Source organism: Halostagnicola sp. A-GB9-2, assembly GCF_030068615.1.
In the GTDB taxonomy this organism is placed as follows: domain Archaea; phylum Halobacteriota; class Halobacteria; order Halobacteriales; family Natrialbaceae; genus Halostagnicola.
This window is the reverse complement of sequence record NZ_JASJOC010000018.1, coordinates 1-54,357: the sequence shown is the minus strand read 5'-3', so window position 1 is coordinate 54,357 and position 54,357 is coordinate 1. Positions and strand designations below refer to the sequence as shown.

At 59.0% G+C, this 54,357-nt stretch carries 49 protein-coding genes and 2 pseudogenes; 17 read left to right on the top strand and 34 right to left on the bottom strand.

Annotated elements, in window-relative coordinates:
• Positions 1–124: pseudogene (locus QNM96_RS23005) on the bottom strand (sugar phosphate isomerase/epimerase); the annotation flags it as partial.
• 3 nt (positions 125–127) lie between these two features.
• Positions 128–907, bottom strand: coding sequence for a TatD family hydrolase (locus QNM96_RS21875; RefSeq protein WP_345782564.1), 780 nt, complete (start codon positions 905–907; stop codon positions 128–130).
• Positions 908–1,688: 781 nt separating this feature from the next.
• On the opposite strand from QNM96_RS21875, the gene QNM96_RS21870 reads away from it, so the two are divergent.
• A complete protein-coding gene (locus tag QNM96_RS21870; RefSeq protein ID WP_283838929.1) occupies positions 1,689–2,681 on the top strand; it encodes a sugar phosphate isomerase/epimerase in 993 nt (330 codons plus the stop codon).
• Between the two features lie 199 nt (positions 2,682–2,880).
• Here QNM96_RS21870 and QNM96_RS21865 read toward each other — a convergent pair whose 3' ends face one another.
• A complete protein-coding gene (locus QNM96_RS21865) occupies positions 2,881–3,357 on the bottom strand; it encodes a universal stress protein (protein ID WP_283838928.1) in 477 nt (158 codons plus the stop codon).
• Positions 3,358–4,525: 1,168 nt separating this feature from the next.
• Positions 4,526–5,329, bottom strand: a complete 804-nt coding sequence (locus QNM96_RS21860; protein WP_283838927.1) for a ZIP family metal transporter — start codon at positions 5,327–5,329, stop codon at positions 4,526–4,528.
• Positions 5,330–5,474: 145 nt separating this feature from the next.
• On the opposite strand from QNM96_RS21860, the gene QNM96_RS21855 reads away from it, so the two are divergent.
• The gene (locus QNM96_RS21855; protein WP_283838926.1) at positions 5,475–5,978 is read left to right on the top strand and encodes a hypothetical protein; all 504 of its coding nucleotides are present in this window, start codon (positions 5,475–5,477) and stop codon (positions 5,976–5,978) included.
• 93 nt (positions 5,979–6,071) lie between these two features.
• Here QNM96_RS21855 and QNM96_RS21850 read toward each other — a convergent pair whose 3' ends face one another.
• Both QNM96_RS21850 and QNM96_RS21845 read right to left on the bottom strand, forming a co-directional pair.
• Complete coding sequence (locus QNM96_RS21850; protein ID WP_283838925.1) at positions 6,072–6,386, bottom strand: chorismate mutase; 315 nt, start codon at positions 6,384–6,386, stop codon at positions 6,072–6,074.
• Entirely contained in the window at positions 6,383–7,255 is an 873-nt protein-coding gene (locus tag QNM96_RS21845; protein WP_283838924.1) for a shikimate kinase, read from the bottom strand. Before QNM96_RS21845 ends, QNM96_RS21850 begins: the two co-directional genes overlap by 4 nt.
• Positions 7,256–7,370: 115 nt before the next feature.
• Here QNM96_RS21845 and QNM96_RS21840 point away from each other — a divergent pair, with 115 nt between their 5' ends.
• Both QNM96_RS21840 and QNM96_RS21835 read left to right on the top strand, forming a co-directional pair.
• Positions 7,371–7,802, top strand: a complete 432-nt coding sequence (locus tag QNM96_RS21840; RefSeq protein ID WP_283838923.1) for a DUF5796 family protein — start codon at positions 7,371–7,373, stop codon at positions 7,800–7,802.
• The gene (locus QNM96_RS21835; protein ID WP_283838922.1) at positions 7,802–8,053 is read left to right on the top strand and encodes a hypothetical protein; all 252 of its coding nucleotides are present in this window, start codon (positions 7,802–7,804) and stop codon (positions 8,051–8,053) included. The genes QNM96_RS21840 and QNM96_RS21835 overlap by 1 nt, the downstream gene beginning before the upstream one ends.
• Positions 8,054–8,071: 18 nt before the next feature.
• Here QNM96_RS21835 and QNM96_RS21830 read toward each other — a convergent pair whose 3' ends face one another.
• Positions 8,072–8,206, bottom strand: a complete 135-nt coding sequence (locus QNM96_RS21830; RefSeq protein ID WP_283838921.1) for a hypothetical protein — start codon at positions 8,204–8,206, stop codon at positions 8,072–8,074.
• A 139-nt stretch (positions 8,207–8,345) separates the two neighbouring features.
• Between QNM96_RS21830 and QNM96_RS21825 the strand changes: the two genes are divergently transcribed.
• Complete coding sequence (locus tag QNM96_RS21825) at positions 8,346–10,523, top strand: CDC48 family AAA ATPase (protein ID WP_283838920.1); 2,178 nt, start codon at positions 8,346–8,348, stop codon at positions 10,521–10,523.
• A 61-nt stretch (positions 10,524–10,584) separates the two neighbouring features.
• Here the strand turns inward: QNM96_RS21825 and QNM96_RS21820 are convergent, their stop codons facing one another.
• Positions 10,585–11,355: a protein sorting system archaetidylserine decarboxylase gene (locus QNM96_RS21820; protein ID WP_283838919.1), complete on the bottom strand. Its 771-nt coding sequence runs from the start codon at positions 11,353–11,355 to the stop codon at positions 10,585–10,587.
• A gap of 255 nt (positions 11,356–11,610) precedes the next feature.
• Between QNM96_RS21820 and QNM96_RS21815 the strand changes: the two genes are divergently transcribed.
• Positions 11,611–12,210, top strand: coding sequence for a metal-dependent hydrolase (locus QNM96_RS21815; protein WP_283838918.1), 600 nt, complete (start codon positions 11,611–11,613; stop codon positions 12,208–12,210).
• A 37-nt stretch (positions 12,211–12,247) separates the two neighbouring features.
• Here the strand turns inward: QNM96_RS21815 and hflX are convergent, their stop codons facing one another.
• Together hflX and QNM96_RS21805 are read right to left on the bottom strand one after the other, a co-directional pair.
• Positions 12,248–13,576 (bottom strand): GTPase HflX, encoded by a 1,329-nt coding sequence (gene hflX, locus QNM96_RS21810; RefSeq protein WP_283838917.1) that lies wholly within the window; start codon positions 13,574–13,576, stop codon positions 12,248–12,250.
• Positions 13,577–14,076: 500 nt separating this feature from the next.
• Positions 14,077–14,223 carry a hypothetical protein gene (locus QNM96_RS21805; RefSeq protein WP_283838916.1) on the bottom strand — a complete coding sequence of 49 codons (147 nt, stop codon included), beginning with the start codon at positions 14,221–14,223 and terminating at the stop codon, positions 14,077–14,079.
• A gap of 383 nt (positions 14,224–14,606) precedes the next feature.
• On the opposite strand from QNM96_RS21805, the gene QNM96_RS21800 reads away from it, so the two are divergent.
• Positions 14,607–14,738, top strand: a complete 132-nt coding sequence (locus tag QNM96_RS21800) for a hypothetical protein (protein ID WP_283838915.1) — start codon at positions 14,607–14,609, stop codon at positions 14,736–14,738.
• Positions 14,739–15,116: 378 nt separating this feature from the next.
• On the opposite strand, the gene QNM96_RS21795 is transcribed toward QNM96_RS21800, so the two are convergent.
• Positions 15,117–16,655 carry a stage II sporulation protein M gene (locus tag QNM96_RS21795; RefSeq protein WP_283838914.1) on the bottom strand — a complete coding sequence of 513 codons (1,539 nt, stop codon included), beginning with the start codon at positions 16,653–16,655 and terminating at the stop codon, positions 15,117–15,119.
• 118 nt (positions 16,656–16,773) lie between these two features.
• Between QNM96_RS21795 and QNM96_RS21790 the strand changes: the two genes are divergently transcribed.
• Entirely contained in the window at positions 16,774–17,025 is a 252-nt protein-coding gene (locus QNM96_RS21790; protein WP_283838913.1) for a hypothetical protein, read from the top strand.
• Between the two features lie 185 nt (positions 17,026–17,210).
• Here QNM96_RS21790 and QNM96_RS21785 read toward each other — a convergent pair whose 3' ends face one another.
• The 3 genes from QNM96_RS21785 to QNM96_RS21775 form a co-directional block, all read right to left on the bottom strand.
• On the bottom strand, positions 17,211–20,039 hold the full coding sequence (locus tag QNM96_RS21785) for a DEAD/DEAH box helicase (RefSeq protein WP_283838912.1): 2,829 nt from the start codon (positions 20,037–20,039) through the stop codon (positions 17,211–17,213).
• A gap of 94 nt (positions 20,040–20,133) precedes the next feature.
• Complete coding sequence (locus QNM96_RS21780) at positions 20,134–20,346, bottom strand: helix-turn-helix transcriptional regulator (protein ID WP_283838911.1); 213 nt, start codon at positions 20,344–20,346, stop codon at positions 20,134–20,136.
• A 6-nt stretch (positions 20,347–20,352) separates the two neighbouring features.
• Positions 20,353–20,784: a DUF2178 domain-containing protein gene (locus QNM96_RS21775; protein ID WP_283838910.1), complete on the bottom strand. Its 432-nt coding sequence runs from the start codon at positions 20,782–20,784 to the stop codon at positions 20,353–20,355.
• Between the two features lie 799 nt (positions 20,785–21,583).
• Between QNM96_RS21775 and QNM96_RS21770 the strand changes: the two genes are divergently transcribed.
• A complete protein-coding gene (locus QNM96_RS21770; protein ID WP_345782563.1) occupies positions 21,584–23,281 on the top strand; it encodes an IucA/IucC family protein in 1,698 nt (565 codons plus the stop codon).
• Between the two features lie 30 nt (positions 23,282–23,311).
• On the opposite strand, the gene QNM96_RS21765 is transcribed toward QNM96_RS21770, so the two are convergent.
• From QNM96_RS21765 to QNM96_RS21750, 4 genes are all read right to left on the bottom strand, one after another.
• Positions 23,312–23,656 (bottom strand): helix-turn-helix domain-containing protein, encoded by a 345-nt coding sequence (locus QNM96_RS21765; protein ID WP_283838908.1) that lies wholly within the window; start codon positions 23,654–23,656, stop codon positions 23,312–23,314.
• A 110-nt stretch (positions 23,657–23,766) separates the two neighbouring features.
• Entirely contained in the window at positions 23,767–24,633 is an 867-nt protein-coding gene (locus tag QNM96_RS21760; RefSeq protein ID WP_283838907.1) for a metallophosphoesterase, read from the bottom strand.
• Between the two features lie 27 nt (positions 24,634–24,660).
• Positions 24,661–26,439, bottom strand: coding sequence for a hypothetical protein (locus QNM96_RS21755; protein ID WP_283838906.1), 1,779 nt, complete (start codon positions 26,437–26,439; stop codon positions 24,661–24,663).
• The gene (locus QNM96_RS21750) at positions 26,436–27,707 is read right to left on the bottom strand and encodes a Single-stranded DNA binding protein (protein WP_283838905.1); all 1,272 of its coding nucleotides are present in this window, start codon (positions 27,705–27,707) and stop codon (positions 26,436–26,438) included. The genes QNM96_RS21755 and QNM96_RS21750 overlap by 4 nt, the downstream gene beginning before the upstream one ends.
• Before the next feature lie 195 nt (positions 27,708–27,902).
• On the opposite strand from QNM96_RS21750, the gene QNM96_RS21745 reads away from it, so the two are divergent.
• The 3 genes from QNM96_RS21745 (at position 27,903) to QNM96_RS21735 (ending at position 29,711) form a co-directional block, all read left to right on the top strand.
• Entirely contained in the window at positions 27,903–28,262 is a 360-nt protein-coding gene (locus QNM96_RS21745; protein ID WP_283838904.1) for a hypothetical protein, read from the top strand.
• A gap of 143 nt (positions 28,263–28,405) precedes the next feature.
• Positions 28,406–28,756, top strand: coding sequence for a hypothetical protein (locus QNM96_RS21740; RefSeq protein ID WP_283838903.1), 351 nt, complete (start codon positions 28,406–28,408; stop codon positions 28,754–28,756).
• Positions 28,757–28,832: 76 nt separating this feature from the next.
• Positions 28,833–29,711, top strand: coding sequence for an SMP-30/gluconolactonase/LRE family protein (locus tag QNM96_RS21735; protein WP_283838902.1), 879 nt, complete (start codon positions 28,833–28,835; stop codon positions 29,709–29,711).
• Positions 29,712–29,787: 76 nt separating this feature from the next.
• Here QNM96_RS21735 and QNM96_RS21730 read toward each other — a convergent pair whose 3' ends face one another.
• From QNM96_RS21730 to QNM96_RS21690, 10 genes are all read right to left on the bottom strand, one after another.
• Positions 29,788–30,852 carry a TrmB family transcriptional regulator gene (locus tag QNM96_RS21730; RefSeq protein ID WP_283838901.1) on the bottom strand — a complete coding sequence of 355 codons (1,065 nt, stop codon included), beginning with the start codon at positions 30,850–30,852 and terminating at the stop codon, positions 29,788–29,790.
• Positions 30,853–31,024: 172 nt separating this feature from the next.
• Positions 31,025–33,226, bottom strand: a complete 2,202-nt coding sequence (locus QNM96_RS21725) for a glycoside hydrolase family 3 N-terminal domain-containing protein (RefSeq protein ID WP_283838900.1) — start codon at positions 33,224–33,226, stop codon at positions 31,025–31,027.
• A gap of 105 nt (positions 33,227–33,331) precedes the next feature.
• Positions 33,332–34,423 (bottom strand): ABC transporter ATP-binding protein, encoded by a 1,092-nt coding sequence (locus QNM96_RS23000; RefSeq protein WP_345782562.1) that lies wholly within the window; start codon positions 34,421–34,423, stop codon positions 33,332–33,334.
• The gene (locus QNM96_RS22995; protein WP_345782561.1) at positions 34,420–35,601 is read right to left on the bottom strand and encodes an ABC transporter ATP-binding protein; all 1,182 of its coding nucleotides are present in this window, start codon (positions 35,599–35,601) and stop codon (positions 34,420–34,422) included. Before QNM96_RS22995 ends, QNM96_RS23000 begins: the two co-directional genes overlap by 4 nt.
• On the bottom strand, positions 35,598–36,662 hold the full coding sequence (locus tag QNM96_RS21715; RefSeq protein ID WP_283838899.1) for an ABC transporter permease: 1,065 nt from the start codon (positions 36,660–36,662) through the stop codon (positions 35,598–35,600). The genes QNM96_RS22995 and QNM96_RS21715 overlap by 4 nt, the downstream gene beginning before the upstream one ends.
• Entirely contained in the window at positions 36,649–37,659 is a 1,011-nt protein-coding gene (locus tag QNM96_RS21710; RefSeq protein WP_283838898.1) for an ABC transporter permease, read from the bottom strand. Before QNM96_RS21710 ends, QNM96_RS21715 begins: the two co-directional genes overlap by 14 nt.
• 28 nt (positions 37,660–37,687) lie before the next feature.
• Positions 37,688–39,412: an ABC transporter substrate-binding protein gene (locus QNM96_RS21705; protein ID WP_283838897.1), complete on the bottom strand. Its 1,725-nt coding sequence runs from the start codon at positions 39,410–39,412 to the stop codon at positions 37,688–37,690.
• 93 nt (positions 39,413–39,505) lie between these two features.
• Positions 39,506–40,429, bottom strand: a complete 924-nt coding sequence (locus QNM96_RS21700; protein WP_283838896.1) for a HEAT repeat domain-containing protein — start codon at positions 40,427–40,429, stop codon at positions 39,506–39,508.
• Between the two features lie 97 nt (positions 40,430–40,526).
• On the bottom strand, positions 40,527–40,766 hold the full coding sequence (locus QNM96_RS21695) for a hypothetical protein (protein ID WP_283838895.1): 240 nt from the start codon (positions 40,764–40,766) through the stop codon (positions 40,527–40,529).
• Between the two features lie 447 nt (positions 40,767–41,213).
• Positions 41,214–42,095, bottom strand: a complete 882-nt coding sequence (locus QNM96_RS21690; protein ID WP_283838894.1) for an NAD(P)-dependent oxidoreductase — start codon at positions 42,093–42,095, stop codon at positions 41,214–41,216.
• 258 nt (positions 42,096–42,353) lie between these two features.
• On the opposite strand from QNM96_RS21690, the gene QNM96_RS21685 reads away from it, so the two are divergent.
• Entirely contained in the window at positions 42,354–43,319 is a 966-nt protein-coding gene (locus tag QNM96_RS21685) for a mannonate dehydratase (protein WP_283838893.1), read from the top strand.
• Positions 43,320–43,818: 499 nt separating this feature from the next.
• Here QNM96_RS21685 and QNM96_RS21680 read toward each other — a convergent pair whose 3' ends face one another.
• From QNM96_RS21680 to allB, 5 genes are all read right to left on the bottom strand, one after another.
• The gene (locus tag QNM96_RS21680; protein ID WP_283838892.1) at positions 43,819–44,610 is read right to left on the bottom strand and encodes an IclR family transcriptional regulator; all 792 of its coding nucleotides are present in this window, start codon (positions 44,608–44,610) and stop codon (positions 43,819–43,821) included.
• Positions 44,611–44,681: 71 nt separating this feature from the next.
• Positions 44,682–45,764: a Gfo/Idh/MocA family oxidoreductase gene (locus QNM96_RS21675; protein ID WP_283838891.1), complete on the bottom strand. Its 1,083-nt coding sequence runs from the start codon at positions 45,762–45,764 to the stop codon at positions 44,682–44,684.
• Positions 45,765–45,853: 89 nt separating this feature from the next.
• The gene (locus tag QNM96_RS21670) at positions 45,854–46,957 is read right to left on the bottom strand and encodes a Gfo/Idh/MocA family oxidoreductase (RefSeq protein ID WP_283838890.1); all 1,104 of its coding nucleotides are present in this window, start codon (positions 46,955–46,957) and stop codon (positions 45,854–45,856) included.
• Between the two features lie 68 nt (positions 46,958–47,025).
• Positions 47,026–47,763 carry a sugar phosphate isomerase/epimerase gene (locus QNM96_RS21665; RefSeq protein ID WP_283838889.1) on the bottom strand — a complete coding sequence of 246 codons (738 nt, stop codon included), beginning with the start codon at positions 47,761–47,763 and terminating at the stop codon, positions 47,026–47,028.
• A 1,018-nt stretch (positions 47,764–48,781) separates the two neighbouring features.
• Positions 48,782–50,152, bottom strand: coding sequence for an allantoinase AllB (gene allB, locus QNM96_RS21660; RefSeq protein WP_283838888.1), 1,371 nt, complete (start codon positions 50,150–50,152; stop codon positions 48,782–48,784).
• Positions 50,153–50,339: 187 nt separating this feature from the next.
• On the opposite strand from allB, the gene QNM96_RS21655 reads away from it, so the two are divergent.
• Complete coding sequence (locus tag QNM96_RS21655) at positions 50,340–51,317, top strand: NAD-dependent epimerase/dehydratase family protein (protein WP_283838887.1); 978 nt, start codon at positions 50,340–50,342, stop codon at positions 51,315–51,317.
• A gap of 48 nt (positions 51,318–51,365) precedes the next feature.
• On the opposite strand, the gene QNM96_RS21650 is transcribed toward QNM96_RS21655, so the two are convergent.
• Entirely contained in the window at positions 51,366–52,160 is a 795-nt protein-coding gene (locus QNM96_RS21650) for an enoyl-CoA hydratase/isomerase family protein (RefSeq protein WP_283838886.1), read from the bottom strand.
• Positions 52,161–52,456: 296 nt separating this feature from the next.
• Here QNM96_RS21650 and QNM96_RS21645 point away from each other — a divergent pair, with 296 nt between their 5' ends.
• From QNM96_RS21645 to QNM96_RS21635, 3 genes and pseudogenes are all read left to right on the top strand, one after another.
• Positions 52,457–52,810 (top strand): hypothetical protein, encoded by a 354-nt coding sequence (locus QNM96_RS21645; RefSeq protein WP_283838885.1) that lies wholly within the window; start codon positions 52,457–52,459, stop codon positions 52,808–52,810.
• A gap of 436 nt (positions 52,811–53,246) precedes the next feature.
• On the top strand, positions 53,247–53,720 hold the full coding sequence (locus QNM96_RS21640) for a membrane-associated protein/domain-like protein (RefSeq protein WP_283838884.1): 474 nt from the start codon (positions 53,247–53,249) through the stop codon (positions 53,718–53,720).
• A 144-nt stretch (positions 53,721–53,864) separates the two neighbouring features.
• Positions 53,865–54,357, top strand: a pseudogene (locus tag QNM96_RS21635) (hypothetical protein); the annotation flags it as partial.

Below are 54,357 nucleotides of genomic sequence, written 5' to 3'. Positions count from 1 at the left end.
GCGGGAACAGGTGCGGTTCGTCGAGCAGGATTTCGATCCCGTCGTAGCCGATATCGGCGAGGATTTCGATCGATTCGTCCAACTCGTACTGCCGGAAGGCGTTTAGTGAGAAGCCAAAGTCCATGGATTAGGCCTCGTAGGTGAAGTTCGGCGACTGGTCGAAAAACTCGTAGGGGTTGTCGAAGACGACCTTCTTGACCGCCTCGCGGTCCCAGCCGCGATCGAGCATTTTGTCTCTGGCTTTGGGCACGGCGAGGGGATCGGACGGATCCCAGTCGGCTGCGCTGTTGAGCAACATCTTGTCGGTGCCGTATTCCTCGAGGATATCGATCGCAGTTTCGTCGGTGATCTTCCCGGGGTAGAGGGTAAAGCCGATCCAACAGTCGGTCTGGGCCGAGATGTCGATGGTGTTTTCGGTGTTGTGATCGAGGATGATCCGGTCCTGCGTGACGCCTTCGTCTCGGATGATCTCGACAAGTCGTTCGGTTCCTTCGGGTTTGTTCGTGTGCGGCGTATGAACGATAACCGGGAGTTCGCGTTCTTCGGCCATCCGGAGTTGCTCTCTGAAGGCGTATTCTTCCTCGTCGGTCCCCTGGTCGAAGCCAATTTCACCCAGGCCGACGACATCCTCGCGCTCGAGGTATTCCGGAAGCTCATCGAGGACTCGCTGGGCCATCTCCGGGTAGTTCGCTTCCTTCGGCTCGAGGCCGATGGTGGCGTAGTGGTCGATACCGGCGGCGCGCTCGGCGCGGTTGGTTTCGAAGCCGATAAGACGTTCAAAATAATCAAAGAACGATTCGGCGTGTTGTTTGTCCGTTCCGCTCCAGAACGCCGGCTCGATACAACACTCGATGCCGGCCAGTCGGGCGCGTTCGTAATCGTTGATCGACCGCGAAACCATATGCATGTGCGGGTCAATTATCGGAATCGACATATCCAACCAGTAGTATTGAACGTACATTAAAGGTGTGTTCTGATCGGGTGGGACACCGACACTTCCCGATCAGTTTCCGAACTCGGCCGGATAGAACGTGGGGTAGAACGACTACGGGAGATAGATATATGCGGGCTCCGCGAGTGTATGGTACTATGCCGGAATACTGTCCGCATTGTCGCGCCCCTGTGGACTCAAGTCGAAAGGAGCCAGAAGAGGGACGCCCCTATGAAGTATGGCGGTGTGAGGATTGTGACGAAGAGTGGCGTCATCCCGAGGAAACGATCCTCGATCGGAATCTCGATTTCAGCAAAGACAAAGAGCAGCTCTCTCGCCGAGAGAGCGATACTGATTTGAACTGGTAACCGTCGAAGGGGGACAGGTCGTTTCTCGGATAGGGTCGTGCGTCGCCTCATTCATAGACACGTTGACCTTGCCTATCCGGTTTGGAGACATCGTCCTTGCGCGTCGGCACGGCATCGATCGCGTCGTTCTCGATTCGAAAAATATCGTTTGCGCACACGGGAAATCCACGTGATCCGATCGTCGTTCCAGCGTTGGTTGACCCGTGATCGATTTGTCACCGCTTTACTACAACCGCCGGCGTCGTGTCGAAAAACCGGTCCTTCTGACACTCCCGATACCAAAATCATTAAGGCGTACTAACTGACACTCACAGACAGGCTACCACAATTTGTACTGTGGTAGGAGATTGCAGACCACAAAACGCAACTGCCTTTCAAACTACATCATTATGAGCGACTCAACACAGACAGACCGGGAGAACGAACGGACATCTACTGAATCAGGTTACAATGCGAACCGCCGACGCGTCCTGCAGGGTATCGGTGCGATCGGTGTCGGCAGCGCTGCCATCGGGACAGCACAGGCAGCTCAGTCGACGCGAGCCCGAACCAGTGCGTATGGATCTACCCCCGCAGCTCAGTCATCGGAAGCAATCGAAACATCGGCTCAATTTTGGTCGTTTACCGAAGCGGACCTTTCGACCGCAGAGCTGATCCGAGAATGCGCTGACGCTGGATACGATGCCGTCGAACCGTTCATGATCGACGATGCGGACGAAATCGCCGATGCGCTCGACGAGACGGACGTCCACATGGGGAGCGCTCACGTCGGCCTCGAGGAACTCGAAGAGGACTTCGACGGGACGATAGAGACCTACTCGCAGTTCGGTAGTCCCGCACTCGTTGAACCGATGGTAGCCGACGGGACATGGAGCGACGAAGACTCCGTTATCGAATTCGCCGAACGATGCAACGAGATGGCAGACCGCGTCGCCGACGAAGGGCTCGAGTTCGGCTATCACAACCACGATCACGAGTTTCAGCAAATCGGAGATACCACCGCGTACGATATTTTCGCCGAGAACATCAATGACAACGTTCACCTCCAGCTCGACGCTGGCTGGGTTCTCGTCGGCGGCGAAGATCCGATCGACTACGTGATCGAGTACAGCGATAACGTTCAGTCGATACACATGAAGAACATGACTGCGAGCGGTGACTTCGTGGAAGTTGACGAGGGCCACGTCAATATGCGAGCCGTTGCGACCGCTGCTCGAAACGCTGCGGATGTCGATTACCTGGTCTACGAGTACGATCAGGCACCCAACCCACTCGAGTCAATCAAAATCGGCGCAGAGTGGATGTCTAAACTGAATCACCCGTACTCGCCCGGTGGGGTTTGCGGTATCGAGGGCGCCGAAGAGCACCCTGCGAAGTTATAGAGACGCCAAGGCGAATACGCCCGTCTTCAGGCGGAAGTGGATGGTAAAAATTCGTTCCACCGATCCATCCACAATGTACTTGCTTTTACCATCGACTACACGGGTAAGTTCACGTATTACACGATTTGCGTCCAATATTCTCGCCAGTCACAAGTCGATGCAGCCGTCCTCCGCGAAATCGAGGTCGTGATTCGGGTCGTTATTCGTCTCGGTCGCGAACGTACGTTACCGGACATGGCGCGTTGAGTAGCAGTCGTTGTGTCGTACTCCCAAACATCGCTTTCCCTGCTGGCGAACGTTTTTGACCACCGATAATTAGGTTATCGACGTTGTTGGCCTCGGCTATTCGACTGAGTTCTTCCGCTTTGTCACCGGCCCCAGCGCGAATCTCGAATTCGACTGCCGTTGCTTCTAACTGATCGATTGCTTTCCTGACTGGATCCGTATCTTTTGCCAGCCGTTCTGGTGTTATATCCTCTTTCCTGACATCCTGGCCAACCTGATCAATCGCCTCGTTGTACTGTTGTCGCTCCTCTTCGAGCGTGTTCTGGGAGAGGACATGTCCCAGAATAACCGTTGCGTCTGCAGGTTGAGCCAAATCAATCGCTTGCGCAGCAAGTTTATCGATTCGATCGCCGTCGTCAGGTCCGATCGCGAGCATGACTGTCTCAATCATTGTACAGTCTTTGAATAGCGATTGTCTTAAATATACTGCGTCCATCGGCTCTTCCGGTACGTTAGGAAAAAATGAATTCACACTCCGACTAACAGTGTTTCCCAAAACGTTGTTCGATGGGAGGTGAACCGACTTCTATCGAACCACGGTTTCGCTGGGGAAGAGGACGTGAGTGAACCGTTCGAATATCGTCAGAATGTGACCGAACGTTTCATAGATCAACATTTTGGTAGTATTTATGACTCATTTGTTATTTAAATAGAAATTAATATTCGGACTAACTGACGCTTACGAGAGCACTCCTCCTGTGTGATACATCAGGATCTCTCTAATCCGAAGGTAACAAAGCTGTTATGTGCCGCCATCGAGATTCGAGAGTGGTTCGAAGAAATCGTGTTCTTATCACAACATATCTCGCCAACGTTGATTCTCGATGACAGAGTCTCCAGCTAACGGGAATCTGACTTCGAACCTGTAAATCCGTTTCTATCGGTAGGGCAGTATGCCGTCTCGTGTTTTTCACCGGAGTGTACGGTATCTATCCGGAGAGTTCGTCAAAATAGAGGGTTTAATAGGACTGTAACGGGCGAAACTGGACACTGTTCGCGCTTCGAAATTCAAGTCGGCCGCTTTCACAATTTGCGATGGACGGTCACCCAGTACCGCTATCTAAATTGCTCAAACCTGTCACTACTACACCACACAACTTTGGAATCCGTCTTCAACCGAACAAGCGGCGGATTGTGTACTAAAATAGAGATGTGCACCATAATAAATTTGCCACGATACGCTGATCAGCACCGAATAGATCCCGTGATCGTCGCCTGCGATGTTACCGACGGGCCAAACCGATGAAGCTGATCTCGGTGCGACCTCCGACGTGATCGATCCGTTTTGTGCCGTCTAGGTGCTCGCCAAGCGTGCGTTAAAGAGGCCACAGTCGCGCTCTATCGATCCCGAGACCGCGAAGCAAACTGCGTCGGTGTACGTCGAATCTCGATATAAACGAACAGTCCGCCGAAACCGGGTCTCGAGACGTGGGGGGACGAACGACCATCGAACCTGACCTAGTATGTGAATCGGTAATGAGTCAGTGCCGGCGGTAGTAGGCACGAACCGTACTTCCTCGCGACCGGGTTGATCTCCGCCGCTGACTTCGAGACTGACGTTATTCGATCATCACGAGGAGAGCGAGCATTGCAACGAGGCCGACGGCGACGCCACAGACGAGTTCGGGCCGACCCTTGCGAGGGAGGTCGGTTCCGTTGGCTATCCCTGCGGGAAGGTACTCCGAGAAGACGAGATACAGCAGTGCTCCGGCCGCAAACCCGAAGCTCATCGGGAGGAGCGCCTCGATACTGGTGGCCAACTGGTACGCGAGTACGGCACCGAGAGGCTGTGGTAGCCCTGAGAACACCGCCCAGCCGACCACCTTCCACCGGTTCATTCCGTAGGCGATAAGCGGAATCGCAATCGCCAGCCCCTCGGGGATGTTGATGATCGAAACCGCGAGGGTCATGTAGACGGCCAGCGTCGACACTGCAACGTCTCCAAGAACGACCTCCGTCTCGTGGCCGATATCGGCGAACGCGACTCCGACGGCGATCCCCTCGGGAATGCTGTGGAGGGTCAGTACGCCGACGGCCAACACGACCATCCGATAATCGGCCGTCGGGTCCTGTTGGGCGGGGACATTCCAGTTGGCAATTATTCGGTCTGCAACGAAGACGAACCCAACCCCCGCAAGACAGCCGACGAGGACGTGACCGAAGCTCCCGTCCGCCACCCCCTCGGCCAGGAGGCCGACCGTCGACGCTGAGAACAAAACGCCGGTTGCAACCCCCCAGAGCACGACCAGCCATCGATCCGTGACCTCGCGGACCAGAAAGAAAGGGAGGGCACCCAGTCCCGTGGCGAGGCCGGTAACGAGCCCCGCAATAAACACGAGGAGCAGTTCGTCCGTGACGGGCATCGATGGCCACTCGTGGCCCCACCGGTATATACCCCGTCACATACGACAAGGAGAATCTCACCTTGACTGGCTTTTTCGAACTCCACTCGAGACGTAGGGACTCGACCGTGAATATAAACTGCCATAGCACACATACACTATCGAGATGACCCAGACCGAACCCCGAACGACGGCAAAGCGGATCGAAACCGTCGTCGTCGATTTCGAGGACATCATCGCAGCGTTCGAGCGAAACGGCCGCGATGAAACCGAACGACGCCGTCACGTCCTCCGCGTTTCCCACCCTTTCGAGGGTGAGAGACGGGCTACGCCGCGTATTTTGGACGAACCTTCCTCCGCCGACTCGGACGATGAGCCGACGCCGATTGATCTTGGCCCCGAAGCCTTCGTCAACGTCCACGGAGACTACGACCCGAAACGAACTCGCATTCCGGCCCCCTCGAGGGAGGAGTCACGATCGATCGCTCGCAACGACCACGATGAGAACGTCGACGAGGAAACTATCGAGGAGTATCACTCGACCGCGGTAGCGGCGTGGAAAGAATGCGTTCGCACGAGCCTTGTCGATGAAGTCCTCCTGCCACCCGACCCGGACCTGGAACCCGAGGAGACTGGGCGGACTCCCGTTCGGTACGAAGGCGACGTTTAAAATCGAAGACGCTACCGACGGTAATTGTCGAATTCGATGATCGGTATCACCGAAGCGAGTTCGAGCGGCCGAACCCCGCGAGGAGTCTGTAATTCACCGATTCTCACGCTGGTGAACCTTGTTCAGTTCGATCAACATTCGGAACGTCGCCTTGACGAGATTCCGGTCGAGATCGAACTGCTCTGCGTTCTCTCCCGCTCGTTCCATGACCTGTTCCTCTTGTTTCTCGTCGGTCGTCGGAAGGTCCCGGTCTTCCTTGACCGCGGCGATGGTGTCCGCGACGTACGTTCGCTGTGCGATCAGTTCGACCAGTTCCTGGTCGATCGTCTGGATCTCTTCGCGAAGTTCTTCGAGGTCCATTTCCTCCGGCTTCCGGTTCTCCCCGTTTGGTGGTGTTTCTCGAGTCATGTGGTTTGTGTACCGTCGTTTCGTGTCCGTAGCAAACGCGTCGATCCGGCTCGATTCTCCCAGCTGTCTCGAACGGCCTCGAGTTGCTCGCGGTCGCCGATCGCGACGAAGCTCGAGCCGGTTCCTGACAGCGAGACGCCTTCGACCGCCGGAAGCACGTCGAGCATTGGGTCGGTGGAAAACCCGAGTGCACCACAGAATGCGAATCCGTTGACGGTCATTGCCTCGCCGTAGCGGCCCTCGTGCGCGAGTTCGGCGACCAGATTCGCCATCGGTGCGACGCGCTCGCAATCCGAAATATCCGCGTCCGCGCTGAACGCCTGTTCGGGCGGCGTGTACACCAGCGCGTGCCAGTCGGCCGCTTCGCGGGACAACACTTCGTCGGTGGCGTTGTCGGTTATCGTCACCCCGCCGAGCATGCTCGCGCTCGCGTCGTCGAACGCGCCCGTTGCGGTGACGCCAGCTTCTCGGGCCGCCTGCACGCCGAGCCGACATGCGTCAACGCGTTCGACGGCGTCTGCGATCTCGAGCGCGTCGAGGGTCGCAAGCACCGTCGCATTGGCCGCCGCACTCGAGCTTTTCAGCCCGGCGGCCATCGGAATCTCGCTCTCGGTGTGAACGCGCGCCCCGACCGCCTCCGGACTGAGCCCCGCGTCCTCGGCGTATCGATTGACGGTCATTTCGACGCAGTGTTCGATGAGCGCCGTATCGGAATCGGGCTGATCGGCGATCGTGGCCTCGATTTCGCCGTCGTTCGTCAGATCGACCGTTGCCGTCGTCTCGAGGTCGATAGCGAAGGCTGAACCGGTTCCGGTTGCGAGCGCGTTCAGCACCGTTCCCGCGGCGGGTGCAACAGCACGGCCGTCCATATCTATCACCATTCAGAGCGACTATTTACGGCTGGCGGTCTACGCCGTTTTGGCCGGAGCGGTCGGTGACGTGGAGAGCGGTTCGTTTTTGCGAGTCCGTCACGTCGGTTCGGGTATGAGCATGCGAAGTAACGTCGCCCCGAGTACGCTCGAGGTCGATCTCGTCGATGGCGGTATCGTCGTCCACTATCTCGACGGCCGCGAAGCGTTCTATCACGGCCCGCCGGAGGCCGTCGAGGGCTCGATCAAAACGCCGCCGGGAAAGGAGGTCCACGTGCTCGTCACCGATCCGGATGGCATCGAGGGCGTGATGACCTACGTCAACGATCGGAACACCCACGATGAAATCCTCGAGACCACGGGCGTCGGCCGCGTGATGCTCGAGGGAGAGGACGACGAGGAACTGTTCCCCGGCGTCCGTGTCTCGACGGAGGCGTACTCGATTCGCGTCGACGCAGAGCCCTCGCTCGTCGACGGGCGCGTGTTCGTCTTCGCCGAAGACGAGATGAGCGAGCACGCCTACGAACTCGTCGAGAGGGCCGAGTGATGCCGCTCCAGAAACAGTGGCACGAGTTGAATCGAAAAACGATCGGGCGCGTTCCGGATCGCCCCGGCGTCTACGAACTCGGTGACGAGGACGGAACGGTGCGGAGTATCGGCTCCGGCATCCTTCGGGACGAACTCAAAACGGCGCTGGCCTACGACGACGGGGACCGCGTTCGGTGGACGGCGACCCAGACCCGCGAGCAGGCGGCGGAACTGGCCACGGAGCATCGCGATCGCCTCGAGTCGAATTAGCGAGCGGCGAGACAGCCGTTACTGGATGTAGGAGGGATCCGTATCGTCGCACTGTTTTTCGTGTTCGGTCGCTTCAGTCTCGTCGTTGAAGAGCAATCCGCAGGTTTCACACTCGTACCACGTCGCGTTGTCGCGCTCTGTCTCGACGACCATAGCCGGTCTAGGGGTACCTGAACTCAAAGGCGTTTCTCCGAAACGATCCGCCGTTCGCTGCCGTTTGTCCTCGCTCTCGTCCATCCCGTCCCAGTTCGATGGGGCAATTCTCAAGACGGTACGGCCGAAACGGTGACCTATGAGTGAGTCGGATTCCGTTCAGGTTTCGCTAACCGTTCGGGCCGCCGAGAAACGCGACGCGGGGCGGGGTGTGGCTCGAATTCCGGAGCTTGCCCGGCGAAAACTCGGCGTGCTGAGCGGAGATACGGTCGTCATCGACGGCGAGGAGACGACGATCGCCAAGATGTGGCCGGCAGATCCGTCGATTCCCGAGTCAGTTATCCAGATTGACGGCGACACCCGAGCCAACGCGGGCGTCCACGTGGGCGACACCGTCGTCGTTCGAACGAAGGACACGTCGGCAATCAGCCAGGCCAAGCGGGTTACGCTCGGGGCCCCGGCGGAGCTCGCCGACGCCGAATCGCGGTTGGCCGAGCGAGTCGCGACGAAGAAACTTCGCAATCGACCGATTCGGGCCGGCGAACAGATCAGAGTCGAGGGCGTCGCGCCCGAACCGTTTACCGTGCTCGATACCGATCCCGACGGCGACGTTCGAATCACGAGTTCGACCTCCATCCAGGTCACCCGGGCGCATCCATCCGCGGACGACGAGTCCGGGACCGTCGCTTCTCCGTCAGAACCCGCCGCCGAACCCGAGCCGGAATCGCCCTCCGGAGTTACCTACGAAGATATCGGCGGTCTCGACGAGGAGCTCGAGTTAGTTCGTGAGATGATCGAACTCCCGCTGTCGGAACCCGATCTCTTCCAGCGATTGGGTGTCGAACCGCCGTCGGGTGTGTTGCTCTACGGCCCGCCCGGAACGGGGAAGACGCTGATCGCCAGAGCCGTTGCGAACGAGGTCAACGCGAACTTCGAGACCGTCTCCGGCCCGGAGATCATGTCGAAGTACAAGGGCGAATCCGAGGAGCAGCTTCGGGAGACGTTCGAGAAAGCTCGGGAAAATTCGCCGACGATCATCTTCTTCGACGAGATCGACTCGATCGCTGGCACTCGAGACGACGACGGGGACGCCGAAAACAGGATCGTCGGGCAACTGCTGACGCTGATGGACGGCCTCGACGCGCGCGGCGAGGTGATCGTCATCGGCGCGACCAACCGCGTCGATTCGATCGACCCCGCGCTCAGGCGGGGCGGTCGGTTCGATCGCGAAATTCAGATCGGCGTTCCCGACGCGGAAGGTCGCAAGGAGATTTTGCAGGTCCACACCCGCGGAATGCCGCTCTCGGACGACGTTCGAATCGACAAGATCGCGAGTCGAACGCACGGCTTCGTGGGTGCCGACCTCGACGCCGTGGCCAGCGAGGCCGCGATGGCCGCCATCCGAAGCAGGCCGACCGACGCCGACGGTCGAACGGCCTGGAATCAGGACCCGAAGGTGACGAAATCGCACTTCGACGCCGCGCTGGCCTCCGTCGAACCCTCCGCGATGCGCGAGTACGTCGCCGAATCGCCGACCACGGACTTCTCGGACGTCGGCGGCCTCGAGGACGCCAAACGAACCCTCCGCGAATCCGTCGAGTGGCCCCTGACCTACGACAGGCTGTTCGAGGAGACGAACACGGAGCCACCCTCCGGCGTCTTGCTCCACGGTCCACCCGGGACGGGAAAAACCCTACTTGCACGGGCGCTCGCCGGCGAAACCGACGTGAACTTCGTTCGAGTCGACGGCCCTGAAATCATCGACCGTTACGTCGGCGAGTCGGAGAAAGCGATTCGCAAGGTGTTCGAGCGCGCTCGACAGGCCGCACCCTCGATCGTCTTCTTCGACGAAATCGACGCCATCGCGGGAACTCGAGGAGAGAGCCACGAAGTCACCGAACGCGTCGTCTCGCAGCTGTTGACGGAACTCGACGGGATGAGCGAGAATCCGAACCTCGTCGTGCTCGCCGCGACCAATCGTCGAGACTTCATCGACCCGGCGCTTCTTCGGCCCGGTCGGCTCGATACACACGTTCTCGTCCCCGAACCCGATACCGAAGCGAGACGGAAGATTCTCGAGGTTCACACCCGCGGCAAGCCCTTTGCAGATGACGTGGATATCGACGCCTTCGCGGACGGACTGGAGGGGTACACTGGCGCAGATCTCGAGGCGCTCGTCCGCGACGCCTCGATGAAGGCCATTCGGGAGATTGCGATGGAGTACGGCCCCGAGGAGGCAAACGAGAGAGCGGGCGATGTGGTTATCGAACAGTCCCACCTCGAGGCGGCTCGAACTGCGGTCGACACCGAGAGCTAAGCGGACGACCGGCGACACGAGCCATAAAAACACAGATTCGGTTCCGACCTCTTCGATTCGTCTAGTCGCTGCCTGTAGGTTCTGCGAAACCGTCATCGACCGTTACGTTCGGCGATTCAAGGACGACGGTTTCGCCCGCCCTCATCGAATCGCCGGGGTCGACTGTGATATCCCCCATTGTGACGCCGGGCGGGAACAGGACGTCGACGCGACTGCCGAAGGCGATGTGGCCGAGTCGCTGGCCCCGCTCGAGCGTCTCTCCCGGTTCAATGTAAGGATGAATTCGTCGGGCGAACGCGCCGGCGACGAAGGTGACAGTGGCTGTCGGTGCTGTGGTTGTCGTTGCTGTCGTATCCGGTGTCGTTTCCGGAGTGTTTTCTCGCACCTCGTCTGGCCCTTCGTTTGGATCTGCTTCCGAAGCTGACTCCCAGCCGGGGACAACGGCGTCGGGATCCTCCAACTCGAGGGTCACGTGAACCCGCTCGTTCCGGTCCGAGTCCTTCGAGAACGCCGGTTTGTTTGCACCGTCGATGTGTTCGACGTCGGTCACCGTGGCGTCGAAAGGAGAGCGAACGACGTGGACGTGCCAGACGTTCATGAACGTCCCTAACCGGGTTCTGTCGCCTTCAGATCGCAGCACGGAGACGTTACCGTCGGCGGGGGCGACCGTCCCCGACACCGGCGCCGCTCTATCCGGATCACGGAAGAACGCGAGCGTTGCGAGTCCGAGGACGAGCGAAATCGCGCTCGCGCCGACGCTGACCAGAAATGCAAACGGCGCGACGATCAGCGGCACGATCGCGTACTTCCAGGCCCCTGGCGCGAACTTCATAGACGATCCGACGAGGTCGAGCCGTTTGGCCGTTTCGGCACGCAATCATTGATTACCTGGTACTATCCGCGGACGTATTCGGGCCAGGAGATCGACAATTTCGTGAGCTACACACAATCTCGCTCTCGGAAATCTTTTAGCCGGTTGGCCCCACGTCTCGAGTAATGGGTCTCTCTTTAGCGTCGGGAATCGTTACGTTGGGACGGAAGCGGTCCGTAACACGTATCCCGGCAACTGTGACGGTGAGAACGTAATATGTGGCCGTGGGAGCACGCGATCATGGGATACGTCGTCTACTCCCTGTTCTGTCACGCCTACTATCGAGCCCCGCCGGGTGGTCTCGAGGCATTCGCCGTCGTCTTCGCGTCGGTGTTACCTGATCTGATCGACAAACCACTCGCCTGGCAGTATGAGATCTTCGAGTCGGGGTACGCGCTGGGCCACTCAATTTTCTTTGCGATCCCGCTCTCTCTCGCCGTGGGACTCCTCGCAAGATCCTACGGCCGGACACACGCCGGAATCGCGTTCGGATTCGGCTACCTCGTGCACCTTCCAGCAGACATCATCGACGGGGTCGTCAGAGACGGCTACCTCGAGTTCGGCATCGTGCTCTGGCCGTTCGGTTCGAGTCGGGGCCACGACCACAGCGTCTCCTTTTCGGAGCATTTCTTCTCGCTCTTGGGAACGTACTATCATGAACTGTTCTCTGGAGATCCGTCGCTGTACATCCTCGCTCAGTTCGGGATGGGGCTGTTCGCCGCGCTGTTGTGGCTCTACGACGGCGCTCCGGTTCTCCGCGAACTCGCACTCGGCGTTCACCGACTTATCGTCGATACCGTCGCTGCGTTCCGGTAACCGGGCAACTGGGAAAATTTGAGACGCGATCTGAGAACTACTGCTCCGAATCCTCGAGCGACGACGCCCGATTTCGTAACTGACGAAGAACGGACGGGCGACCCTGACACTCGAGGAGTAGCTGATCTCCATCGAAGTCGGCGCGCTCTACCGATGTTCGATCGTAGGCGTTCGAGAGGATGGACATCGCCTCATCGCAGTTCGGCATTTCGATGCTCGCCCGTTCCGACGGCAACTGCGCTCGAAGTGCCGTCCGCAACGGTTCAAGGGTTGTTCCGTTACGGATGCTGACCGAAATCGGTCCCGCGACTCCCGCTGGAACGCGCTCTGCAGCGATCGTTTCTCGCCGTGTTTGGGCTTCGCTTGAGAGCAAATCGATCTTGTTCAGGACGAGAATAATGTGATCGCGGTCGACTCCTTGTGCGGCGAGCACCTCGAGGGAAACATCGAGTCGCTCGCGGAACTGGTCCGGTGGATCGCTCGCGTCGACGACGAGTACGACCGCGTCGGCCGCCGTCGCCTCCGACAGTGTCGAACTGAACGATTCGACGAGGTCGTGGGGAAGGTCGTCAACGAATCCGACCGTATCCGTCACGAGAACCGGCCGGTCGGCGATAGTCGCGCGTCTGGTTGTCGTCTCGAGGGTCTTGAAGAGTCTATCCTCGATGGCCGCCGTGGCGTCTTTGTTCGAGTGTGACGCTGACTCATTCGCCTCCGAGTCGGACTGATCGATAGAGAGATCGTCGGCGAGTCGGTGGAGTAGCGTTGATTTCCCGGCGTTCGTATATCCGGCGATCGTCACCAGGTCGAACCCCTCGTCGCGGCGACGTTCGCGAAATTGGTCGGCCGGATCCGGAAGCTCCGCGAGTTTCTGCTCGAGGTGGTCGATACGACCGCGAACGTCGTAGACGGGTGATCCCTTTTCGGTCACCTTGTTTAGCGCGCCCTCGTCCGCGGATTCGATCAACCGCGGTAGATCGTATCGGAGCTGTGCCAGTTCAACCTGTAACTGTGCTCGTCGTGTGCCGGCACCGTTCTCGAATATCTCGAGAACGAGCCGGTATCGGTCGGTCACAGCCGTTTCGTCCGGCAGCATCGACTCGAGGGTGTGGTGTTGACTCGGCGAGAGCTCGCCGTCGACGACTACGCGCTGTGCGCCGTGATCGAGGACTGATTCGGCGAGTTCCTCGACTTTCCCCCGTCCGAAATACGTTCCGGGGTCCGCTGGGCCGACCTGCGTTAGTTCTGCGACGATTTCGTGCCCGGCCCCGGAAACGAGCGCCCGAATTTCGTCGGTTTCGATCGGGCCGGTCGCGGAGCGTTTTGCGATGACTGTGCGTCGACTGTGGCTGGATGTTCGTGACATTTGAATGGTTGTTTCGTGATCGTCTGACTATTGGAATCGATACTGTGCCCTGACTCAACTGGCCCATACCAGCACTAGTTGCCGAAAAACGAGCCGCTTGTGTCCGTCGTACTTGGACTCAATACACAAGGTTGCAAGCGGACTAGGAGAATGCCCTGGGGCTTGCCTCCAAGGCGATTCACCGACGGCATTCGGCTCAGTGGAGAGAAGAGGTTTCCATCGGTCTCTGGCTGATAAATGACACTGATGCACAAATAGCTTGTGGAGAGGCGTTCGGTGGCCGTACGTAGTCCGATGAGCAAGAAAACGGGGCGAACGCTCTACGACGAAGGAACCCGCCTCGAGCGGATCGTCCCTGTTTAGAGTCGGTGAAACCATCTCTGTGCTTCTCGTTGCAATTTCACTTTCGCTCGGTCTCCGACTCGCGCCCGTTCAGCAACTCGCGTACGGTCGTAGTTTGCGTACGGGGTAGTTTCGGATCGGACGGTCGATTTCGTCCGTCAGTGCCCGAGCACTCGGAGGATGATGCCGAGTATGATTCCCGAGATACCAATGAACAGGCCGACGCCGGGGATAACGGGAATCGGGATGAGGCCGATTGCGAGGACGATAGCGAGAATGATAACGACCGTCGACAGTCTGACCATACCGTTCCTATTCGCTTTTTCAGGGTAGCTGTTGGGCTTGCTTGTGCACCTTGTATAAACCATTCTTACTCGGAAAAATTCGGATGGGTGAAGTAATATCGTCCTAAAACCAACTCTGAAGACCAACTACGGCCCGGTACCGTGATCGTACGGCCCTCATCTCTCAACGTCGTTTGAGAACGATAATTACGCGACTACACGAGGGTAGTATAGGTTTACCGCGCTCCTGTAGGGACGATGGTGATCCGGACGATGTGGCACCCTCGGAGTGTTTCGCCGCTTTTTCGTCACTCCTTTTTACGAGACAAAGTATATGTTTACTAGCGATTCAATATTAAATGACCTTTCCAAAAAGTCTATAATATTTTGTTACCATGGTGGTGATGACCGAGACAAAATCGATCCCCAAGTTCGTAACCGATAATCCGTTATTACTAGGCGTATTGTTTACGATCTGTCTCCTCCTCTCCCAGGCTGGCACCGCTGCCGCCGCTAACGGCGGGACCGTCGCCTAAGGGAGATCGCCGGGAGACACGTCAACTGACCACCAAAATTTTCCGTCGACGACCGTTGGAACGCGCTCGAGAGCGAGCAGGTTGATCACTTCGGGCAGTGAGAGCGTCATCTCACGACCTTGTACCTTTTAAACTGGGGGTGACTGTCGTCTTCGAGCCGTTCCTGTTTTCGGCGGTAGCCCAGGGAGCAGTGTGTACAATATACGGACTATATAGACGGTGTACAATGTGTAAACTGTATAAACAGTGTGCAATGTGTGAATCAATTCCGACCGACAGGATCGTGAGTGGTCTGCAGATCTTTTGTGCACTCGAGTGATTGAGCACCCCCGAGGACCCGGCCTCGAACGGCGAGTCGAAAACCGATTGTGAGTACCGCTAGAAGAACGGCCGATAGTAGAACGGGCTGATGAATCCTTCGACGAAGCCGGCGATCGCGAGAAGAACCCCGATACCGATGAGAACCCAGAACGCTCGCTCGAGTTCGTCGGCGAAGGCCTCTCGAGTTATCGAGCCGGTCGACGCTTTCCAGAACACCACACCGAGATGAACGCCCAGCGCTCCGGCGAAGATGATCGCCGGAATCTCGAAGATTCCGTGTGGGATCACGAACGCGAGCAACTCGAGGGGTTCGACCTCGAGGCGGGCCGTTGCGCCGAGGAAGACGCCGTTGAACGCGATTCCGAAGATGGCCGGAATTGCGAACGCGAGCCCGGAGAAGGCGGTCGTCAGCGCGACCATCCAGTTGTTCCCGAAGAACTCGAGGGCCGCCGTTGGCGGCATGATCCCTTCGATTCGTTCGGAGATTGCCGCATCGAGTATTCCTTCGAACGGGGCGGCGGCCATCCAGCCAGCGACGAAGGTTCCGACGCCGAGTATCAGAATAAACGCGTGCGTTCCGGGTGTCGCGCGAACGAACCCACTCAGGCTGGCGAGACCGCGACGAATCCCACCCGTGAACTGCGATCGGAATGACGATTCGATTGGAGCAGGAGATGCGATTTGACCGCGATAACCGCCGTATAGCGCCGTCTTCAATAAGTCGAGTGCCGGAGTGACGAGCAAGAGCGTAACGAGCGTGACGACGCTTCCGGAACCGACGACCGATAGAACCGAAATCACCGAGACGAAGCCGATCGATGCGATGAGTGCGATGATAAAGTAGAAGATCGCCTCGACGGGTGCCGATCGAATGAACCCGGCGGCGTTCGAGAGCGACCCGAAGGCGGTGGTATCGTCGACGACGACGGCGACCGGAGCGAACGTGAACACGGCTCGAATCGCAATAATAGCGCCGAACCACACGAGCGCACCGATGAGCGCGACGGGAATCGCTAGGAGTGCGGAATCCAGAACAACGATCGACATCATCGCAACGAGACCGGCTCCCCCCGCGAGAAAGAGAGTCACCAGTATCCACAGGACGACTTCGAGAACGTACAGTCCCAGCATCGAGAGCCAGAACCGACGAGTGCCCGCGATTCCTGCGACCATGCCCCGTTCCGTACGGAGTCGGGCATAACACGTCGCAAGTTGGCCTGCGGACGCGACTGCGTAGAGACCAATCGAGAACACGATCATGAGAAGAACCGTCACAAGGAGTGTCAAACCCGACACTACTCCGACGAGTGGGGTGAATCCCGACTCGATCGCTATCCACACCTCGTTCATCCACTCCGCGAACGCCTCTGGATTCTGTTCCGGATTCGGTGCGGTTCCCTCGATGTTCTCGATTTCGGTTCGAATAGCCGCGATCGTTCCTGTCGCCCAGAGAAGAATCCAGACAGCCAGGATTCCGAGGAAGGGGAACACGCGAGCGATTGCCGGAATCGCGCCGCCGAGGATGTAAAACGGCAGCAGATCCCCCGGCTTGCGTAGTGATCTGCCGACCGCCGATACTGCTGTTGAAAGTTTCATCGCCGTGACTACAGTGTTGTAAGGACGATCATATATTTTTGTCCATCAACGTGGGGTCGTCCGATTCCGTTGGTGCGACCGGAGTCTAATTATTGTATAACTGACTGTTTAGGAACCGATGTCCGCTGATCGACGATCGTTTTTAGCGGCCGTCGTCGTCGGAAGTGCCGTTCTGGCCGGTTGCTCGAGTATAGTCGGGTGCCCATCGCTCGACGAGTCACCGGAAGCTGGCGTCGACGAGCTTCCGGATCCGAATGGCCACATCTACGGGGCAGGCGGCATCTGGTCGAGCTTCGATTGCAATAGCGCGAACACCCGTGAAGTTAGTGACGGTGGGGCACCCGTTGACGGCGTCTCCGAATGGTGGTGAGTCGATCTCTCGGTTCGTTCGTTCTTCCTCTCGCCCGAATCTGAACTCGAGCCCTGTCTCTCGCACGGTGTTCTATGCCACGAATTGGGCAGATCGCCCTTCCACTCGGTACGTGCTTGCCCTGTACTCGCCCGACGGAAATTACGTTCTCGGATCCGCAATTTCGAGGGAGCTGTGTCCGAGGATCAGTCCCAAAATGCCTGTGTACGAGCATACTGTCGTTCTTTCGAAAGGATGTCCCGATAGAACTCGTCCTCGTTCTCTCGAAGCTTGTTAATGATCTGGGCCGCGTTGTGCGGGCCGACGCCTCGAGCCGCCATTGCGATCACGGCCTGGTTACCGTGACTCTGGACGAGGCTTGCGCTCCGGTAGGCCCGCTCAGTCATCGACTCTTGGTCCTCGTCTTTCTCTTGCGCTCTAACCGCGTCGACGACCTCTTCCGCCCACGGGTTCAGCGCCGCGATGCGAGTCGATCCGCACTCGGGACACTCGGGTTGGTCTCTAACCCGTCCGACCTTGGTTTTGACCTTCCAGTCCGTACAGTGGGTACACAACAGGATGATGCGGTCGTTCTGAATGCGCTCTCGGACCGTCTTGATGACGCTCGCGTCGGCGTTTTCGGGCGCTAGTAGTTCCTTGCCCGACGAGCGACCGCCGAGCCCGATCGGCGTTCGACCGCGAGCCGTCACGACCTCGAGCGATCCCGACTGTATTTCCTCGAGTACCCGGCTCGCCCGATCCACGTCGAGGTCCTCGTGAAACACCTCGCGAATCGCCTCGTCGTACATCGGCGTTTCCTCGAGCGCGGACAGCAGGCGGTCGTTCGACATCCGACCCGATCCCTGCCACCGTTTGAGCGCGCCGAACTTCGCCGAGACCTGCGCGAGTCGGAACGCGAGCGCGTCCGAACGCTTGAGTCCCAACTCGAGTATCGACTCGACGTGGCTCGGATCGGTTTCCTCGAGAACGTCCAGCACGTCGCTCGTCGCCACCGATCCCGGAAGCTCGAGTTCGATCCGATAGGGATCGGTCTCGAGACCCACGCTCGAGCCGCTCTGCTGGCCGAGCAACGATGAAAGCATCCGTCCGAGCGTCTCGTTCGTCGTGTGCCCGAAGGGCGCGTTCAGGACGACCGTTCGACCCTGTCGCTCGAGCAGGATCCGATCCTGCGTCGGCATGGTTGTCCCAGTCTCGATGTGGTCCTCGAGCTGAGAAACCGCCTCCGTGAGCGTATAGTGGTCTGCAGGATACCGACCCTCGAGTTCGCGAGCCACGGCTCCGGCGTCGGCACCGGACTCGAGTTGCGGTGCCGTGACGCCTCGAAGCTCGCCGACCTCCTGTGCAACATCGTAGGGAACGGGGATCTCCTGTCCGATCCAGGACGGTATCTCGCCCGCCGGATCCTCGATGGGACTTACCTTCACTTCGTCTTCGTCGTCGTCGATTTCGGCGATCCGCCACATCTCGCCGCGCTGGACGAAGATCTCTCCCGGCGCGGCGAAGTTAACGACGAACCGCTCGTCGAGCGTCCCGATCTGCTTTCCAGAGGCGATATCGTGGACCTCATACGTTGCCTCGTCGGGGATCATCGAGAGGTTGGCGTAGACGTACTGCCAGGTCCCGCCGGTCGTCTCGACTCGATCCTCGCTCTCGTCGAACCAGACGATTCGATTGCGGTGGAGCTCCGAGAGAACTTCTCGGAACGTCTCCTCAGTGAGATCTCGGAACGGGTACGCCGCGGAGACAGTCGAATACACGTCGTCAACGAACGTCGAGCCGCGGCTCTGGACGAAGCCGGGAATCTGGTTTGCAACGACGTCGAGGCTTCCCTCGTGGATCGCCGCCGGTTCGACCTCGCCGTCTCGAGCACGCCGTGCGATGGCGAGCGCTTCGAACGTATCGTCGGGCCTGGTCGTGACGACGGTTCCGCTCGAGACTTCATCCCGCCGATGGCCCGCCCGTCCCACCCGCTGGAGGAGCCGAGCCACCTGTCGCGGGCTCTGGTATTGGACGACGTGATCGACACGTCCCACGTCGATGCCGAGCTCCATCGAAGAGGTACACAGTAGCGCGTCGAGTTCGCCGCGCTTGAAGCGGTCCTCGACGTCGATTCTGGCCTCCTTGGAAAGCGAGCCGTGGTGGACGCCGATGGGAAGGTCGAGTTCGGTGAATCTCGAGCCGAGCGCTTCGGCCGTCTGGCGGGTATTAACGAAGATGAGCGTGGACTCGTGGGCGTCGACGATGTCTCTCACGAGCCGAACGTGACTCGCCGTCTCGGCGCTGGTCATCAGTTTCCCGGACAGTCGTTCGTCTTCGTCCGTCACCTCGGGTTCTCGGACGGTGACGTCGACGTTGCTCCCGACGTCGATTTCCCGTATCGTACAGGGACGTCCCCCGGTCAGGAACTGGCCGACATCTTCCGGGTCACCGACCGTCGCGGAGAGTCCGATCCGCTGAAATTCGCCCGAAAGATCCCTGAGCCGTTCCATGCCTATCGCGAGCTGTGCACCTCGTTTGGAGGCGGCGAGTTCGTGAACCTCGTCGATCACGACGTGAGAGACGTCCGTAAGCGCATCGCGAAGCCGCTCACCCGTCAGCATCGCCTGAAGGGTCTCGGGAGTCGTCACGAGGATGTCCGGCGGGTCTTCCGCCTGCTTTCCCCGCTGATACTGGGTCGTATCGCCGTGACGAACGTCGACCTCGAGGCCGAGGTACTCGCCCCACCACTCGAGGCGGTCGCGCATATCTCGGTTCAGCGCACGAAGCGGAGTGACGTACAGCGCGCCGAATCCGTCTGGTGGACCGCCCGAAACGAGGTCGTCGAAGACGGGGAGCATCGCAGTCTCGGTCTTGCCACTCCCAGTCGGAGCGATGACGAGCGTATCGTCACCGTCTGAAAGCGGTGGAATCGCGAGTCGCTGCGGTGCCGTCGGCGTCGAAAAACCGCGTTCGGAGAGCGCGTCACGAACCGTCTCGCCGAGATTGGTAAACGCCGCGACGTCCCCGTTGATCATCGAACACAGGTAGGGGAGAACGGCGGATAAGCGCCACGCTTTGGGAACCGACCGCTCCGCTCAGTCGCCAACAGACGGACTCAAAAACAGGTCGTTACGACGGATCGTTGCCGTTTTGACTCGGATCGAATATCGCTTCGATCTCGCAATCGAAGTGCGAAGCGAGTTTGAACGCCAACTCCAACGACGGGTCGTATCGATCGCGTTCGATAGCGTTGATCGTCTGTCGAGTGACGTCTACTGCTTCGGCGAGTTCCCCCTGACTGAGGTTTTGCGCTTTTCGTCGCTCGGGTAGGTCATTATCCATCGGTGATCAAAGGCGACGAGAAACGATCGTGTAACAGGCACCCCAGACCAGGTACATCGCGGAGGCTGCGTAGATCGCTCCCCACATCGTCGACGTGATTGTCAGGTGTCCCGCCGCGCCTAACACGTACACCGCGGGAACGACGCCGAGACCGACGACGAACGCGACGGACATCGCCAGCCCGCTCGCCTGGCGAAAGATCTCCTCGTCGCGTTCGTCATCGAACCGCACATCGCTCCACTTGGGAAGCAGGTAAGCCAGACCCACGCCGAGCCAAACACCGACGAGATAGATCACGGTCCCCGCGTACTCTTGGTTAAACACGAGCCCTGCAAGTAGCCCAATGATCGCTACGGCAAAGATCGCATATACGGTCCGTTCGTACACTTTTCGGGTTCGTTCGGGCGTGCCAACGGTCGGAAGTGTGGTGTCGGACATGCTTTACAGTAAAGCGTACTTTACACCTGTTATTAAATCTATCGTTGGTGATGCCGATCATCGCCCACAGTCACAGAAGCGCCTCTCGAGATGCGCTATTGGTAGTGCGGACAGAGCGTCTCTCAAAACGAACGAAGAATCAAATCAACTGCCGTGCGAACAGCGTTTCGGCCGCGTGCTGATTTGGCCCGAATCGTCGTCGAAATGCATCGCCCGAAAAAGGAGAGGCCACCCGTCAATTCACCCTCCTCGAGATGCCGACCGCCTGTGACCGCGTTCTACTCGAGTCCCCACTCCTCGTCGTTCACTCTCACAGCTGTGAGTTCGTCGCGGTCTGGGGATTTCTGTAGCTGAGTACAGCAACTACGCTTGCGTACAATTTCTTTACCGAGATCGACTTCCCTCTATAAACTGCTTCAGCACCTATGGATATCCAATGTCACACCATAGAAACGCCAGTGCTTGGACACTCCAGACGAATGCTGAACGAGACGTCTTCGGTGCAGCAATCGTGTATCTGAAACAACGGACACCCAATTCACAACCGAAGGAGTTCCTCGATCGACTTCCCGCTGCCCGCCGAAATATTTGCTCTCGGCTCGTACGAGGCCTCCTTCGTGGACAGCCGGATGGGTTACCATCACATACCATTCTCCCGGTCAAACGGGCAGAACTTCCGGATGACGCACATCAAGCATTGCGAAGGATAGGGGCTGACGAACTCTTCCGACAAATCCAACCGCTTCCCAACCGCTGCCAGTCCGTTGCGTTCCTCCCGTTCCCGACTGCTGAAACGATCGTGGCGGCACCGATCGAAGCGATTCACGGCTACGATCGATTTCGACTCGCAGAAGCAGTTACCCTCCTTTCCTCTACAGAAGCAATACAGAACCCACATCCGGTTACTATTATTTCACTACTCGAACAGGAAGGAGTGACGTCGCAAGAGCAAGCCGAACGAATTACCGAGGAGATCGCTGAAAGCACCGCAAATCTCGCGTTCGCTCGCCTCGCAGGTCCCACGAATCCTGGCACCACGTTCGAGGCATCCGTGGATCACTCAACCGTTCTCGACATACTCGAAACGCTTCCTGGTGCCGATCCAGCGAGTGCGCTTGAGCGGCTCGCAACTGAGGGGCATCCGTTCCATCCGAGTGCAAAAATCAGGCGGGGGATGACTCCAGCAGAGTCGCTGCTATACGCCCCTGAGTTCACCGATGAGATCGACGTTCGATTTGTCGCCGTCGATACGGAGCACGCACTCCAGGCTCACACTGGACCGACGCTTACTGAATTACTGTACGACTGCTTCCCCAGACTGGAAGCGGCAGTTGAGCGAGGGGTTCCGACGAACCGATCTAGTGAGGACTACGTGGTAGTCCCAGTCCACCCCTGGCAGTATTATCACGTCATTTCCGATCGGTATGCTGCACAGATTGACGTTGATCGAGTGGTTCCAGTTCCGGAATACACGGTGTCGGCAACGCCATTGCTCAATCTCCGAACCGTGGTTCCGAAGACGGACAACCCACAAACCCACCCACAGCCACACCTCAAACTCGCTGTTGACGTACAGCTGACCAACGTTGTCAGAACGGTGTCGCCACAGGCCGTCTCCAATGGCCCACAGGTAACGGAATTGTTGCACACGATTCTGGAGTGTGACTCGTTCGATCACCTCGGTATCCTTTCTGAGGCTGCGGCAACGTGTTATCACGCACCTGGTGGCCCCCACCCAGACGGCGATGAGTACCATAATGCCCGCAATCTCTCGGGACTCGCTCGCCAGAATCCGTACGCTCATTCACTGGTACCAGAGGAAGGCGTACCGATCGCTGTCGGGAGTTTGCTGACGCCATCTCCCGTCACCAATCACCCGATCGTCTGTGACGTTCTGGATCAGTTTGCGGCCACTCGTAACAAACCGGTCACTACGGCGATCGCGAAGGCGTTTTTCGAAGCCTACGTCGATACGGTCGTTCCTGAACAGCTGCGTCTCCTGAGTAAATACGGTATCGCGCTTGAAACCCATCCACAAAACTCGTACGTGGTCTTCAGTAATGGAGAGCCGGTCGCTACAGTAGTGCGAGATCTCGGAGGCATTCGCGTATTAAACGATCGACTTGCCCGCCACGGTTTCACCTTTGATGCCTATCCTGACTCTGATGTCGATGCCGACGGGGAACGGGATCTCTACAACAAGCTGTACTATGCACTCTTCCAGAATCATTTCACGGAGCTGATCATCTCGCTTGTTGAACACACACCGCTGGACGAAACCGCCTGTTGGGACTCCGTTCGAACGCGGTGTTTAGAGACCTTCGAGATGCTTCGCACAGAATCGAATATTCCCGAAAAGTGGGTCAATCGAGACGAAAATGCGTTATTCGAAGATCCCGCGACACACAAAGCTCTGACTGCAATGCGTCTGCAAGGGAAGCGACACGAGTACGTCACCAGTCACGTCTCGAACCCACTCGTTAATCCAGTGGAATAACAGTGGTAGGCTCTGGTGGGTGTACAATGGTCACTCCTGTGTTTTTGCCCAGTCCAGAAGCGGTTCGAGATGTCGACGGAGTTCGCGGCCATCCTCGGTGAGTTCGTACTCGACCCGAGGAGGTATCTCTTCGTACTGTGTGCGTGTTATGAGGCCTTTGTCTACGAGTTGATCAAGTCGATCGGACAGTGTTTTACTGCTCGCATCCCTCAGGTGTTCTTCGAGTGTTTTGAATCGCATCGGTTCGTGTTTCTCGATGATGCTGATCGTTTCCAGCGCGTATTTCTTGCTCAAGACAGACATCGCATCAGCAAGGGGTTGGTAGTATTCGACCTCGGGTTCCGAATCGCCGCAGCTGCACGATTCTGTTGCCATGTATTCGCTTAGACCGTGAGATGTCTTACTCTTTTGTCCAACAGACAACGGGTATCTGAGCGAGTTCACAATCTACTCAGGCTGGCTGAAAATAGTTACGAACGACCCTATCAGACCTCGCGAAACGGGCCCAGGCGCGTTCCGTCGAGCAGATACGCCTCTCCGTCGGTGATCCCGTCGGGTAAAAACGGTGCGAGAAACGATTGACCGGGGACGTTCACCCACGTCCCGCCGACGAGGTCGTTGAACGCGGGAAGGCCGACCATCCGTGGCGGATTCCCGCCGTTCAGCCACGATAGCCCGTCGTACTCGTCTCGCTCCGCGAACGGCCCCGGGTCGAGTCGTCCGCGGAGCCAGATCGGCTCCACGCGACTTCCGCCGACCTCGTCCTCGAGCCGTATACAGGGGTGTTCGTGGCCGAAACAGACCACGTCGGCCTCGAGCACCTCGGGTGCCGGCCACGTGTGCCCGTGACAGACGCCGAGCGGACCAAGTCGAACCCCGTTGCCCGAGACGATCTCGAGTGCCCGTTCGACCCGCTCGTTCGGGTCGATATCGGTCCCGGTAGATTCGTGCTGATCGTCCCCATCGGGGCCGAGCCACGTTTCGATCGCCCCGTCGTGGTTTCCTTTCACGAGCGTCGTCGAAACGGATTCGGGGAACGACTCCAACAGCACCTCGAGTTCGCCGCGCTCGGCTCCACCGGGATCGCCGATGGCGTGCATCAGATCGCCACAGACCACGAGGCGGTCGACCGCGGTTTGCTCGAGTAACCCGAGCAATCGATCCCGGCGGTCGGATGCCTGACTCGGAACGTCGACACCCCGTTCGTAGCGCAGGCCGGCTTCGTATCCCGCGTGGTAATCAGAGATTACCAGCGCTCGTTCTCCCTCGAGCGTTGCGATCGCCGCGGGGTGGCCTGGGATCGGGTCGAGGACTGCGCCGCTGTCGTCATCGGATCGAGAAGGTGAGGCCATTCGGTCTGTTCGTGTTCTCCGGTGGGCTTAGATCGCCTTCAGCGTCTCGTCGTCGGGTTCGTAACACTGTCCGCCCATCAACGCGTCCTGAATAGCGTCTTCGACCTCGTCGGCGGCCGCACCCGTTTCGTCGGCGACTTCCGAGACGACTGTCGATCGGTCCGCACCGTCGCCGTCGTCGAGTTGATTCATCGTCTTGATAACCTGCGCCTGGACGTCGACATCCTCGTCCGGTTCGTCCTCGGATTCGGAGGCTTGCTCGGTATCCGTCTCCTTAGTGGACGACTGAGCGGCTTCCTCCGCCGCGGATTCTGCAGGCTCTTCTTCGTCGGGAACGTCGATATCCGCCGATCCCGGGTCGTCGACTTCGGCTCCGGTCGAGAACTCCGCACCGTACTCGGCCTCGAGCTCTTCGCGTTCTTCATCGTCCATCTCGTACATCCCGTCGTCGAACCCCTCGCTATCGAAGTTGCCGAGGTCCTCGTCCTCGGAGCCGGTGTCCGACTCGATCGCTTCGGATGTCTCGGTTCCCGAATTGACAGCAGCCGGTTCTTCAGACGCCATTTCGTCATCGTCCTTGAGGTCCGACTCGTCGTCCGATTCGAGAGTTGGTTCATCGTCTGTCTCGAGGGAGGGGTTGTCGCCCGCCTCGAAGCTCGTTTCTGACTGCTCAGTGGCGACGACATCGTCCGGATCGGTGCCGGCGACGGCGGCATCCTGATCTCCGTTTGGCTCGGTCGCAGCCGACCCGGTTGCATCCGAATCCGCCTCTGCGGCCGGTTGTGTATCGGCATCAGTTTCGACGTCGCTATCCGAGTCGTCGTCCGCACGAACCGTATCGGTTTCCTCGACTGATTCGTCGTCAGCGGACGAGGATAGCTCCGCGGACACGTCGGTTTCCTCCGGCTCGGAACCGTCCGCGGACCCCAGTAGTTCGTCGGACCCGACATCGCCGGACGAAGTGGACGCGGCGGTCGACGCTACTGCCGTCTCACCCTCGAGTGGTTCCTCGAGTTCCTCAGTAGCCGTATCCGGTACCGCCGCCTGCATTGCTGAGACATCGAGTTCAACGGCGCAATCGGTCGCGATTTCCTCGAACGACCGGCTTTCCGGGTTCGTCTCGTTCGAACGAACGCCGAACTCCTCGACCGCGTCTCGGTCACCGGCGATGACTTCCACCGTTTCCAGGGCGCGTTCGCGCAAGCTCTCGAGATAGGTCGGCGTCGTTCCGTAGTGGTCTTGTGCGAGCGAGATTCCCTGTGCGAGGGGCTCGTCGACGCCCGCCTCGACGAGGGCATCGCGGAGGGTACTGTCATAGGCATCGACTTCGGCAGCTCTCGCGTACGTGCCGATCCGGTCGATCGTCTGTTCGGCCGCACTGACGACCCAGCGGTCGCGCGTCTCCGCGTCGACGGCCGCGATGCTCTCGGGTCGGATCGAGGTGTAGACCTGATCCGAGTCGTCGGGCTGGAAGGTCCGTGCTTTCCCCGTTATCGCGACGAACTCGGGGGGCTCGAGCTGTTCCAAGGCGGCGAGTTCGTCGGGCTGATACTGGCCGGCGTAGACGACGAACGCACCCGTCGGGTCGACGACGCGGGCTCGGAGCATCTCGTCGTTAACCGACGTGATTTCCGTGAGTGTGCCGACGACGAACAAGCGGTTGAGCCGCGCGCCGGTCGGCGAAATCACGTAGTTCGGGGCGCGCTCCTCGTCGCTCTCGGCGTGTGAAAGCGTCGAGTCGTCGAATTCGGCGGCGAACAGACGGTAGGCGATTTCCCGGTTCGGCGTCGGCGATTCGGCGCTCATGCTCGCACCTCCTCGAGGAAACTACTTGCACGCACCGTCGGATCCGCAGCGCTCTCCTCGAACGTTTCCGCGTCGAGGTTGGCACCGTACTCGTCGACCGAGAGGTGACCCCGAACGGAATACTCACGGCCGACGATTTTCTCGCGTATCGTATCGGCCACGACTTCCTGGTCCATGGCTTCGCGAGCCTGCTCGAGGGCATCCTCGAGATCGCCGCCGTAGACCTGTTCGGTCAGCTCGTCGTCGAGGACGACAGTGACCGTTCCCGTTCCGTCGTCGAGAATCGCCTTCACGCGCAGATCGTCCTCGCCGTCGACGGAGCCGTGCGTTCGACACTGGCCCTTCTGGACGACACGATTGCACTCTGGACAGCGCTGAATCAATCCGGAGCCGTCGCGAACGGCGATAACGTTGCCGACGAGTTCGACGTCGTAGACGCCGCCCGTCGCGACCGCCTCGCCGATTCCCATCGTCGTCGCGTCGCTCCCGACTTCGATTTCCGTCTCGAGACTCGAGACGACCGAAAATTCGGAGACGTTCACCTCCGGAACGCCGCGGAACTCCCGAACGTAGGCGTTCTCGATTCGAACGGAGGCTCCCGGTTCGATTTCGGGGTCGGGGGCCCAGCAGGTAAACGGAAGTCGACCGGATTCGTCGCCGAGTACTCCGCTCTGGATCTCCGTCTCCCCGTCACGGCCGTCGATCGTTCGACGTTCGGATTCGACGATCTGGACGTCCACGGAAACGGCTCGATCGCCCGTCTGCAGGTCGGCTATCTGGGCGTCGCCGCCGATTTCGTAGGGGACCTCGAGCGATTCCTCGAGGAACGAAAGCGACGTGCTCTCGCCGAGGTTGAGTTCGGGTTCGCCGTCCCACTCTCGCACGCCGGCGTTCCCGGCGGTGACCGTATCGCCTGCGGAGAGTCCGAAATCCTCCCAGGCGGTGTAGTCGATGGCGCCCGTCTCGTCGGCGAGGCGACCTTCGACGATGACGTGATCGTCGCCCTGGTAGCGGATCGATCGTTCGCCCGCGGTCAGGACGACGGCGGTGATCGTGACGTTGCCGTCGTCGGTCGTGATTTCCTCGATATCCTTCGACGATGGCGCGGACCCGCCGCCCGTATCGTCGCCATATTTCCGGCGAAGGCTCTGTTTGGCTTCGTCGATCGGCACGCTGTACTCCACGAGATTCTGTAAGTCCGCTTTGACCTCCTCTTTGTCAATACCGAGATCGGAGGCAAGATCCTCGGCATGGTTGTCGAGTTCCATCATTGGGTATTTCGAGTGGGGGCCTCAAAAGCGTTCCCGCGTCAGGGTGAAAGTGAAACGCGGAGTCAAACGGCTCAAGGCCGTGATGTTAGTAAGCCCTTACCACGTTTGGTGATGGCTCTCTTTTTCAACTGGTCGGGCGGCAGGGTCAGGGTCAAGCCCTTTATTTCCTCCTTCCGTAACTCGGTTGATATCATGTCCGTAGAGACTGTCCCTTCATTGCGCTCGAATCGACCCGGAGGTTCCCGGTTACGGCTCGCCTTTTTTATCACGTGGTTCGCGGATTTGGTTGCATCGGTCCATCTCTTCCTCGTTCCGTACGCTCACGAACTCAACCCGATTACTGTCATGTTCTACGAATTCATCGGATTGCCCGGCGTCGTTCTCGCAGCCGTTACTTACGCAGTAGTCATCGTCACGGTCGGCTACGTTCTCTCGAGTCCGCTCGATGTCGGATTCGTCGCTATCATCGTCTCTGCGTACGCGTTCTTCGCGAGCAACAACATCGTTCTGTTGGTCTTCCGTGAACCGTTGCTGGATATGATTATCATCTGAAAACGGGCGCGAGCGGATCCACATTTTACGAGATTCTAGACGAACGCGGGAGTCCACTTTTCTGAATATTGCCTTTGAATAGTCTCTATACCAGGCGATATACAACCATTAACGCTTATGTGCATAAGCGAATTAGCTTGTGTATGCGCTATCAAACCCTGCTCGAGCAACGGATCGATGACTGGGAGGACGGCCACGGCGTTGTCCAGATCGTTACTCCCGAATCGAGCGACGATACCGAACTCCGTTTTTGCTACTACAAGGACGGGGAGTTCGTCAATCGACCGCTCACCGTCGATCCGACGGCGGAGACCGCAGAGCGAACGGTCGAGGTCGTCGAGACCATGTCGAGTCTCGCACGGACGTTCACGCCGGACGAAATCGTTTCGCTCGTCGACGAACTCGGCGAAGACCGAGTCCTCGAACTGGCGGTACTGATCGAGGAACTCGGGAGAAGCCGACTCGTCGAGATCCTCGAGGCCAGATCGTCGTAGACGACGGGCGAAAGTCGTACCGACCAATCTGGCGCACAGAGGTAGATTCAAGGGAGACGACGCGAGTTACACGTTCGTGACTACGCTCGAGCGAATCGCGGATACGTATGCGGAGACCGGCGAAGGGCCGCTGTGGCACCCAGAGGAACGCTGTCTGTACTGGGTGGATATCCCCGCAGGATTACTATATCGATACGAACCCGAAACGGGAGAGAATTCCGTCGTCTACGAGACCAACGATAGCTCGCCCCTCGGCGGGTTCACGATCGAGGCGGACGGCTCCCTACTCCTGTTCGAGCACGGGCAGGTCCGCCGTTGGAATACACAATCGGGCGGTCACGAAATCGTTCTCCGGATCGATGCGGAGACGCGGTTCAACGACGTCATCGCCGACTCCGAAGGCCGGGTCTTTTGCGGAACGATGCCCGGTTCTGAGGCCCTCGGCGATCTGTATCGCATCGACCCCGACGGATCGACTCGGATCGTTATCGAGGATGTCGACATCCCAAACGGGATGGGATTCTCGAGAGACCTCGAGACGTTCTTCTTTACGGAATCGGAGGCCCGCCGGATTTACGCGTTCGCGTACGATCGGGACACCGGTGAACTTTCTGACCGACGGGCGTTCGTCGAAACGCCTGCGAACGACGGCGTTCCCGACGGAATGACCGTCGACGAATCGGGTGATGTCTGGTCGGCTCGCTGGAACGGCGACCGCGTCGTTCGGTACGACTCCGACGGAACTGCGGTGACGGAAATCGACGTTCCGGCACGGAAGGTTTCATCGGTCACGTTCGGCGGCCCGGCATACGAGGACTGCTACCTGACGACCGCACTCGACGGCGGAACGCGCCAGTCCGAAGGTGACGGGGCAGGGGCCCTGTTTCGCGTCCCTTCGACCGAGGTCGATGCTACAGGCGTTCCGGAATTTCGGTCGCGGATCGGCCTCGAGTAAGCGAACGCGCTTGTGCCTGCGGCGAACGAGCGTGTTCTGGTGCGTATGGAACTCGCCGCAGCGCGAACCCGACACCTTATAATGGCGGAAATTCGATCCCTTCGATCCGGAGGACCTCCGCCTCAACGTCTTCGACGAGCGCACCCCACCCGCCGATCGTGTAGAGCCCGTCTTCGGTGTCGAGAAACAGCGTTACCTGGCCGGCGAGTTCCGTGTAAGTAGGGCGGTGATTCGGAGCGAACTGTCCATTGCTGGTGATATGGGCGAGCGATCCCGTCACCTCGAGCAACTCTCCAGTGGTCGTATCGTGGCCGATAATCCGGACCGTTATCTCGGCACTGTCGAAGAACAGGGGCGAAACGTCGTGGACGAATCCCTCGACGCTGACGTACGTTGGGGGATGGTTGCTCGAGACGTGTATCGGTTCGTTCTGCGCCCAGAGACACGTAAGGAAGTACCAGTGGAGGATAAAGGAGAGGATTTCGTCGCCAATCGTCACGCCATAGGGCTCGTCGGCGTGAACGTTCGGCGAAAAGAAGACGTACAGCCGGTCGATTATCGCGAGAAACGGGCCCGGGATCGGACAGCGACGTATTTCGAGAACGCCATCGGGAACCGGAACATCCGCATCTCCGGCGTCGTACACGCTGATCTGGACCAGAACGTCGCGTTCTTCGATCGCTGTCTCGATCGTCGACCGAAGTTCTCGAAGTTGCGACGGCGTGACCGCCAGTTCGATAGCAATCTCCGCCCTGGAAATCGCTTCTGCGGTGCGTCGAAGAATCGTCTCCTTTCGTTTGAGGACGCTCACGCGTGACTCCATCGGATCCGGTTGTTCCCACCGATCTTCGATTTCGTCAGCGGCGTCAGCGAGAATTTCGCTTTTGTTCCGCAATCGATCGAGAACGTCCATCGGTTCCCGCGGCCGAGTGTGAAGCCGATCGCGTTCGATAGTTTCGACGAACCCCTGTTCCTCGAGCGCACGAACGACGTCGTAAATCCGCGACGAGGAGACCGAGGAGTGCTCGGCGATCCTGACGACGGGCGACGGTCCCAACTCGAGCAAGGTTAGATACGCATCGGCTTGCTGGCCGGTGAGTCCAGCTTCCTCGAGCGCCGTTTTGAGGGTATCCGTTTCCATGCACAGTACCCGTTCGCCCCCGACCAAAAATATTGCGTGCGTGATACGACGACCTCGATCGCTCCAGACCGCCAGTTTCCGAGCGCTATTTCGAACGTTCGTTCTGAAATTCGTCAGCGGTTCCCGGTCGCCGCTGAGTCACGTCGGGCACTCCAACCCGGCAAACGCCGACTCATCGAACGTCGAACGACGTCGTTTCTCCGGCACACGAAACCTCGAACGTGCCTGATTCGACAGTCTTTCGACCCCTCGAGTCGGGTACGGCGAGCGAATCGTTTGGGACGGTGATTCCCGCCGTCGCCGCCGCGCCAGGCTCGAGATCGACCGTCGTAAAGCCGACGTGTTCCCTGACGGGCCTCACCCGTGAACTCACGCGGTCCCGAAGGAAGAAATCGAGCGCTCGTGTTCCCGCCCGGTCGCCGACGTTCTCGACGGTGATTTGGGCGGTTACCGACTCTGCGGAGCCGATTTCCTCGCTCCCGACCTCGAGATTCTCACAGGCGAACTCCGTGTAACTTTCCCCGTGACCGAACTCGTAAAGCGGGTCGTAGGTTTCGGGGTGTTCGTCGCTCCCGATCGGGGTCGGATGCGCGAGGTGGTTGAACCGCGTCGGTAGGTGACCCGTCGAGCGAGGCACGCTGATCGGCAACCGACCGGACGGGTTGCGTTTCCCGAATAGTACGTCGGAAACGGCGCGCCCACCTTCGCTTCCCGGATAGTAGGATTGGACGATCGCGGGAACGTGTTCGTCCGCCCAGGGGATCGAAAGCGGACGCCCAGTAATCAACACCAGAACGGTTGGCGTCCCGGTTTTCCAAACCGCTTCGAGCAACTCCCGTTGTGCGGACGGTAACTCGAGTTGCGAACGGGTCGGATTCTCGCCGGTGGTGCCGACGAGTTCCTGCGGGCCGAATTCGTGGAAATACCAGTTCTCCCCGAGAGCGAGCACGGCGACGTCCGACTCTGCCGCACTGCTGGACGCGGCCTCGAGATCGACTACTTCGGTCGTCGTCGCGCCCTGTTCGTATCGAACCGTCGCGTCGGGTCCGACGGCCCGTTCGATTCCCTCTCGAACGGTCACGCCGGAATCGGGTTCGGGCTGTTGGACGCTCCAACCGCCGTACTGATTTCGAAGCGAATCCGCGTTCGGCCCCGCGACCAGAATCGAGTCGAGGTCCGGCGACAACGGGAGGAAATCCTCCTCGTTTTTCAACAGCGTTTGTGACTCGAGTGCGGCCTGATACGCCCGTTCTCGATGGTTGTCCGCCCCCAGAACCGACGTCTCTCGGTTAATGTCGACGTAGGGGTTTTCGAAGAGATCGAGATTCCGTTTCAGTTCGAGGAGCCGTCGAACCGCCTCGTCGATCCGTCCCTCCGAAAGTTCGCCGTCGTCGACGAGAGACACGAGGTGGTCGGCGTACGCCCGTCGTCCGATCGAAATCTGATCCAGGCCGGCCTCGAGAGCCGTTCTCGCCGAATCGCGTTGTGACGCGGTAACGCGGTGATCCTCGTGGAGCATGTCCACGCCGCCCCAGTCGGAGACCACGGCTCCGTCAAAGCCGAGTCGCTCCCGGAGAAGTTCGGTCAGGTACCGCCGCGAGCCGTGGGCCGGTTCGCCGTCAATCGAGTTGTAACACGGCATTACGAGCGAGCCGCCGGCGTTGATCGCTTCCCGAAACGGAGGGAGCAACTGCTGGTGGACAGTGGTTGGCGACCGATCAACGACGGCGGCGTCCTCGCCGGCTTCCGGGTCGCCGTAGGCCGGGAAGTGTTTTACCGTCGCGGCAACTCGAGGCCCGTCTTCAGCGGACTCGAGGCCCCGAACGGTCGCCCCGGCGAACGCGCCACACAGGAGCGGGCTCTCTCCGTACGTTTCGAACGTTCGGCCCCAGCGCGGGTCCCTGGCAACGTCGCAGGTGGGTCCGTAGTTGACGTTCGCGCCGGTGGCTCGCATCTCGGTCGCCGTAATCGCCCCTGCGCTGAATGCGTGGTCGGTGTTTCGCGTCGCAGCGACGCCGAGTCCGTGGGGGAATATCGTCGCACCGTTTACGTACGCGTGGCCGTGAACGGCGTCGACGGGGAGCAAGAGCGGAATGCCGTGTTCAGTCTCCTCGAGTGCGGTCCGCTGGAGTTCGTTCGCCATCTCGGCCACGCGGACCGGGTCGTGATGGTTCGAAACGCCGATTCCGAACGCGGCGACCGTTCCGACGTGGGAGTCAATAACCATCTCCCGTGCGTTCTCGAGGGTGATATCTTGGTCCATCGATCCGACGTACGTTCCGACGAGCTGTCCGACTTTTTGCGGAAGGGACAACTCGTCGATCAATTCCTGTATACTGATGTCTCTCGACGCGGGGCTAACCTGCTGAGTCATACGATTGGTAATTGATTGCAAGTCACATAAATTCGACGGACGAACAACCGCCGACCTTCGCCGGAATCGCTTCGAGCAACACCGATCAATTCCGATCGCTATCGATCAGTCCGACCGCGCTGACCCGGCGGCTTGTTCGTCCTCGAGTGCTGGACTCGACCAGTACTCGTGGTCCTCGTCTTCGCGGAAGCAGGCGACCTCGTGGTCTGTGTCGACGTCGATCGGCTCCGGTTGTTCGCGCGGACACCACTCGCGAGCCTCCGGACAGCGCGTATGAAACCGACAGCCCGACGGCGGATTCTTCGGATCCGGAATATCGATCCGTCGAACCGGCGGCTCGCTCGAGTCGGTTCCCGCACGGAGGTCGGGCGTGGCCCATCTAAGGACCTTCGTGTAGGGGTGTTTCGGATTGGAGATTATCTCTTCGGCCGGTCCGATTTCGACGAGCTGGCCGAGGTACATAACGCCGATTCGACCCCCACCGTGGGCGGCGAAGTACCGCGCGTTCGAGAGGTCGTGGGAGACGGCGACGAAGGAGGTGTCGAACTGATCCTGCAACTCGAGCATGAGGTCCATCATCTCGACGCGCAACGAGACGTCGAGCGCGCTGATCGCCTCGTCCGCGAGGATGAGGTCCGGATCCATCAACAGCGCCCTGACGAGTGCAACGCGCTGTTTTTCCCCGCCGGAGAGCTGATGTTGATATCGTCCGGCGTAGTCTTTGGCCGGCGTCATGCCGACGCGCTCGAGCATCGACAGGACTTCCCGCCGTCGATCTCCCGCGCTCATCCCCGCCTGCCACCGCTTTAACGGTGCCTCGAGAATCTTCAGCACGCGCCGATTGGGATTGAGCGAACTCCCCGGATCCTGATGGATGATCTGGAGCGAGCGCCGTATATCGGTGTAGGAAATCTCGACGTCGCCGCGCCCGTCTTTCGCGTCCCAGATGTCCTGGCCGCGATAACGGACGCTCCCACCGGTCGGCCGCTGGAGACCGATTGCGGTTTTGCCGAGGGTCGTTTTCCCACACCCGGACTCGCCGACGAGTGCCACCACGTCGTTTTGCTCGATATCGAGGCTGACACCGTCGACGGCCCGGACGACATCCGGATCGCCGAAATCGAGTAAGCCAGTGCTCTCCTCAAAGTGGACTTCGACGCCCTCGAGCGAGACGAGGTGTTGATCGCTCCCGCTCATTGGTCACCACCGTCCGTTTCCGCACGATTCTCTGCTTGCTGGGGTTCGGGTTCGCTCGAGTCCGCCGTTCTCTCGTCTGGCAGGCACTCACCCTCCTTATCGGTCTGTGGGCAATCTTCTGCCACCTCCACCTCCACGTTAAACGGAATCGCGTCCGGAGCGTCCTGCCAGTGATAGCAGGCAACACTGTGTTCGTCGGAAACGGCCTGAAACGCAGGGTCCGAGGCGACACACTCGTCGTCCGCGAGCGGACACCGGGGGTGGTACGAACAGCCCGACGGCACGTCGACCGGGTCGGGTGCCGCCCCCTCGATCGGGCGCATCTCCTCAAGCGGAGCGTCGAGGTTCGGCGTCGCGTTCAACAGCGACCGCGTGTAGGGGTGGGAACCGCGCCGGAGGATTTCCTCCGTAGCCCCGATTTCGACGAGTTCGAACGCGTACATCACGGCGAGTCGATCCGCCAGTTCCGCGACCAGGGGGAGGTCGTGCGTGATGAAGATCAGCGTCAGGTCGTACTTTTCTTTGAGCGATTCGAGCAACGAGAGGATCGATCGTTGCATCAGCAGGTCGAGGGCGGCTGTCGGCTCGTCCATGACAAGGACGTCCGGTTCCAACACCAGCGAGAGCGCGATGAGCGCCCGCTGTTTCATCCCGCCGCTGAGTTCGTGGGGATACGATGGGAGGACGCGATCCGGATCGAGGTACAGATCCTCGAGCAGTTCTCGAGCGCGGTCCATTCCGGCTCCGATATCGTAGTCGTGAGCCTCGATCGTTTCCTCGAAGTGCTCGCCGACCTCCATCGTCGGGTTGAACGAACTCATCGCTCCCTGGAACACCATCGAAATGTCCTCCCAGCGGTGTTTGAGTAGTTCCCGTTCGCTGAGCTCGAGCACGTCGACGGGGTGGCCGTCCGCCGGGTGGTACGTTACCTGACCCGACAGAACGCCGGGGTCAACGACGGCGTCTAACATCGCGGACGCGAGCATGGATTTGCCGCTCCCGCTCTCGCCGACGATCCCGAGCACCTCGTTTCGCTGGATGTCGAGGGTGACGTTGTCGAGAACGCGGGAGACTCCGCGGTCCATCTCGAAGACGACCTCCGCGTCCCGGAGCTCGATGACCGGGTCGGCCGTCTCGTACAGTGCTCGATCGTGTTGTGATCGTTCGTACGTACTCATTGTGGAACTCGTGGCGTGTCGTCGTCGGCGTCTTCTGTCGGTTCGGTTCGTCCGCTCTGGCGCGTCCGAACGCGCGGATTGAACAGGCGGTCCGTCCCCTGTGCGAACAGGATCAGGCCGAACGAAAGCACGATAATCGGTATCATCGGGATGATCAGCATGTACGTCGTCGCCGGGTTGTACAGCGCTCCCGCCGTCTGGTAGGCGAGGTTCATCATCACGCCCCAGTTTTCGACGGTCTGGAACGAGAGGATGCCCAGAAAGTACAGCGCGACGCTGTCGTAGATGACCCGACGAGCCGAGTAGACGAAGTTGACGGTGATGTACGGCATCAGATTCGGCAGGATGTCTTTCTGTATCACCCTCGGCGTACTGATCCCCATCGTTCGGGAGGCTTCGACGTAGGAGTGCTCGCGGAGCGTCAACACCTGCGAGTGAATCGTTCGCGCGATTCCGGCCCAGACGTTGATCGTGATGATGATTCCGATGAACCAGGGGTTCTGCGGATTGATCAGCACGACCAGGACGATCACCAGCGGCAGTCCGGGAATCGTCATGGCCACGTCGCTGATCGTCATGAGGATTCGTTCGGTCGTCCCGCCTTTATACCCTGCAACGGTTCCGACCGCAGTCGCCATCACGGTCGCGAACACGGCACCCGCGAGGATCATCTGTAACATCATCGGCGTCGCGTGGACGACTCCGGCGAGGATGTCACGACCCTGATTGTCCGTGCCGAGCAGGTGGTCCGAGCTCTCGAACGGTTGCAGGGACTGTGGCCCCTGATTCGAGATCGGTTCCTCGAGGATCGTCACGTTCTCGAGAACCCAGAACGTCGAGGACGAAACCCAGGCGAGAGCAGCCATGGCGATGAACCCGAGAATGATCGTCAGCCCAACTTTCATCCGCCAGTCTTCCCAGGCGATCGAAAACGGTTCTCGAACCGCCTCCTGAAACCACTCACCGTACCGTTGGCGTCGACTGATCTGGGTGAGTTCGGCGGTGGCGAACATCTCGCCACCGTCCGTCTGGGGCTCTCGATCCCCCTCAGTAGGACTCACTGTCATCACCCGATTTGATCCGCGGATCCAGTTTGCTGTAGGTCGCATCACCGACGAACAAGGCGATGACGACAGCCACCGTGATGACCAGGAACGTCCCCATCATCAGGGGCATATCCTGGTACTCGATGGCCTGGTACATGTAGTAGCCGATACCGGGGTACTGGAAGAGTTCCTCGAGAATGATCGAACCGCCGAACATGAACCCGATCGAAATGAGGAGACTCGTGTACATCGGAAGCACGGCGTTGCGACCGACGTACCGCAGGGCGATTCGCCTGTCGGAGAGGCCACGGAGGCGCGCGACGCGTACGTAGTCTTCCCCGAGTATCTGGATACTGTTGCCACGCATCGCGAGGGCGGTCAGGCCGTACACTGTCAGTACGAAGGACGCCGCAGGGAGAATCGCGTGGTGAAAGGAACCGACGATGAACTGGATGGTAAATCCGGGTTCGACGACCGCAGGGTATCGTCCTCGAGCGGGGAAGATCGACGTCCTGTTTCCGAGGTACGCGATGAACAACACGGCGGCGACGTAGTACGGGATCGACGTCGTCAGTATCGCGACCCCGGTCTGAGAGATGTCGAACCTGGTTCCTTCTTTGTAGGCCATCATCGCCCCAAGCGAGAGCGCCAGCCCGAAGGTGAGTAGCGTGCTGATCGCCATGAGGAATATCGTCCACGGGAGCGCCTCCGCCAGAATCGTGGCGACGTCCCTGTTTAGATACACCGAATGGCCGAAATCCCCGCGAACGAGCCCGCCCATGTACTGCAGGTAGGCCTCGTGAATCGGCGCGTTCGGATCGATGTTGATCCGGTGCTGTACCTGTTCTCTGATCACTTCCGCTGGAACGTCCGAGCCCTGGCTTTCGTGGATTCGCGCGACGATGATATCCTCCGCTCCGCCGGGCATCAGTCGAATCAGGCCGAACGAGATCGTCGCGACGGCCCAGACGGTAAACACCGACTGTCCGGTCCGTTTGAGCACCCAATTCATAGCGTGAACGCGGTCGTACGATCCGTTTTCATTGTGCAGCACTCATATCGTCCACTTTCGGGAGCCACCAGAGCGGCCAGTAGCTCTGGAAGTGCTCCGATTCGTCCGGAATATCCCACATCTCTCTGTCGATGAACGTTTGCTCGTACTTTTCCTGAATAATCGCCAACGGGACATCCTGATTGACGACCCACGCGAGTCGTTCGACGATCTCCTGCATCTCCGCTTCGTCGTTGGTCGCCGCAAGCGCTTCGAACTCCTCGTTGAAGTCGACGGTCATTTCTCCGTCGCCGTCCATCTCGGGCACGGTTACCTCCTCGGGGTAGTTATAAAACGAGGAGTCGCTGTCGTGTTCCCGGTTGAGGAGCTTCCACCGGAGCGCAAAGAACGGATGGTTCATCGCCGGATCCCCGCCCTGCGTATGGCCGTAGGCCGTAACCTGAAAATCGCCGTCAGCCATCAGTTCGTACCAGGCACCTTCGCCGCGAGTGTCCGCCGAGGAGTCGAAACCGGCCTGAGACAGCTGATCGGCGCAGGTACTCGCCATCGTCACCCAGTCGCTCCAGCTCGAGGCGACGATGATATTGGCCTCGAGAACCTCGCCGTCGCGCTCCCAAATATCGTCGCCGTTCCGTTCGTAGCCCGCGCTCTCGAGGAGCTCTTCGACCCGATCGAGATCGTGTTCGTACGGCTCGTACTGATCCGTCGGATCGCCGAACCACTCGTCGTTTGCGACCGCCGTCAACCCGGTCGGCGCGTCGTGTTTGATGCTGGTCGACTCCCCGATGTTTTCGATGACGAGATCGCGGTCGAGCGCATGCATGAACGCCTGCCGGACCTCCCGATCGCCGTAGTGCTCGTCGTCGTAGTTGAAAGCGACGCCGAATCCGAACCCGCCCGGGATCTGAATCTCCTCCAGACTATCGGGGAACGTGTCCATGATTTCGGGATCCGCGAAGAGACTGTGGATCCCGTCGAGGTCCTGCTGTTGGAAGGACTGGTGTGCCGCCTGGTTTTCGGATCGGTATTCCATCCGGTACCCCTCCCAATCGTAGTTGTCCGCGAGCGGATGGTCGTCTCGAATCGTGTACTCGTGGTAGGAATCGGTCGTGTTCGATAACTCGATCGGGCCCGAGGGCGTGGGTTCTTCGATCTCGTGCCCGAAGATATCGACGTCATCACCGTTTTGAATCGCCTCGTGGATCTCCACCCAATCGGCTGGGGGATGGTCGAGGCTTTCGTTGAGCACGGTGTGTTCGATGATATCTGTGTTCGTCCCCTCCGAGTAGGAGATGACGACGGTGTGGTCGTCCGTCGCCTCGACGTCGTCCGCGAACTCCCAGAGGTTCGAGTCCAGCGCTTCGCCGATCTCGAGTTGCATAACGATGTCATCCGCCGTAATATCGTCACCGTTGCCCCACGTGTAGTCGTCGCGCAAGTGTAACGTCATTTCTCCTTCGTCGGTCTCCCACTCCTCGACGAAGTGCGGGTAGAACTCGTCTTCCCCGACGAGATACTGGGCGTATTCATCGAAGAGGCCGAACGAAGCGTGCGTAAAGCCGCCCCATTCATGTGGATTGTACTGGTACTGGCCGACCTCGTGTTCGACCTGTGCAGTATTGAACCAGTTACCGTCATCCCCACTTCCATAACAGCCCGCAAGCGCGGCGGAACCGGCAACACCTGTCGCTGCTATGAAGCTACGGCGTGATACTAGCTCACAGTAATCCCTGTCGATATGGTCTTCACCCATACTGATTGTCATGGTATGGCAACGCACATAAATGTTTCTAATGATCTATATAATTATAGTAAATTCTGAGAACGCGCGTTCGAAAGGCGACGCTCATGCCCGGTTTTCGAGCCATTCCGCGGTCGTCGCGGCCAGTTCCGCGACGGAATCCGCCGACTCGGCCGCTGCGGTGGCCTCGAGTTGCGGGACCGTTTGCGTCGCTTCGGCGAACCCGAGCGCCCGAATCGCTCGAGCCCGTACGAACTCGGCCTCGTCGTCGAGCCGATTCGTGAGCGGATCGATAGCTTCCCCAACAGCACCCGAATTCCATTCTGCGACGTGGCGGACAACATCAACCGCTTCGCCGCGAACCCGCGCCTGTTCGTCCTTGAAAAGATTCACGCAGTCAGAAACCTGCCGCGAACACGATTCCGGGTCAACCTGAGCAACCGAACCGAGACTTTCCGCAGCGACACGGCGTACGTATACCGAGCGCTGTTTGTCGTTCGACAGCGCCTGTCCACGATTTCGCCGTAGCTGGCGAGCCGCCTTTTGCTCCTCGAGCGACGGCTCGTCGCCAGTCAGCAACGATTCCGTTCCCGTCTCGACCGTCGGTCCCTTTCGAAGGATGTCAAAAAAACGCTCGCTGTGCTCGACAAACTGTACCGGGTCCGCATCAACGAGGTGTGAAATCGCACGCGCCGCTCGAGAGCGCAGGAGTGGCGGATCCTCATCGAGCAAACTGAGAAGTTGTACCCGCCCGTGAGAGACGGCATCCGGTTGGCGTGTTGCAAGAGTCGAAACCGCGTCCGCCGCGGTTATTTGGGCGACGAGAAACGAATCGTCGAGTCGATCGACGATGGTATCCGCCAGCGGCGTTACTCGATCCGGCTCCGATTTACCGATTCGGAGTACGGCATCGAGGGCGTTCTTTCGCGTCTGTCCGCGTTCGTCCCTGAGCATGGACTCGAGGGTCTCGATATCCGTACGGTCCGGGTCGCAGGAGACGGGTTTCCCTACGACGTGCTCTTCTTCCATGGGAATAGCAACCAGCTACAATCGTAAATAATTCCCGAATAATCGTGCGGTTTAGTCGTGATTTTCGGGCGATGGCCGCTCGAGGTCTCACGCGGACTCAATCTCCGCGATTTTTCGAACGCCACGTAACGAATCCGATCAATATCGATGTTCCGCTGAGGAGCACGACGTTGATCACGGAGATAACGTACGCCTCGGTTCCCAATGCACCGAGGATGATGGCGACGGCCATCAGAACGAGAAGCGTGATATTGATGTACAAAAGCGCCATGAACAGCCGGTGGTAGTCGCTGACGATATCCCAGAACAACTCACGAGTGGACTGTTGGGAACTCATCGAAACGGGATCCGTTCCGAGTGTGCGGTTGTCCGGTTCATAGTACTCTGTTATCACTTCGTTTCATAAATGTTGTGCGCCCGCCGGTGCTCGAGGCGTGATCGGATACCGTGGGAAAACGTATCGACTTCCCGAACGCTGTCGTTATTGTTGATGGAGTGCCATGACCTCTAATCTGGGATCACCGTTAGGTATCCCCCACCAGCTTACGGTTCTCTTCCGAAGACGATTGTTTGTACGTGTATTCGTGTAATCTCGAAACAGTACTCACAAATTGTAGTGTTATCATGATTTTTTGAGAGATGGGCGTTGAAGCCCCCTCAATACCGTTTACAGCATTCAGAACGAACTGAACGACGAATCGATGCTGATCCCCCGTTATTTCCACCATAGTTGATTGAAATCCGAGAGGTCTGCTATCGGAGGCGATCAAACACGGATGCGCGACTAGACGGTACGCCAACTTCGCTCCGGCTCCCAGCCGAGGATCCGGCGAGCTTTCTCGGTCGAAATCAGCGATTGGTGCCCTTCGAGCCCCGCTCGCACTGTCGCATCCGGATAGTACAGGTCCACCAACTCTGCCGAATCTACCGCCGCCGACGTGTCTCCCGCAACCGCCCAGAACCGCTCGTGTCCGTCGAACGACGCCTCGGCGGCCAGCCGCGCGATCGACGCGGCGTCCTCGATGTGAAGATACGAGAACAGAACGTCCCGCGTCGTGTGGTGCCACGCGTCCTCGAGCCCCTCGAGTGACCGATCCGCGTCGACGAACATCTCTCGGAGCTCCTCGTCGGTTCCGACCCACGGATACCGAAGCGACGAAATTGTCGGCGCGTCGGAATTTCGAGCGAACCCGTCCGCGGTGACCTCCATCGCGTGCTTGCTGACGGCGTACGGATCTCGGGGCGTCAGGGGATGTTCCTCGTCGACCGGGAGGTATCGAACGTCAGTCGGCGCGTCCTGATAGGCGGCACCCATCGCGTTGATACTCGAGGGGAGCACGACCGACTCGAGGCCGAGGTTCGTCGCGGCCTCGAGGACGTGGTAGGCCGACTGGACGTTGCTCTCGTAGGTCTCGAACCCCGGATGATCCGTCGGACCCGGAATCGTTCCCATGTGGACGACGGCGTCGGCGTCCGTCCGCGCGAGCGAGCCGTACACCGCACCAGCGTCTAACAGATCTACCGACTGGAAGGTGTCCGAGCTCTCTTCACGGCGTTTCCCTCGGGAAATGTTGATGGTCCCGTACCCGTTGTCCGCGAACTCGGCGAGAATCGCCTCGCCGATCTTTCCGTTGCCGCCGGTAACTGCAACTTGCTCGATAGTCATACCCTTCCTTTTTCGAGACACGCAATTATAGGTATCGTCTCTCCACCTCGTCGCGGGGGGACCCAACGTTGGACTGTTCACGGGAAACGTGGTGTGCGGCCATCGGGATGTGCGAACAGTGGAATATGCAGATATCGAGGTGTGTGGGCGGCATAGTTGCGAAGGCCGGAGCCGATGACTGGTCTAAATTCGATCTCCAGCAAAGGAAGATATAAGGCGAATCGAATAAAATGCCCGGCTACATCGCGTGAATACCACATGGATCTCGCTCTCACACTTCCGCCGACGACAGACGATCGCTGGGAGATCGCCGCACAGATGGGCGTCACGAACGCCGTCGTTCACACCCTCGAGATCGGTGACGGACGTCGACCGACCGACTATGATACACTCTTGCGATGGAAGAACCGCTTCGAACACGCCGGAATAGATCTCAGCGTGATCGAGGGGAGCGTTCCGCTGACCGATACCACCCGGCTCGGAAAACCCGGCCGAGACGAGGAGATCGACGACTTCTGTAGATTCCTTCGAAATCTGGGCCGACTCGACGTTCCCGTCGTCTGCTACGACTGGATGGCCGGCATCCGCTGGGCTCGGACCGCGACCTCGGTTCCGTCTCGAGGGGGATCGCTCACGACCGCCTACGATAATGAACAGATGAGTCGCGGACCGAAGCCGGATATCCCGCCGATTACCGCCGAAGAACTCTGGGCGAACCTCGAGTACTTCCTCGAGCGAGTCGTCCCCGTCGCAGAGGAAGCGGGCGTGAAACTGGGACTCCACCCCGACGACCCGCCGCGAGAGGAGGTTCGGGGCGTTCCGCGGATCATCAACAGCGTCGAGGCGTACGAACGCGCGCTCGATATCGTCGACAGCGAACACAACGGCGTCACGTTCTGTCAGGGTAACTTTGCCGCGATGGGCGTCGATGTGCCATCGGCGATTCGGCGGCTGGGCGACCGAATCAATTTCGTCCACTTCAGGGACGTCGAGGGCGACGCCGACGGCTTCGTCGAAACGTGGCACGACGACGGCCCGACAGACATGCTCGCCGCGATGGAGGCGTACGAAGACATCGGATTCGACGGCCCCGCACGGCCGGATCACGTTCCCACGATGGCCGGCGAGACGAACGAGAACCCCGGTTACGAAACGATGGGACGATTGTTCGCGATCGGGTACATGAAGGGGTTGCTCGAGCAGGTCGGGAACGACAACCGGTAGCAATCGAGAACGGCAACCGGTCGTTCCGCTCTTGGTATTACGTATTACAGCGAATCGAGTAAGAGCCCTCTCCGACTATCGCTCCGGATTCCGGCGGTCTTGACGCGATTTCGAACTCACTACTGACCCCTTACCGGGTACCAGATAGAAGCAGATCTCCGAAAACTGGCCGGGGAGATTCGGTGTCTCGAGAGTTACGAACAGTGCCAACTCTCCGGTTCGATTGATATCGCCCGGCCATTGAACGATCGTGTCAACTCAATACAAGTTAATGGCACGTGTTTGAATTCTTCGAGAACAAGACCGTGTTCGATACTCGTTGCATCAAAGTAGGTCCGAACAACGATCGATTCCATCGTTCTGACGGTCTCGAAAAGGCAGTATCGCTCTGAAGGGAACCGGTCGCGGTCTCCAGAAATGGGATTCGGCCAAAATAGCCCGAACGGGAGCGAGGTTACTATCAGCCATCGAGTGCTCATCAAACGCTGTCCACCCACCATCAAACGGTGTCCGCCCAGTCAGAATAGGTGGTGTTTATTTCGACCACGCCGACGATATTCTGAAGCTGACTCGGAATTTTAGACCGGAACCGTTCGTCCGTCAGCCGGTCCGTCGGTCCGGAGACGCTAATCGCGCCGAGCAGTTCGCCGGATCGGCTCGTAATCGCCACTGCAACACACCGAATCCCCTCGGTTCGCTCCTCGTCGTCGTACGCGACTTCGCGTGATCGAATCTGTTCCAGTTCCTCGAGGAGGACGTCTTTATCCGTGATCGTGTTCTCGGTGTATCCGACCAGTTCGGTTTCGGCCAACAGCTCGGCGACTCTATCCGGCGAAAGCGCGGCGAGAAACGCCTTTCCGGCGGCGGTGCAGTGGAGTTCGTCGACGGAGCCAACGTACGAACGCGGGTAGTCGAGGTGCTCGCCTTCGGCCTGATAGATCGCGATCCCGTGACCGCCGCGCTCGACCACAAGCCGAACCTGCTCACCCGTTTCGGCGGCGAGCTGATCCACATCGCTCTTAGCCAACTGGTAGATTCGCTGTCGAAAGCGAGCCTGGCCCCCGTAGGTCAGAAAACGCAGCCCGAGCTGATAGGTGCCGTCCGATTTCTCGAGGCAATCGTACAACTCGAGGGTCCTGAGGTAGTGATGGACGGTACTCTTCGAGCGGCCGACTTCGTTCGCAAGCTCGGTGACGCCGACCGATTCGCGGCGACGAATAACATCGAGCAGACGAATCATGGTTTCGATCGACTGGATCGTCTTCCCGGTATCCGCCTGGCGTTCGTTCATGTCGATAGCCGACGGAAGGGGAGCGAATAAGCGTGGCGGGAATTCGATGCCGTCTCGGACTGCCGTTCGAATTAGTAGTCGACTTCGTCGTAGAGACGATCGATCGCCCGTTGAACGGAAAGCGCCTGGTGGACGTTGTTCCGTTCAGGACGCGACCCGGAAACGACGGCGTCGAGGAACGTCGAGAGCTCATCGCGGTAGGGATCGTTCCTCGGGCAGACGACCTCGGAATCGACGAAGTGATCGACGACACCGTTCCGAACTTCGTAGAGCTCAAGGGTGTTCTGACGGCTGCCGGTCGGATCGATTTCCTCAAGTGTATTCGTAATATCGAGTGATGCGCCGGCCTCCGTTCCGCGGACGTCGTAGCTGTGAACCGATTGCGTGTTCGCCGCCCAGGCGATCTCGATATCGGCCGTCCGCCCGTCATCGAACTCGAGGAAGGCGTTCACCGAGTCCTCGACGTCGTACATCCGAGCCTCGCTATCCTCGCCCCACATGTGCAGGTAGGCGTACGATTCCTGCCCGCCGAACTCCGCGTTCGCCGTGGCGAGGACGTTTTCGATCGTCGGCCAGTCGTAGAAGCTAAAGAGCAAATCGAGTGCGTGACTCCCGACATCCATGAGCGCACCGCCGCCGGCAATTTCGTCCGAGGTGTACCACGTCCCGCGACCGGGAACGCCTCGCCGTCGAATGAACTTGGCGTCGATGTGGGTGACGTCCCCGAGATACCCTTCCTCGATGTACTCCTCGAGAACGGTGCAAGCGTTTCGAAACCGGTGATGAAATCCGACCATGCAGATTTGGTTCGTCCGCTTTGCTGCAGCCGCGATGCGCTCTGCACTGGTGACGGTGTGCGCCAGCGGCTTTTCGACGAGCACGTCGAGTCCGGCCTCGAACGCCGAGGTGGCGACCGGTTCGTGAAACTTCGTCGGCGTCGAAATGATCACCGCATCGACGTCGCTCTCGAACAACTCCGAGGGGTTCTCGTACGGATCCGTCTCGAACTCGGATTCGAACGTCGCTCGAGTCGTCGGATCCGCGTCGGCGGCGATCACCTCGTGGCCGAGATCACGAAGGACCCGCGCGTGATTCATCCCGTGGGTTCCCACCCCCACGATCCCGATCGTCAGTTGGTCCCGGTTTGCGGTCATAACTACCCTGTTCGCATCGAGGGAAATAAAGTTGCGTCTCGGCCGTCGGCGGTCACTAATCGGCTCTTCAGTGGAACCTTCGACCCTCCTCAGTCGTCCTCGGACTGCGGTTCGGGCGTCAGTTCGCCCGATGAAACCATGGACTCGAGCGGGTTGTCGTCGATCAACAGCGGAAGGTCAACGCGCCCGCGCTTGCGAACCGATTCGTATCCGGCGAACAGAATCTCCGCCGTGTTGAGACCGACTTGTCCGCTAATCGCGGGTTCCTCGCCGGTGTCGAGACACTCGAGCAGGTGATCGACGACTCGGTCGTGAAAGAGTGAGCCGAACCGATCCTCCTCGAGACCGGAGGCGTGTATAGTTTCCTCGCCGACGTCGATCGATTCCCGCGTTCCGTTTCGGTCGAGTGCGACCATCGGCCCGTCCTCGACGTCGATGCGGACGGCTCCGTCGGTTCCGCGGAGGACGAACGCCGACTCGAGCATCCCATCGCCGGCCCCGGTCGAGAGAATGCCGTGGACGCCGTTCGAATAGCGCCACTGGGCCCACATCTGATTCTCCTGATGCGCTCCAAAGCGGACATCTTCGTCGCGGTAATCCAGTTGAGCGATGACCCATTCCGGAGAGCAATCGTCGGTGAACATCCCGGCCAGATCGATCGTGTGTGCCCCCGTATCGTAAAAGTCTCCCCACCCGATTTCGATTCGTCGGAGTTCTCCGATCGTTCCCTCCTCGACGAGTCGGTCTGCTTCCGTGAAGACGCGACCGAATCGCCGCTGTCGATTGAACGTCAGTTGCACCTCGCGACGCGAACACTCCCGTACCATTCGGCAGGCGCTCGCCCACGTGTGGGCCATCGGTTTCTCGCAGTGAATCGCTTCGACCACGTCGCTCCGCGCACAGTCCACGACGATGTCCTCGTGAATCTGCGGAGGAACCGTTACGCTCACGATATCGGGTTCGACCTCTCGGAGTAGCTCTCGATAGTCCTCGTAGACTCGAGCGGTCGGAACGTCGAACTCCGTCGCGAACGCATCGGCATTTTCCGGAACGATGTCCGCACAGGCGACGATCTCGCACCGATCGCTGTTTTGATACGCTTCCGCGTGACGATACCCCATCGCGAATCCGTCGACCGTTGGCGTCGCCGGATCGGGTCCCGTCCCGACGATTGCGACAGTATACTCTCTCATAGGACGATCACGGCTCGAACAATCACAGTACAGCCGCTTAGTGTTTTCCCATACGGTGTTCCGTTCGGTCAACGAAGCCGATCGAGCGTCTCAGCGCCGTGGGAGAGCGATCGACGTGGATCAGTCGGCCGATCGTGTTCGTAAATGCACCACTCGACGTTCGCGCGCTCAACGGCCTCGAAACACCCCTCGAGATCGAGGTCGCCTTCGCCGAGTTCCGTCGGCGAACCCGAATCAGTCTCGGCGTCCGCGAGGTGAACGAGCGAGATCCGTTCCTCGTATCGCTCGAGGAACGCAACCGGATCGACGCCGCCCACGTTCGCCCAGCCCAGATCGAGTTCGAACCCGACGACGTCGCCTGTTCGCTCGAGCAGTTCGACCATCGCAGTCCGTTCGCCACAGGGGACGAACTCGTGTTCGTGGTTATGATAGTGAAGGTCGACTCCGCGCTCCGCGAGGTCGCTCGCGACGGCTGACAGCCGGTTCGCCGTCGATTCGACTGCCTCGAGCGACTCGAAGTGGGACTCGTCGAGATACGGGACGACGAACGTGTCACATCCGAGGCGGTCGTAGAACTCGACCGTCGACGAGACATCGTCCTCCAGGGACTCGAGGTCGACGTGGGCCGAAGCCGGAGTGAGTCCTGTCCGTTCGAGGGCTCGAGCAACTTCCGTTCCGTCCGCGTCACGGATCCGATGTGCAAACTCGACGCCGTCGAACGACGTCTCGTCGATTTCGTTCAGTACGTCGGGAAGCGGTTCCTCGAGTTCGCGAAGCGAATAGAGTTGAATCGCAGTCTGTGCCATGTGACACGCATCGGCAACGTCAGTAATAGTTCTTGTGATGGGAGTGATAGGACGATGGTATCGAAAGGACGGAAACGGGGATACCGTCTCGAGAGAAGTCACCCAATTTAGGTGATTCGGCTTCACCAGCCTCTGTTCTCGGTTCATCACTGGACGGATGAGACGACGTTCGCCAGTCGTTTACTAATGGGAAACGTACGATTTTTCCGCGAGTGGTGTCCCGCTGTGCGGGAGGCAAGTGAGGTCGAAACGTTACAATTACAAGCCTATGCCTGTAATCAAAATCGCGGGGATTTCGAGAGATAATCGCGCACTCGCCCGTAAACCAGCGAAAAGAATTCGCGTACCAACGGATCCGAGTACGATTTCAGATGTTTCCAAATAGTAAACGGTTACAGACGGTCCCGATCGGTTGAGCACCAGGCGACGGCAACTGGGATGGCCACACGAACCGAGCAACTAGACTCGTCCGTCCAGATTGTGCGAGCGCTGATCGAAGAGGCGAATTCGATTTATTTTCCCGCACAAAATCGTTATGAGCCGAACGGGAGTTATTACACTCATATGGTTGTAATAGACAACAATACCCTGTTGACAGGTAATTGTAAAAGGTGAGTTCAGTTGTACCACCTCGTGAACCAATCACTGAGTTACTATAACCTATTTGATCTATATGGGTTCGAAATACTTCACAGACAAATAAATTACGCTCTATGTATCAACCCATATAGATATAGACCAGTCTGATGATGACTCGTGTTATGCTCGAGGTAAATTACATCTATTACTTCGGCAAGGGATGTGGCGTGTGACACAAGGAGGTGAGCACACTGTATACAAGTCGCTCAATTGCCAAATAATGTACCGGTTCAAGAGATAAGTAAACATCAAATAAGAGCTAATAGGTGCATTATATCAAATATATCTCTGTTGGGGCAGCCAGAAACAGTCGAGCGGCCCAATAATCACTCTCTGTGCAGTCCGAACGTGGTTGGTCCGAGAATTACCGACTGGGAAGCTATGTCCCGTCAACGTCGACTCGAGTTCCGTACCCAGGTTCTCCGACGATGCCGTCATCGTAGACCACCGCTCCGCGGACGACCGTCGACACCGGCTTTCCGGTGAACGTTTCGCCCTCAAACGGTGTTACGCGTGATTTCGAGTGTAGCGCGTTCCGGTCATCGAGCGTCCACTCGTGTCCCGGATCGACGACCGTAAAGTCGGCGTCGGTACCGACCTGAAGCGACCCTTTCTGTGGGTACATCCCCCAGACCTGAGCCGGGCGCGTCGAATGGCGATGAACCCACTCCTCGAGGGTCAGCCGCCCCTCGTCGACGAAGGTGAGCATCGCCGGAACTTCGGTCTCGAGGCCGACAAATCCGGAAATCGAGTCCCACGTGTTTCCGAACGGATCGTCGACCATCTTCTCTTCGTCGGTGTGGGGGGCGTGGTCGGTCGCAACGAAATCGATCGCTCCGCCGTCCATACCGATATCCCAGAGTTTCTGTCGTTCGCCCTCGTCTCGGATCGGTGGCTGGATTCTGGCGACGTTGCCCTTCTCGTGCATAACGTCCTCGGTAAACCAGAGATAATGCGGCGTCGTCTCCGCGGTTACGTCCACGCCGCGGGCCTTCCCTCGTGCCACGGCTTGCACACCGGTACCCGACGAAACGTGATACATGTGAATCTTCGCACCGGTCTCCTCGGCGAAAGTAATCGTTCGCTCGATCGCCTCGCGTTCGGCGACGACCGGCCGGGAGTGAGAGTGATGGATCGGGTCGTTCTTTCCGGCCGCTTTGAACTCCCGCTCGTAGTACTCGATGATCTCGTCGTTTTCCTCGTGGAAACCGAGTCGTTTGCCCGTCTCCGCGATCCGCTTCATCGCCTCAAGTACTTCACCGTCCGACGGCGGCGGAACGTCGCCGACTGTCGATCCGAGGAAAATCTTGTATCCGAGTACCCCAGCGTCGTCGAGCTCGGGTATGCGGTCGAGGTTTTCGGATGTGATAACGGCATAGCTTTGGAAATCAACGTAGGCGGAGGCCTCCCCGCGGTCGTACTTTAGCTCGAGTCGCTCCGGTCGATCGATAATCGGATCCGTATTGGGCATCCCGACGACCGTCGTCACTCCGCCCGCCGCCGCGGAACGGGTCGCAGACTCCCAGTCTTCTTTGTACTCGAGTCCCGGTTCGCGGTTGTGAATGTGACAATCGACGATTCCCGGAACTAACACGTTGCCATCTGCGTCGAGGACGTTATCGCCTTCGGGGAGCGACCGACTGTGACCGACGGCGACGATCGTGCCGTTATCCACGGCGACGCCGGCGTCCGCGACACGGCCTGTCGATGTCACGACGGTGCTGTTTTCCACCACGAGATCGACGGTCATTGCGTACATGTTTCGATCAGGTGCGGATATAGCTTCTGTTGAGGGACGAAAATTCGATGAACCGCGTCCGAGTCCGCCGCAAAGATCGGTCGAAAACGGGCACACATTCCAGAAATTGCGGGTAGGACGGGGTTACCGCGCGGTATGTTTGGCATACTAAACGGACAGTACATACACCGTTGAGCCAATGAACTCGCCAACGATTCGCGATCAGACGATCCTCGTCACCGGTGGCGCGGGTTTCATCGGTAGTCACATCACCGACGCACTGGTCCCCCATAACGACGTTCGTGTGCTCGACGACTTCTCGACCGGTCATCGACGGAATCTCCCAGACGAGGTGCGGACTATCGAGGGCGATATCGGTGATCCGATCGCGTTACAGGAGGCCGCTCGCGGCGTCGACATCATCTTTCACCAGGCCGCCCTCGTGAGCGTTACCCAGAGCGTCGACGACCCCAGGACGAGCAACCGGACGAACCTCGATTCGACCGTCCTTATTCTAGAGCAAGCCCGACAGGAAGACGCGCGGGTGGTTCTGGCCTCAAGCGCGGCGATATACGGCCATCCGAACGAACTCCCCGTTTCGGAACGAACGCCACCGGATCCGACATCTCCCTACGGCATTCAGAAACTCGCAATCGACCAGTACGCGCGGTTGTACGACGAACTCTACGACCTTCCCGCGGTCGCGTTGCGGTACTTCAACGTTTACGGACCGCGTCAACAGGGACCCTATAGCGGCGTCATCTCGACGTTCCTCGAGCAAGCTCAAGAAGGCGACCCGCTGACGATCGACGGTGACGGTGAGCAGACTCGAGACTTCGTCCACGTCAGCGACGTAGTCCGCGCTAATCTCCTTGCCGCGACGACGGATCGAACCGGGGAGGCGTACAATATCGGTACCGGGGAATCGGCGACGATCCTCGAACTCGCAGAGATTATTCGCGAGGTCACCGACAGCAACTCGACGATCGTCCACGAACCGCCGCGCGCGGGAGACGTCCGCCACAGTCAGGCCGATATCTCGAAAGCGTCCAAACAACTCGGGTTCGAACCGCGCATCTCTCTCGAGGCGGGGATTCAGTCACTCGGCACTGCCGAACCGATCGAATCCGCGGTGGACGACGAAGTCGAGCTCCCGTCGATCGATTCGAGGGGATAAGGCCCGCCGACTCGAACTCCCTCTCGACTGGTGTGGTTGATTCCCGCCTCAGCGGCCGGTAAATTCCGGTTCATACTCATCGTCCGCGAAGGCGCGTGCTCCCTTTTCGTGATCCTCGGTCTCGAGGAGTGAGTCGAACCGCTGGCGATCGTACCGTCGGCCCTCCTGCAGACCGGTCTGGGTAGCTAGCGTCGCCGACTCTTTGATCGCCTGGACCGCAAGCGGCGGTTTCGACGCGATGGTTTCGGCAAACGCTCGCGTTTCGTCCTCGAAGTCGTCGCCGTACGTCCGATTGACGATACCGAGGTCGGCCGCTTTCGAGGCCGAAACGTGCTCACCGGTCATCGCCAACTCCATCGCCGCCGCCGGATTTGCGAGCCGACTCGTGTACTGAACACCACCCGCACCGGGGATAATTCCGAGGTCCACTTCCGGGAACGCAAATCGACTCTCCTCGTGAGCGATGCGAACGTCACAGGCCAGAGCGGTCTCGAGTCCACCCCCGAGACAGTACCCCTGAATCTTCGCGATCACCGGAACCGGAAAATCCGTGATGACATCGTAGTGTGTTCGCTCGGAACTCCGGCCGGGAGTCGATTCACTGAACTCGTTGATATCGGCACCGGCGCAGAAATTTTCGCCCGCCCCTTCGAGGACGACGGCGCGAAGGACAATTTCGTCGGCACCGTCGTTGAACGACTCGAGATACTCCAGTCCGCCGATGAGGTCTTCGCGTAATTGATCGCTCAGCGCATTGAGCGAGTCCGGCCGATCCAGCAGAACGTGACCGATCCCTGTGTCCGTCTCGAACGTCACTTCGAGCGTCTCGAAATCCGGTTGCATATCGTTCGCATCGCCGTGTATACGTATATCGTTACTGTTCGAGACAGTGAGAAGAGCATGACAACGAACGCGTTAGTTCACGGAGTCAAATAGTGACAGAATACGGATTGCTAGCAGGGGAATACCTTCGGGTGTACCCCCAATAAAGAACGACGTTCGTTCCGCAAGAACAATGATATTTCGATTCAGGGAAGATCGCCACAGTCAACGGAGAAAACTCCACTCCGGTGTTAAACCCGATACCAGTCGTTGTAAGTGAGTGATAACTAACGGTGTCGGATGCCTTCCAGTCTCCTATGATCGACAGCTTGATCGTGTTCATCGTGAGTCTCCTGATCGGGGCGGTCGGAATATACGTCGGCGCACGGGTCATCGTCGATACGGAAGACTACACCTACGCGATCGTCACCGCGTTGCTCGGAGCAATCGTCTGGGGAGTCGTCGGGTTCTTTTTTGGATGGATTCCCCTGCTCGGCCCGTTGCTCGTGCTCGTTGCATACCTTGCCGTGGTCAACGCACGATACCCCGGCGGATGGGTTCAGGCAGCAGCGATCACGATAATCGCGTGGGCGTCCGTCCTAATCGTCCTGTACGTCCTCGCCATTCTGGGCGTGACGGGATTCGATGCCGTCGGTGTTCCCGGCGTCTAGCCGGACCGGGCACTGGCTGGGGCCGTTCGCACTCCCTACGCCGATTCAACAATCGATTTCGACCGCGTAAATCCGGAGAAGCAGTATCGATCAGCCGCTACCAGTAACGCAGTTGGACTACCCAACAGAGTGTGATATTACCGACTCAAATTCGCAGTGAACCTGCGCTAATAGTCTCAAACGTCCAGCCCAGTTTATTCGGACCGATATCGTCACTCGAACTGGATGGCGCGACTACTCGAGCGCAGACAGCTACACAACAGTACATCTCGACTACACAACAGCATATCTCGAGAAGTCGGTTACCGAAGTCGCGTAGAATTACACAATCACATATAACTAACCCAATAACAGAATATGATTTATAAAAAATACTTTGTAGCACCATGACGTGGAAGGTATCGACGGTGAACGATTATCGACCCTGGCCACAGCAATGACCACTGATGCCCCAGTTTCCACAGCAGCCTCTCTCATCGCGCTGGGATGGCAAATTCCCGAACTCGAGGTCGGCAGCGGCACGGTCCAGATCCTCCAACTCGAGTGGAGTACGCAACTCGTCGCGGCCGCCGCAATGGTGGTACTCGTCGCTCTCGGGGGAACCCTTCTCATTAAAAACCGGTTGCACAACGACAGTACGGGATCGGGAAAGCCGCCCGCTGAACGACAAGAGTTCAAAACGGACCGAGAGAAGGTTTGCGAACTTGTCGACGAAAACGGCGGCCGCATGAAACAGTCGGAAATAGTCAACTCGGTCGAATGGTCGAAAGCAAAAGTAAGCCGACTTCTGGCTGAACTCGAGGACGACGAAGAGATTACCAAACTCCGACTCGGTAGAGAGAATCTAGTTTGTCTCCCCGGTCACGAGCCAACGGCGTCGAAGTCGACCGACAGCTCGAACAATTCGTGATGTTTCAACAATAAATACCCGTTTTCTCGTTCCGAGTCGACTGCTGAGTGGTTTGTTTGCCCGTATTGACGAATTTCTCACCGGAAAGGTTGCTTCGGTTTATGCCTCAAACTACCGATTTCTCAATGCCTTCCAGGCACAGACATGAACGTACGCAATCAACTACTCGTCGTGGTAACAGCGCTGATGCTCGTGGTCTCGAGCGGGGCGATGGTGGCAGGAGCGTCACCATCCGAGACCGTCACGCAAGAGGACGCACCCGACGATGAAATCGAGGCGGACCAACCGGAAGACGAAACAGCTGATGAGCCGACAGACAACGGCGTAGCAGACGACACGGAGGATGATCCCGTCGATGACGGACCTGACGACGATCCGATCGAGGACGATCCGGTAACGGATGACTCGATGACGGTCACGATCGAAGAGGCGACCGTCTACGTCGTCTTCGATGACGACGACATGATGGACGCACCCGTTGACGACGACGGTGTCGGAATGGCTGACGATGATGCCGAGTACGACGACGTCGATGTAACGCACACCGTCGAGGACCTTACGATAACGATCGAAGAGAGTTCGATCCACTCAGTCGGAGACCACGCCGACGAGATGGACGACGATTTCAACGGTGTCG

Excerpts from the sequence above, each read along its gene's own strand:
- hflX (WP_283838917.1), bottom strand. The coding sequence starts at position 13,576 with ATGTCACGAACATCCAGCCACAGTCGACGCACAGTCATCGCAAAACGC.
- QNM96_RS21800 (WP_283838915.1), top strand. The coding sequence starts at position 14,607 with ATGACCGAGACAAAATCGATCCCCAAGTTCGTAACCGATAATCCGTTA.
- QNM96_RS21835 (WP_283838922.1), top strand. The coding sequence starts at position 7,802 with ATGCCGCTCCAGAAACAGTGGCACGAGTTGAATCGAAAAACGATCGGG.
- QNM96_RS21805 (WP_283838916.1), bottom strand. The coding sequence starts at position 14,223 with ATGGTCAGACTGTCGACGGTCGTTATCATTCTCGCTATCGTCCTCGCA.
- QNM96_RS21860 (WP_283838927.1), bottom strand. The coding sequence starts at position 5,329 with ATGCCCGTCACGGACGAACTGCTCCTCGTGTTTATTGCGGGGCTCGTT.
- QNM96_RS21865 (WP_283838928.1), bottom strand. The coding sequence starts at position 3,357 with ATGATTGAGACAGTCATGCTCGCGATCGGACCTGACGACGGCGATCGA.
- QNM96_RS21745 (WP_283838904.1), top strand. The coding sequence starts at position 27,903 with ATGTCCGTAGAGACTGTCCCTTCATTGCGCTCGAATCGACCCGGAGGT.
- QNM96_RS21740 (WP_283838903.1), top strand. The coding sequence starts at position 28,406 with ATGCGCTATCAAACCCTGCTCGAGCAACGGATCGATGACTGGGAGGAC.
- QNM96_RS22995 (WP_345782561.1), bottom strand. The coding sequence starts at position 35,601 with ATGAGTACGTACGAACGATCACAACACGATCGAGCACTGTACGAGACG.
- QNM96_RS21820 (WP_283838919.1), bottom strand. The coding sequence starts at position 11,355 with ATGAAGTTCGCGCCAGGGGCCTGGAAGTACGCGATCGTGCCGCTGATC.
- QNM96_RS21840 (WP_283838923.1), top strand. The coding sequence starts at position 7,371 with ATGAGCATGCGAAGTAACGTCGCCCCGAGTACGCTCGAGGTCGATCTC.
- QNM96_RS21650 (WP_283838886.1), bottom strand. The coding sequence starts at position 52,160 with ATGCAACCGGATTTCGAGACGCTCGAAGTGACGTTCGAGACGGACACA.
- QNM96_RS23000 (WP_345782562.1), bottom strand. The coding sequence starts at position 34,423 with ATGAGCGGGAGCGATCAACACCTCGTCTCGCTCGAGGGCGTCGAAGTC.
- QNM96_RS21680 (WP_283838892.1), bottom strand. The coding sequence starts at position 44,610 with ATGAACGAACGCCAGGCGGATACCGGGAAGACGATCCAGTCGATCGAA.
- QNM96_RS21765 (WP_283838908.1), bottom strand. The coding sequence starts at position 23,656 with ATGGCAACAGAATCGTGCAGCTGCGGCGATTCGGAACCCGAGGTCGAA.
- QNM96_RS21690 (WP_283838894.1), bottom strand. The coding sequence starts at position 42,095 with ATGACTATCGAGCAAGTTGCAGTTACCGGCGGCAACGGAAAGATCGGC.
- QNM96_RS21700 (WP_283838896.1), bottom strand. The coding sequence starts at position 40,429 with ATGGAAGAAGAGCACGTCGTAGGGAAACCCGTCTCCTGCGACCCGGAC.
- QNM96_RS21780 (WP_283838911.1), bottom strand. The coding sequence starts at position 20,346 with ATGGATAATGACCTACCCGAGCGACGAAAAGCGCAAAACCTCAGTCAG.
- QNM96_RS21645 (WP_283838885.1), top strand. The coding sequence starts at position 52,457 with ATGATCGACAGCTTGATCGTGTTCATCGTGAGTCTCCTGATCGGGGCG.
- QNM96_RS21845 (WP_283838924.1), bottom strand. The coding sequence starts at position 7,255 with ATGGACGGCCGTGCTGTTGCACCCGCCGCGGGAACGGTGCTGAACGCG.
- QNM96_RS21655 (WP_283838887.1), top strand. The coding sequence starts at position 50,340 with ATGAACTCGCCAACGATTCGCGATCAGACGATCCTCGTCACCGGTGGC.
- QNM96_RS21795 (WP_283838914.1), bottom strand. The coding sequence starts at position 16,655 with ATGAAACTTTCAACAGCAGTATCGGCGGTCGGCAGATCACTACGCAAG.
- QNM96_RS21750 (WP_283838905.1), bottom strand. The coding sequence starts at position 27,707 with ATGGAACTCGACAACCATGCCGAGGATCTTGCCTCCGATCTCGGTATT.
- allB (WP_283838888.1), bottom strand. The coding sequence starts at position 50,152 with ATGACCGTCGATCTCGTGGTGGAAAACAGCACCGTCGTGACATCGACA.
- QNM96_RS21710 (WP_283838898.1), bottom strand. The coding sequence starts at position 37,659 with ATGAATTGGGTGCTCAAACGGACCGGACAGTCGGTGTTTACCGTCTGG.
- QNM96_RS21640 (WP_283838884.1), top strand. The coding sequence starts at position 53,247 with ATGACCACTGATGCCCCAGTTTCCACAGCAGCCTCTCTCATCGCGCTG.
- QNM96_RS21855 (WP_283838926.1), top strand. The coding sequence starts at position 5,475 with ATGACCCAGACCGAACCCCGAACGACGGCAAAGCGGATCGAAACCGTC.
- QNM96_RS21825 (WP_283838920.1), top strand. The coding sequence starts at position 8,346 with ATGAGTGAGTCGGATTCCGTTCAGGTTTCGCTAACCGTTCGGGCCGCC.
- QNM96_RS21830 (WP_283838921.1), bottom strand. The coding sequence starts at position 8,206 with ATGGTCGTCGAGACAGAGCGCGACAACGCGACGTGGTACGAGTGTGAA.
- QNM96_RS21665 (WP_283838889.1), bottom strand. The coding sequence starts at position 47,763 with ATGGCACAGACTGCGATTCAACTCTATTCGCTTCGCGAACTCGAGGAA.
- QNM96_RS21790 (WP_283838913.1), top strand. The coding sequence starts at position 16,774 with ATGTCCGCTGATCGACGATCGTTTTTAGCGGCCGTCGTCGTCGGAAGT.
- QNM96_RS21675 (WP_283838891.1), bottom strand. The coding sequence starts at position 45,764 with ATGACCGCAAACCGGGACCAACTGACGATCGGGATCGTGGGGGTGGGA.
- QNM96_RS21685 (WP_283838893.1), top strand. The coding sequence starts at position 42,354 with ATGGATCTCGCTCTCACACTTCCGCCGACGACAGACGATCGCTGGGAG.
- QNM96_RS21815 (WP_283838918.1), top strand. The coding sequence starts at position 11,611 with ATGTGGCCGTGGGAGCACGCGATCATGGGATACGTCGTCTACTCCCTG.
- QNM96_RS21705 (WP_283838897.1), bottom strand. The coding sequence starts at position 39,412 with ATGGGTGAAGACCATATCGACAGGGATTACTGTGAGCTAGTATCACGC.
- QNM96_RS21725 (WP_283838900.1), bottom strand. The coding sequence starts at position 33,226 with ATGACTCAGCAGGTTAGCCCCGCGTCGAGAGACATCAGTATACAGGAA.
- QNM96_RS21730 (WP_283838901.1), bottom strand. The coding sequence starts at position 30,852 with ATGGAAACGGATACCCTCAAAACGGCGCTCGAGGAAGCTGGACTCACC.
- QNM96_RS21850 (WP_283838925.1), bottom strand. The coding sequence starts at position 6,386 with ATGACTCGAGAAACACCACCAAACGGGGAGAACCGGAAGCCGGAGGAA.
- QNM96_RS21760 (WP_283838907.1), bottom strand. The coding sequence starts at position 24,633 with ATGGCCTCACCTTCTCGATCCGATGACGACAGCGGCGCAGTCCTCGAC.
- QNM96_RS21695 (WP_283838895.1), bottom strand. The coding sequence starts at position 40,766 with ATGAGTTCCCAACAGTCCACTCGTGAGTTGTTCTGGGATATCGTCAGC.
- QNM96_RS21775 (WP_283838910.1), bottom strand. The coding sequence starts at position 20,784 with ATGTCCGACACCACACTTCCGACCGTTGGCACGCCCGAACGAACCCGA.
- QNM96_RS21670 (WP_283838890.1), bottom strand. The coding sequence starts at position 46,957 with ATGAGAGAGTATACTGTCGCAATCGTCGGGACGGGACCCGATCCGGCG.
- QNM96_RS21785 (WP_283838912.1), bottom strand. The coding sequence starts at position 20,039 with ATGATCAACGGGGACGTCGCGGCGTTTACCAATCTCGGCGAGACGGTT.
- QNM96_RS21870 (WP_283838929.1), top strand. The coding sequence starts at position 1,689 with ATGAGCGACTCAACACAGACAGACCGGGAGAACGAACGGACATCTACT.
- QNM96_RS21875 (WP_345782564.1), bottom strand. The coding sequence starts at position 907 with ATGCATATGGTTTCGCGGTCGATCAACGATTACGAACGCGCCCGACTG.
- QNM96_RS21755 (WP_283838906.1), bottom strand. The coding sequence starts at position 26,439 with ATGAGCGCCGAATCGCCGACGCCGAACCGGGAAATCGCCTACCGTCTG.